The 57,671-nt window shown below is 40.4% G+C and carries 55 protein-coding genes and 4 tRNA genes (2 of these 59 cut by a window edge); 31 read left to right on the top strand and 28 right to left on the bottom strand.

What is annotated here, in order from left to right:
- From lolB to arsB, 16 genes are all read left to right on the top strand, one after another.
- Window positions 1-62: the end of a lipoprotein insertase outer membrane protein LolB gene (gene lolB, locus J3L16_RS07355; RefSeq protein WP_207612246.1), read on the top strand. The gene continues 544 nt to the left of window position 1, outside the view; only the last 62 of its 606 coding nucleotides appear in the window; its start codon lies off the left edge, out of view; its stop codon occupies window positions 60-62.
- On the top strand, window positions 53-904 hold the full coding sequence (gene ispE, locus J3L16_RS07350) for a 4-(cytidine 5'-diphospho)-2-C-methyl-D-erythritol kinase (RefSeq protein WP_207612245.1): 852 nt from the start codon (window positions 53-55) through the stop codon (window positions 902-904). Before lolB ends, ispE begins: the two co-directional genes overlap by 10 nt.
- 30 nt (window positions 905-934) lie before the next feature.
- On the top strand, window positions 935-1,882 hold the full coding sequence (locus J3L16_RS07345; RefSeq protein ID WP_207612244.1) for a ribose-phosphate pyrophosphokinase: 948 nt from the start codon (window positions 935-937) through the stop codon (window positions 1,880-1,882).
- A 202-nt stretch (window positions 1,883-2,084) separates the two neighbouring features.
- A complete protein-coding gene (locus tag J3L16_RS07340; RefSeq protein WP_207612243.1) occupies window positions 2,085-2,714 on the top strand; it encodes a 50S ribosomal protein L25/general stress protein Ctc in 630 nt (209 codons plus the stop codon).
- Window positions 2,715-2,719: 5 nt separating this feature from the next.
- On the top strand, window positions 2,720-3,307 hold the full coding sequence (pth, locus tag J3L16_RS07335; RefSeq protein ID WP_207612242.1) for an aminoacyl-tRNA hydrolase: 588 nt from the start codon (window positions 2,720-2,722) through the stop codon (window positions 3,305-3,307).
- 27 nt (window positions 3,308-3,334) lie between these two features.
- Window positions 3,335-4,426, top strand: a complete 1,092-nt coding sequence (gene ychF, locus J3L16_RS07330) for a redox-regulated ATPase YchF (RefSeq protein WP_207612241.1) — start codon at window positions 3,335-3,337, stop codon at window positions 4,424-4,426.
- Between the two features lie 121 nt (window positions 4,427-4,547).
- A tRNA-Met gene (locus tag J3L16_RS07325) sits at window positions 4,548-4,624 on the top strand.
- 35 nt (window positions 4,625-4,659) lie between these two features.
- A tRNA-Leu gene (locus J3L16_RS07320) sits at window positions 4,660-4,744 on the top strand.
- Window positions 4,745-4,750: 6 nt separating this feature from the next.
- Window positions 4,751-4,826, top strand: a tRNA-Gln gene (locus J3L16_RS07315).
- Between the two features lie 38 nt (window positions 4,827-4,864).
- Window positions 4,865-4,940: transfer RNA gene (locus J3L16_RS07310), tRNA-Gln, on the top strand.
- A 174-nt stretch (window positions 4,941-5,114) separates the two neighbouring features.
- Window positions 5,115-6,515 (top strand): alanine/glycine:cation symporter family protein, encoded by a 1,401-nt coding sequence (locus tag J3L16_RS07305; protein WP_207612240.1) that lies wholly within the window; start codon window positions 5,115-5,117, stop codon window positions 6,513-6,515.
- A gap of 350 nt (window positions 6,516-6,865) precedes the next feature.
- The gene (locus tag J3L16_RS07300; protein ID WP_207612239.1) at window positions 6,866-7,198 is read left to right on the top strand and encodes a DUF3718 domain-containing protein; all 333 of its coding nucleotides are present in this window, start codon (window positions 6,866-6,868) and stop codon (window positions 7,196-7,198) included.
- 169 nt (window positions 7,199-7,367) lie between these two features.
- The gene (locus tag J3L16_RS07295) at window positions 7,368-7,688 is read left to right on the top strand and encodes a metalloregulator ArsR/SmtB family transcription factor (protein ID WP_207612238.1); all 321 of its coding nucleotides are present in this window, start codon (window positions 7,368-7,370) and stop codon (window positions 7,686-7,688) included.
- Window positions 7,689-7,707: 19 nt separating this feature from the next.
- Window positions 7,708-8,178 (top strand): arsenate reductase ArsC, encoded by a 471-nt coding sequence (locus J3L16_RS07290; protein ID WP_207612337.1) that lies wholly within the window; start codon window positions 7,708-7,710, stop codon window positions 8,176-8,178.
- Entirely contained in the window at window positions 8,178-8,885 is a 708-nt protein-coding gene (gene arsH / locus J3L16_RS07285; protein ID WP_207612237.1) for an arsenical resistance protein ArsH, read from the top strand. The genes J3L16_RS07290 and arsH overlap by 1 nt, the downstream gene beginning before the upstream one ends.
- Before the next feature lie 12 nt (window positions 8,886-8,897).
- The gene (gene arsB, locus J3L16_RS07280; protein WP_207612236.1) at window positions 8,898-9,926 is read left to right on the top strand and encodes an ACR3 family arsenite efflux transporter; all 1,029 of its coding nucleotides are present in this window, start codon (window positions 8,898-8,900) and stop codon (window positions 9,924-9,926) included.
- An 87-nt stretch (window positions 9,927-10,013) separates the two neighbouring features.
- On the opposite strand, the gene J3L16_RS07275 is transcribed toward arsB, so the two are convergent.
- The 5 genes from J3L16_RS07275 to J3L16_RS07255 all read right to left on the bottom strand — a co-directional run bounded on the left by J3L16_RS07275 (window position 10,014) and on the right by J3L16_RS07255 (window position 15,464).
- Window positions 10,014-12,428, bottom strand: coding sequence for an Ig-like domain-containing protein (locus J3L16_RS07275; protein ID WP_207612235.1), 2,415 nt, complete (start codon window positions 12,426-12,428; stop codon window positions 10,014-10,016).
- Between the two features lie 178 nt (window positions 12,429-12,606).
- Window positions 12,607-13,119, bottom strand: a complete 513-nt coding sequence (locus J3L16_RS07270) for a hypothetical protein (protein ID WP_207612234.1) — start codon at window positions 13,117-13,119, stop codon at window positions 12,607-12,609.
- A 45-nt stretch (window positions 13,120-13,164) separates the two neighbouring features.
- Entirely contained in the window at window positions 13,165-14,067 is a 903-nt protein-coding gene (locus tag J3L16_RS07265; RefSeq protein ID WP_207612233.1) for an AEC family transporter, read from the bottom strand.
- A gap of 19 nt (window positions 14,068-14,086) precedes the next feature.
- Window positions 14,087-14,263: a hypothetical protein gene (locus J3L16_RS07260; RefSeq protein ID WP_207612232.1), complete on the bottom strand. Its 177-nt coding sequence runs from the start codon at window positions 14,261-14,263 to the stop codon at window positions 14,087-14,089.
- A gap of 16 nt (window positions 14,264-14,279) precedes the next feature.
- The gene (locus J3L16_RS07255) at window positions 14,280-15,464 is read right to left on the bottom strand and encodes an FAD-dependent monooxygenase (RefSeq protein ID WP_207612231.1); all 1,185 of its coding nucleotides are present in this window, start codon (window positions 15,462-15,464) and stop codon (window positions 14,280-14,282) included.
- Window positions 15,465-15,639: 175 nt separating this feature from the next.
- Here J3L16_RS07255 and miaB point away from each other — a divergent pair, with 175 nt between their 5' ends.
- The 8 genes from miaB (at window position 15,640) to J3L16_RS07215 (ending at window position 23,292) form a co-directional block, all read left to right on the top strand.
- Window positions 15,640-17,082 carry a tRNA (N6-isopentenyl adenosine(37)-C2)-methylthiotransferase MiaB gene (gene miaB, locus J3L16_RS07250; RefSeq protein WP_207612230.1) on the top strand — a complete coding sequence of 481 codons (1,443 nt, stop codon included), beginning with the start codon at window positions 15,640-15,642 and terminating at the stop codon, window positions 17,080-17,082.
- Window positions 17,083-17,110: 28 nt separating this feature from the next.
- Complete coding sequence (locus tag J3L16_RS07245; RefSeq protein ID WP_207612229.1) at window positions 17,111-18,151, top strand: PhoH family protein; 1,041 nt, start codon at window positions 17,111-17,113, stop codon at window positions 18,149-18,151.
- 5 nt (window positions 18,152-18,156) lie between these two features.
- The gene (ybeY, locus tag J3L16_RS07240) at window positions 18,157-18,642 is read left to right on the top strand and encodes an rRNA maturation RNase YbeY (protein ID WP_207612228.1); all 486 of its coding nucleotides are present in this window, start codon (window positions 18,157-18,159) and stop codon (window positions 18,640-18,642) included.
- Window positions 18,643-18,675: 33 nt separating this feature from the next.
- The gene (locus tag J3L16_RS07235; RefSeq protein ID WP_207612227.1) at window positions 18,676-19,533 is read left to right on the top strand and encodes a CBS domain-containing protein; all 858 of its coding nucleotides are present in this window, start codon (window positions 18,676-18,678) and stop codon (window positions 19,531-19,533) included.
- A gap of 4 nt (window positions 19,534-19,537) precedes the next feature.
- Window positions 19,538-21,040: an apolipoprotein N-acyltransferase gene (gene lnt, locus J3L16_RS07230; RefSeq protein ID WP_207612226.1), complete on the top strand. Its 1,503-nt coding sequence runs from the start codon at window positions 19,538-19,540 to the stop codon at window positions 21,038-21,040.
- Window positions 21,041-21,189: 149 nt separating this feature from the next.
- Complete coding sequence (locus tag J3L16_RS07225; protein ID WP_207612225.1) at window positions 21,190-22,521, top strand: aminotransferase class V-fold PLP-dependent enzyme; 1,332 nt, start codon at window positions 21,190-21,192, stop codon at window positions 22,519-22,521.
- A 27-nt stretch (window positions 22,522-22,548) separates the two neighbouring features.
- Window positions 22,549-23,076 carry a RidA family protein gene (locus tag J3L16_RS07220; RefSeq protein ID WP_207612224.1) on the top strand — a complete coding sequence of 176 codons (528 nt, stop codon included), beginning with the start codon at window positions 22,549-22,551 and terminating at the stop codon, window positions 23,074-23,076.
- A 75-nt stretch (window positions 23,077-23,151) separates the two neighbouring features.
- Entirely contained in the window at window positions 23,152-23,292 is a 141-nt protein-coding gene (locus J3L16_RS07215; protein WP_207612223.1) for a hypothetical protein, read from the top strand.
- A 26-nt stretch (window positions 23,293-23,318) separates the two neighbouring features.
- On the opposite strand, the gene J3L16_RS07210 is transcribed toward J3L16_RS07215, so the two are convergent.
- Together J3L16_RS07210 and add are read right to left on the bottom strand one after the other, a co-directional pair.
- Window positions 23,319-24,086 (bottom strand): TSUP family transporter, encoded by a 768-nt coding sequence (locus tag J3L16_RS07210; RefSeq protein ID WP_207612222.1) that lies wholly within the window; start codon window positions 24,084-24,086, stop codon window positions 23,319-23,321.
- A 121-nt stretch (window positions 24,087-24,207) separates the two neighbouring features.
- Window positions 24,208-25,218, bottom strand: a complete 1,011-nt coding sequence (add, locus tag J3L16_RS07205; RefSeq protein ID WP_207612221.1) for an adenosine deaminase — start codon at window positions 25,216-25,218, stop codon at window positions 24,208-24,210.
- Between the two features lie 436 nt (window positions 25,219-25,654).
- Between add and J3L16_RS07200 the strand changes: the two genes are divergently transcribed.
- A complete protein-coding gene (locus J3L16_RS07200) occupies window positions 25,655-29,542 on the top strand; it encodes an ATP-binding protein (protein ID WP_207612220.1) in 3,888 nt (1,295 codons plus the stop codon).
- A 201-nt stretch (window positions 29,543-29,743) separates the two neighbouring features.
- Here J3L16_RS07200 and J3L16_RS07195 read toward each other — a convergent pair whose 3' ends face one another.
- The 5 genes from J3L16_RS07195 to J3L16_RS07175 all read right to left on the bottom strand — a co-directional run bounded on the left by J3L16_RS07195 (window position 29,744) and on the right by J3L16_RS07175 (window position 35,605).
- Window positions 29,744-30,979, bottom strand: a complete 1,236-nt coding sequence (locus J3L16_RS07195; protein ID WP_207612219.1) for a crosslink repair DNA glycosylase YcaQ family protein — start codon at window positions 30,977-30,979, stop codon at window positions 29,744-29,746.
- A gap of 60 nt (window positions 30,980-31,039) precedes the next feature.
- The gene (locus tag J3L16_RS07190; RefSeq protein ID WP_207612218.1) at window positions 31,040-32,686 is read right to left on the bottom strand and encodes a response regulator; all 1,647 of its coding nucleotides are present in this window, start codon (window positions 32,684-32,686) and stop codon (window positions 31,040-31,042) included.
- A 299-nt stretch (window positions 32,687-32,985) separates the two neighbouring features.
- On the bottom strand, window positions 32,986-33,603 hold the full coding sequence (locus J3L16_RS07185; protein WP_207612217.1) for a nitroreductase family protein: 618 nt from the start codon (window positions 33,601-33,603) through the stop codon (window positions 32,986-32,988).
- Window positions 33,604-33,695: 92 nt separating this feature from the next.
- Complete coding sequence (locus J3L16_RS07180) at window positions 33,696-34,874, bottom strand: MFS transporter (protein ID WP_207612216.1); 1,179 nt, start codon at window positions 34,872-34,874, stop codon at window positions 33,696-33,698.
- 131 nt (window positions 34,875-35,005) lie between these two features.
- Entirely contained in the window at window positions 35,006-35,605 is a 600-nt protein-coding gene (locus tag J3L16_RS07175) for a TetR/AcrR family transcriptional regulator (RefSeq protein ID WP_207612215.1), read from the bottom strand.
- A gap of 271 nt (window positions 35,606-35,876) precedes the next feature.
- Between J3L16_RS07175 and J3L16_RS07170 the strand changes: the two genes are divergently transcribed.
- The 3 genes from J3L16_RS07170 to J3L16_RS07160 all read left to right on the top strand — a co-directional run bounded on the left by J3L16_RS07170 (window position 35,877) and on the right by J3L16_RS07160 (window position 39,131).
- Window positions 35,877-36,317 (top strand): Hsp20 family protein, encoded by a 441-nt coding sequence (locus J3L16_RS07170; protein ID WP_207612214.1) that lies wholly within the window; start codon window positions 35,877-35,879, stop codon window positions 36,315-36,317.
- A gap of 217 nt (window positions 36,318-36,534) precedes the next feature.
- Complete coding sequence (locus tag J3L16_RS07165; protein WP_207612213.1) at window positions 36,535-38,583, top strand: marine proteobacterial sortase target protein; 2,049 nt, start codon at window positions 36,535-36,537, stop codon at window positions 38,581-38,583.
- Window positions 38,571-39,131: a class GN sortase gene (locus J3L16_RS07160; protein WP_207612212.1), complete on the top strand. Its 561-nt coding sequence runs from the start codon at window positions 38,571-38,573 to the stop codon at window positions 39,129-39,131. Before J3L16_RS07165 ends, J3L16_RS07160 begins: the two co-directional genes overlap by 13 nt.
- Here the strand turns inward: J3L16_RS07160 and J3L16_RS07155 are convergent.
- The 11 genes from J3L16_RS07155 to grpE form a co-directional block, all read right to left on the bottom strand.
- A complete protein-coding gene (locus J3L16_RS07155) occupies window positions 39,128-39,544 on the bottom strand; it encodes a DUF255 domain-containing protein (protein ID WP_207612211.1) in 417 nt (138 codons plus the stop codon). The genes J3L16_RS07160 and J3L16_RS07155 overlap by 4 nt on opposite strands.
- 121 nt (window positions 39,545-39,665) lie before the next feature.
- Complete coding sequence (locus J3L16_RS07150) at window positions 39,666-40,151, bottom strand: GNAT family N-acetyltransferase (protein ID WP_207612210.1); 486 nt, start codon at window positions 40,149-40,151, stop codon at window positions 39,666-39,668.
- Between the two features lie 114 nt (window positions 40,152-40,265).
- Entirely contained in the window at window positions 40,266-40,400 is a 135-nt protein-coding gene (locus J3L16_RS07145) for a DUF4870 domain-containing protein (protein ID WP_242698724.1), read from the bottom strand.
- A 13-nt stretch (window positions 40,401-40,413) separates the two neighbouring features.
- Entirely contained in the window at window positions 40,414-41,166 is a 753-nt protein-coding gene (locus tag J3L16_RS07140; RefSeq protein WP_207612208.1) for an SDR family oxidoreductase, read from the bottom strand.
- An 86-nt stretch (window positions 41,167-41,252) separates the two neighbouring features.
- A complete protein-coding gene (gene greA, locus J3L16_RS07135) occupies window positions 41,253-41,729 on the bottom strand; it encodes a transcription elongation factor GreA (RefSeq protein WP_207612207.1) in 477 nt (158 codons plus the stop codon).
- An 85-nt stretch (window positions 41,730-41,814) separates the two neighbouring features.
- On the bottom strand, window positions 41,815-45,030 hold the full coding sequence (gene carB / locus J3L16_RS07130) for a carbamoyl-phosphate synthase large subunit (RefSeq protein WP_207612206.1): 3,216 nt from the start codon (window positions 45,028-45,030) through the stop codon (window positions 41,815-41,817).
- A 12-nt stretch (window positions 45,031-45,042) separates the two neighbouring features.
- Entirely contained in the window at window positions 45,043-46,179 is a 1,137-nt protein-coding gene (gene carA, locus J3L16_RS07125; protein ID WP_207612205.1) for a glutamine-hydrolyzing carbamoyl-phosphate synthase small subunit, read from the bottom strand.
- Between the two features lie 269 nt (window positions 46,180-46,448).
- A complete protein-coding gene (dapB, locus tag J3L16_RS07120; RefSeq protein WP_207612204.1) occupies window positions 46,449-47,261 on the bottom strand; it encodes a 4-hydroxy-tetrahydrodipicolinate reductase in 813 nt (270 codons plus the stop codon).
- A 159-nt stretch (window positions 47,262-47,420) separates the two neighbouring features.
- Window positions 47,421-48,560, bottom strand: coding sequence for a molecular chaperone DnaJ (gene dnaJ / locus J3L16_RS07115; protein ID WP_207612203.1), 1,140 nt, complete (start codon window positions 48,558-48,560; stop codon window positions 47,421-47,423).
- A 113-nt stretch (window positions 48,561-48,673) separates the two neighbouring features.
- On the bottom strand, window positions 48,674-50,605 hold the full coding sequence (gene dnaK, locus J3L16_RS07110; RefSeq protein WP_207612202.1) for a molecular chaperone DnaK: 1,932 nt from the start codon (window positions 50,603-50,605) through the stop codon (window positions 48,674-48,676).
- A gap of 98 nt (window positions 50,606-50,703) precedes the next feature.
- Entirely contained in the window at window positions 50,704-51,324 is a 621-nt protein-coding gene (gene grpE, locus J3L16_RS07105) for a nucleotide exchange factor GrpE (protein WP_207612201.1), read from the bottom strand.
- Window positions 51,325-51,518: 194 nt separating this feature from the next.
- On the opposite strand from grpE, the gene nadK reads away from it, so the two are divergent.
- The 3 genes from nadK (at window position 51,519) to bamE (ending at window position 54,599) form a co-directional block, all read left to right on the top strand.
- On the top strand, window positions 51,519-52,382 hold the full coding sequence (gene nadK / locus J3L16_RS07100) for an NAD(+) kinase (RefSeq protein WP_207612200.1): 864 nt from the start codon (window positions 51,519-51,521) through the stop codon (window positions 52,380-52,382).
- An 81-nt stretch (window positions 52,383-52,463) separates the two neighbouring features.
- Window positions 52,464-54,152: a DNA repair protein RecN gene (gene recN / locus J3L16_RS07095; protein WP_207612199.1), complete on the top strand. Its 1,689-nt coding sequence runs from the start codon at window positions 52,464-52,466 to the stop codon at window positions 54,150-54,152.
- Between the two features lie 102 nt (window positions 54,153-54,254).
- Entirely contained in the window at window positions 54,255-54,599 is a 345-nt protein-coding gene (gene bamE / locus J3L16_RS07090; RefSeq protein WP_207612198.1) for an outer membrane protein assembly factor BamE, read from the top strand.
- A gap of 70 nt (window positions 54,600-54,669) precedes the next feature.
- Here bamE and rluB read toward each other — a convergent pair whose 3' ends face one another.
- The 5 genes in view from rluB to J3L16_RS07065 are tightly spaced (at most 49 nt apart) and all read right to left on the bottom strand, a layout consistent with a single transcriptional unit that may run on beyond the window.
- The gene (rluB, locus tag J3L16_RS07085; RefSeq protein ID WP_207612197.1) at window positions 54,670-55,557 is read right to left on the bottom strand and encodes a 23S rRNA pseudouridine(2605) synthase RluB; all 888 of its coding nucleotides are present in this window, start codon (window positions 55,555-55,557) and stop codon (window positions 54,670-54,672) included.
- Window positions 55,554-56,114 (bottom strand): SMC-Scp complex subunit ScpB, encoded by a 561-nt coding sequence (scpB, locus tag J3L16_RS07080; protein ID WP_207612196.1) that lies wholly within the window; start codon window positions 56,112-56,114, stop codon window positions 55,554-55,556. The genes rluB and scpB overlap by 4 nt, the downstream gene beginning before the upstream one ends.
- Window positions 56,104-56,916, bottom strand: a complete 813-nt coding sequence (locus J3L16_RS07075) for a segregation/condensation protein A (RefSeq protein WP_207612195.1) — start codon at window positions 56,914-56,916, stop codon at window positions 56,104-56,106. The genes scpB and J3L16_RS07075 overlap by 11 nt, the downstream gene beginning before the upstream one ends.
- Before the next feature lie 20 nt (window positions 56,917-56,936).
- The gene (locus tag J3L16_RS07070; RefSeq protein ID WP_207612194.1) at window positions 56,937-57,557 is read right to left on the bottom strand and encodes an L-threonylcarbamoyladenylate synthase; all 621 of its coding nucleotides are present in this window, start codon (window positions 57,555-57,557) and stop codon (window positions 56,937-56,939) included.
- Window positions 57,558-57,606: 49 nt separating this feature from the next.
- A protein-coding gene (locus J3L16_RS07065; RefSeq protein WP_207612193.1) for a PHP domain-containing protein crosses the window boundary here: on the bottom strand, window positions 57,607-57,671 show its 3' portion. 781 nt of this gene lie beyond the right edge of the window; 65 of the gene's 846 nt are visible here — the last part of the coding sequence; its start codon lies off the right edge, out of view; it ends in the stop codon at window positions 57,607-57,609.

The raw sequence follows: 57,671 nt of genomic DNA, 5'->3' as shown, positions 1-57,671 counted from the left end.
CAGTAACCGACACCAGCCGAACAAACGCATTTATAAAATTAAGGATTTCTTCATGGCGCTAACATGGTGGCCAAGCCCTGCCAAACTCAACTTGTTTTTGCATATCAATCAGCAAAGAGAAGATGGTTATCATTGCTTGCAAACCGTTTTTCAAATGCTTGATAGAGGTGATGAAATTGCATTTGAACCGGCCGAACGTTTACACATGGCAACGCCAATGTCAGGCGTCTGTGATGAGGATAATTTGATATTAAAGGCCGCTCGCCTTCTTCAAGACTATACCAACACCCAACTTGGGTGTCGTATTCATATTAATAAAAACCTTCCTATGGGCGGCGGTGTAGGTGGTGGTTCAAGTAACGCAGCAACAACCTTATTGGTGCTCAACAAATTATGGAATTTAACTATTCCTAGCGAAGAATTACAGCAACTTGGGCTAAGTTTAGGTGCTGATGTTCCTGTATTTGTGAATGGCGAAACCACCTTTGCTGAAGGCGTGGGAGAATCTTTCACTCCTATCGCTATTCCAGAATCTTGGTACTTAATTGTACACCCTAACATTCACGTCAGCACTCAAACAATTTTCACAGAACCTGACTTACCCAGATCTACGCCTATAATTAGTCCCAAGCAGTACAAATTTGAATCAACACAAAATGATTGCCAAAAAATTGTCTGTAACCGTCATCCTGAAGTTGCATATTTGTTGCAGTGGTTGATACAATTCGCGCCGTCGAGAATGACAGGAACAGGTGCATGTGTTTTTGCGCAATTTAATGCAAAACATGAAGCTGAAGAAACCTTGGCGAAATTACCCAGAAAATGGTCTGGTTTTGTTGCTAAAGGAGTTCAGACGTCGCCCTTAATACAACAATTAGAATCTCAACGTTCATATACATTTTAATTTCAGCAATTAAGCACCGAGGACAGACTTGTGCCAGATATGAAACTTTTTGCGGGCAATGCCGTACCAGAACTTGCCCAGAAAGTAGCCGACCGCCTTTATACTAAAGTCGGTAATGCGAGTGTTGGACGTTTCAGCGACGGAGAAATCTGCGTAGAAATTCATGAAAACGTCCGAGGTTCAGACGTTTTTATTCTACAATCGACCTGTGCGCCCACAAATGACAACTTGATGGAACTCATAGTAATGATAGACGCTTTCCGTCGTGCTTCGGCTGGAAGGATTACTGCGGTTATTCCTTACTTCGGTTATGCCCGTCAAGATAGACGTGTACGTTCAGCTCGAGTTCCTATTACAGCGAAAGTCGTTGCAGATTTCTTGTCAAATGTTGGTGTAGATAGAGTCTTAACCATTGACCTTCACGCAGAACAAATTCAAGGTTTCTTTGACGTTCCTGTCGATAATGCCTTTGGTACACCTATTTTACTTGACGATATGTTCAAACGTGATTTTGTAGATCCCGTGGTGGTATCTCCAGACATTGGCGGTGTTGTTCGAGCAAGAGCAACGGCTAAGCTTCTTAACGATGCAGACCTAGCCATTATTGATAAACGTCGCCCTAAAGCGAATGTTGCACAAGTCATGAACATTATTGGTGATGTAAATGAAAGAGACTGTATTATCGTTGACGATATGATAGATACAGGGGGCACACTTGCTAAAGCAGCAGAAGCACTAAAATCACATGGTGCTCGTAAAGTGTATGCTTATGCAACCCATGCAATATTTTCTGGCAACGCAGTACAAAATCTAAAAGAATCTGTTATTGATGAAATCATCATTACAGACAGCATTCCACTTTCCAAGGAAATGCAGAAAATCGGTAAGGTTAAACAACTTACTTTATCTGAAATGCTAGCAGAAACCATTCGTCGTATTAATAACGAAGAATCAATCTCTGCAATGTTTGAGTACTAAACTGCAATAATTCGCAGCACGCCTCGGCGTGCTGCAATCCCCATATTTCCAAATTTATCATTACTTCATTGTTTTCATTTCACACCAATGCTAGAATTCGCCGCCCTTAAATTTTGGTGGGCACCCCGATATAAGGGGATCACGCAAGTTTTGGTCGCAAAAACTTGTTATTTAATTACTTTTTAATTTTGGAGACATATTCATGTCTGATGCTATTTTTACTCTGAATGCAGAGACCCGTGCAGATTTAGGGAAAGGTGCGAGCCGCCGCCTACGTCATGCTGACAAAGTACCTGCAATTCTTTACGGTGGTGACGAAGCGCCTGTATCATTAACACTTGAGCACAATAAAGTTCTTCAAGCACAAGAGTTTGAAGCATTTTATTCTCACGTTCTTACATTGAATGTAGATGGAAAGCCAGTAGAAGCGCTTATCAAAGACATTCAGCGTCACCCTTATAAGCCAAAAATCCTTCATTTGGATTTCCAACGTGTTGTTGCAGGTCAAGAGCTTCACGCTAACGTACCTCTTCACTTCATCAATGAAGACACTAACGGTGCGATAAAAGCGGGCGGTGTTGCAGAGCATCACGCAAACGAAATACAAGTAGCTTGTCTACCTAAAGACTTACCTGAATTTATCGAAGTTGATGTAGCTGCTGTTGAAATGGATCAAACTCTACACTTGTCTGACATTACTTTACCTGCAGGTATCAGCTCTGTTGAACTTGGTAAAGGCGAAGGTCACGATCTAGCGGTACTAACCATTAAAGCAACTCGTGCGTCTATCACTGAAGATGACAGCGAAGGTGAAGCTGCTTCTGAGGAATAATCAGCTTGTCTGATATTCGTCTGATTGTGGGTCTGGGTAATCCAGGCCCCGAATATACTCATACTCGTCACAATGCCGGTACATGGTTTATTGACGAACTCGCTCGTTCTTACAACACCTCCCTCTCTAGCGAAAGCAAATTCTTTGGTTTAACCGGTCGTATTTCCATCGCAGGAAAAGACATTCGTTTACTCGTCCCCACTACCTTTATGAATAAAAGTGGTCAAGCTGTTGCAGCTATGGCAAATTTTTATCGTATTCCCATTGAAAGTATTTTAGTGGCGTTCGACGAACTAGACTTAGACCCAGGCATCGCAAAATATAAAGTGGGCGGAAGCTCTAGCCAAAACGGCGTTAGAGATATCGTATCAAGAATGGGCAACAACAAGGACTTCTTGCGCTTACGCATTGGTATCGGCCACCCTGGCCATAAAAGTCGTGTAACGGGTCATGTGTTAGGGAAACCTAGTACGAATGACAAACAGATTATTGATGATGCCATCGATGAAGCGGTAAGATGTACACCTATACTATTACAGGAAGGTATTAAAGCAGCGCAAAATCGTTTGCACGCTCATAAGCCTTCACTATAACCTCTACCTAATTACAGGAAACCAACTATGGGTTTTAAATGTGGCATCGTTGGATTACCAAACGTTGGCAAGTCTACTTTGTTTAATGCGTTAACCAAAGCAGGTATCGAAGCAGCAAACTTTCCCTTTTGTACTATTGAGCCCAATACGGGTGTTGTACCCGTGCCGGATACAAGATTAGATAAACTTGCGGCCATTGTTAATCCGCAAAGAGTGCTTCCCACAACGATGGAATTTGTTGACATCGCTGGGTTAGTAGAAGGCGCATCAAAAGGTGAAGGTTTAGGTAACAAGTTTTTAGCTAATATCCGTGAAACTGACGCTATAGGGCACGTTGTTCGCTGTTTTGATGATGAAAATATTGTTCATGTGGCAGGAAAGGTAAATCCACAAGACGACATCGACATTATTAACACTGAACTTGCTCTGTCTGATTTAGAAACTACAGAAAAAGCCCTGCATCGCGTTGCGAAAAAAGCCAAAGGTGGCGACGCTGACGCTAAATTAGAGCTAAAAGTGCTTGAGAAAATCAAACCTCATCTCGATGAAGGTAAATTGCTTCGTTCGCTTGATTTAAGCAAAGAAGAAATTGCAGTCATCAGTTATATGAATATGCTTACATTAAAGCCAACTATGTATGTTGCGAATGTAAACGAAGACGGTTTTGAGAATAACCCTTACCTAGACCAAGTAAAAGACATTGCGGCTAAGGAAAATGCCGTTGTAGTAGCGGTATGTGCAGCTATTGAATCAGAAATGGCTGAACTCGACGATGAAGATCGCAACGAGTTTATGGCTGATATGGGCCTAGAAGAACCCGGTTTGAACCGTGTTATTCGCGCTGGCTACAATTTGCTAACGCTAGAAACGTATTTTACTGCAGGTGAAAAAGAAGTCAGAGCTTGGACTTACCCAATTGGGTCTACTGCTCCGCAAGCTGCAGGTAAAATACATACTGATTTTGAAAAAGGGTTTATTCGCGCCGAAATCATCGGATTTGACAACTATGTTGAATTCAACGGTGAACAAGGTGCAAAAGACGCTGGAAAATGGCGTTTAGAAGGTAAAGATTACATTGTTCAAGACGGTGATGTTATCCACTTTCGATTTAATGTTTAACGAAGCGAACACATATTGTTCAAACAGTTAGATAATTTTAAAAAAGGGGTTGACGCTAAGGGGTCTGATACGCATAATACGCGCCACTCCAAAGCGGTACAGTCGTTTTAGAGTATTGGAAGGCTACGTAGCTCAGCTGGTTAGAGCACATCACTCATAATGATGGGGTCGCAGGTTCGAGTCCCGCCGTAGCCACCAATTATCAACAATGTTGATTATGATCGTTAGGTCATGCGGAAGTGGTGGAATTGGTAGACACGCTGGATTTAGGTTCCAGTGCTTCACGGCGTGAGAGTTCAAGTCTCTCCTTCCGCACCATATTGTTGGGGTATAGCCAAGTTGGTAAGGCTGCGGGTTTTGATCCCGCCATCCGTAGGTTCGAGTCCTGCTACCCCAGCCACTTTTTCGTTGTGTTGCGTTTTATCGCATCCCGACTCTTGGGGTATAGCCAAGTTGGTAAGGCTGCGGGTTTTGATCCCGCCATCCGTAGGTTCGAGTCCTGCTACCCCAGCCATATAAATAAACGTCGATAGTTCACGCTTTCGGCGTTTTTTTTATTCTAAATAAAAATATTCTTCAATAATCAGCATTTAAAATGCTATTGCCCCTTTACAGCAACAATTCATTCTTTAACATAAACATGCTAATCCTATTCTCGGGATTACTATTTACTATAAAGAAGAATAAAATGTCAGTGATTGTAGATTTCGTAAATAATATCCTTTGGGGCCAAGGACAAATTCTTTTGTTCATGCTTGTATTGTGCGGCGTTTGGTTCACTTTCAAATTAGGCATGATCCAGTTCCGCCATTTTGGCCATATGTTTTCAATTCTTAAAGGCGGCACCAAAAGCGACGCACAAGGAATAAGCTCATTTCAAGCCTTATGTACAAGCTTATCGGCCCGAGTAGGAACAGGTAACCTTGCTGGCGTTGCCATCGCAATTTCAGTGGGTGGTCCAGGCGCTGTATTTTGGATGTGGGTAATTGCACTATTAGGAATGGCTACAGGTTTCGCAGAAAGCGTACTGGGCCAACTTTACAAAGTAAAAGATGAAAATGGTGAATTCAGAGGTGGCCCAGCTTATTACATAAAGCAAGGATTAAATAACTCATGGTTAGCCATCGCATTTTCTCTATGTTTATTTTTTGGTTACGGGTTTGTGTTTAGCGCAGTTCAAGCGAACACAATCACTGACGCTATTAACAATGCTTATGGCATCCCTCCTCTCAACACAGGCCTTGTTATTATCGTACTAGCAAGTTTTATTGTTGTGGGGGGGTTACGCTCTATCGCCCGTTTTGCTGAATGGGTCGTCCCTTTTATGGGCGTTACCTATATTCTGGTAGCTCTGTTTATTACCATTTCTAATATCAGCTTATTGCCCGGTGTACTTTCAGATATTATTAATAGCGCATTTGGACTAAAAGAAGCGGCAGGAGGCACGTTGGCCGCAGCACTGAAAGCAGGAATACAACGAGGACTATATTCTAACGAAGCGGGTTCTGGTAGCGTACCTCATGCAGCCGCTAGTGCAACGCCCTACCCTAATCACCCAGTATCTCAAGGCTATGTACAAATGCTTGGCGTATTTTTCGATACTATCGTGCTATGTACTTGTACAGCCTTTATCATTTTACTCGCGGGTGAATTTAACGGCGACAATGTTGAAGGTATCAGAATGACGCAAAACGCCATGAATTCTCACCTTGGCGCAGGCGGCGCCGATTTTGTTGCAGCAGCCATTTGCTTCTTCTCTTTTACGTCTGTCGTGGCAAATTATGCCTATGGTGAAAGTAACTTACGTATATTTAAAATAGACAACAAGGTGGGTAAAAGCCTTTATACCATTGGTTATTTAGCAATGATTTTGTGGGGCAGCATGGCTGCTTTACCCAAAGTATGGGCAATGGCTGATATGGCGCTTGGTCTAATGACAGTGATTAATGTGATCGCAATTGTTTTAATGACCCCCACCATTGTATCTATCAGTAAGGACTACTTTAAAAAACACAAATCAAATGAAAAAGTAGAATACAAAGCAGGAGACTGTGAAATTCAAGGCAAATCAGAAGACGGTATTTGGTAGTTATATATTAAAAATATGAACGGTAGCCTTGTTAGCACAGCGTTACCGTTTTCCCACTCTTAACTTAAACTCGTATATCTATTTAACTTCCACTATTTCAATTTTGCTTTTCCAATAAATTTTTTCAATGCCTATTCGTAACATTTAATAGAATAAACCGTCCTTTAAAACCAAAATATAGTTAAATAGACCAAATAAATTGGCCGTTTTAACCACGCTCAGATTCAAAAAACTGAAATAGCTCCTAACTTATTGATTTAAATTAATAAAAAACATTGGCACCGCGCTTGCTCTAGTTGATGTAAGTCACAATGACTCATTACTTAAACTCTTAATAAAGGAAGAGCACTATGAAAACATTAACTAAAGTAATCACAACAACTGTTTTAACTCTTAGCGCTATTGGTTTTGCTAGTGCTTCTGAACAACTGGTCCCTACAGACAGCTTCACTGGTACTAAGCTATGTGTGGTAGCTGCTAAAGGAAACAAACTTAAATTGAATAGAGCAATTAACAAGTCTGGAATGAGCAAACGCTATATTGTCGAAAACTTAAAGTGTAATGGTATGGACTTAGTTTCTTTTGTTGAACAGCACGGAAGTAACTCTCACAAAATTAATACTTTTTTAGCAGGTAAAGGTTACAGCAAAAATACTGGCACAACAGACATAGCCTCTTTGTAACCCATAGCCACCTCTTATACTGAGCTTATACAAGCTATCTACATTTAATTTTATAAATATAGGTAGCTTGTATCTTTAATTAAAAGTAGTAATACCACTTATTTTGTAATCATACTGCAATATATTCAACCTACCATACATATGAAATTTCATATATGTTTTATTTATTGTGGATCCGACACTCTTTTACAAATGCTTAGCCGATGAAACTCGATTGAAGTCTCTATTGTTGATCTCTCTCCATGAGTCTCTTTGCGTATGCGACCTAGTCACTGCTCTCGAACTTAGTCAACCTAAAGTCTCAAGGCATTTAGCTGAACTCAGGCATTGCCACTTGGTTGTGAGTAAGCGCAAAGGAAAATGGATGCACTATTCATTGTCGCCGGATTTACCTATTTGGGTTACCGAGGTACTCAGTCTCACCGCAAGTAATGAAGACTTCCTTCAAAAAGAAACATCCCGTATTCGTCAAATAAATAAATGTGATTAAAAATTAAAGGTCTAACATGCTGAAAATTCTCTATATTTGCACCCATAATCGCTGTCGAAGTATTCTCTCTGAAGCTATTACTAATCAGTTTGCTGCGGGCGTGTTAGAAGCCAAAAGTGCAGGTAGCCAGCCTTGTGGTGAAGTTCACCCTTTATCAATTAAGTACTTAGAAGAACAAAATATCAATGTAGGCGGTTTGCAGAGTCAATCTTGGGATGAGTTTGAGCAATTTGCGCCAGATTTAGTGATTACCGTGTGCGATTCCGCCGCAGGTGAAGTTTGCCCGATTTGGTTTGGCAATTCGCTAAAAATGCATTGGGGACTATCAGACCCAAGTAAAATAGAAGGAAGCGAAGAAGAAAAGCGGCAGGGATTTTTAAAGACTATCAAGATAATCAAAGAACGGGTCGAAAAGCTTAAAGTTATAGCCTCTAGTGCAACAACAACAGAGACAATAAAAAAAGAGCTAATAAAACTTGGAGCTCAATAATGGACAACAAAAAGCCTGTGATAGACACATCTATTCATATAGACAACCACGCTTTCAATAAAAATTCAAGTCTACATAAACCGAGAATTTTATTGCTGTATGGTTCATTAAGAGACGTATCATATAGCCGCTTAGTTGTGGAAGAAAGCCAGCGTTTACTAGAAGAAATGGGGGCTGAAACCCGTATTTTTAATCCATCAGGTTTGCCTCTTCCCGACGATACAGACGCTGATCATCCCAAAGTACAAGAACTTCGAGAACTTGTCATTTGGTCTGAAGGACAAGTTTGGTGCTCTCCAGAACGTCACGGCGCCATGACAGGGATAATGAAAGCGCAAATTGACTGGATCCCTTTGTCTTTAGGCGGAATCAGGCCCACACAAGGAAAAACCCTGGCAGTAATGCAAGTCTGTGGAGGTTCTCAATCGTTTAATTCGGTGAATCAAATGCGCATTTTAGGCCGTTGGATGAGAATGCTCACCATCCCTAATCAATCGTCTGTAGCAAAAGCCTTTATGGAATTTGACGACAATAAACGGATGAAGCCCTCTCCTTACTATAATCGGATTGTTGATGTACTGGAGGAGTTAATGAAATTTACCCTACTCACTCGAGATCAAAATAGTGTTTTACTTGACCGATATTCAGAGCGTGTTGAAACAGCTGAACAAGTCAGTGCTCGTGTTAATCAGCGCTCGATTAAATAAAGGGAACTCATAATGGGACTATTTGAACGTTATTTGTCAGTATGGGTTGGCTTGGCTATTTGTATTGGTGTTGGCTTAGGGCTTGTTACTCCTAGCACCTTTTCGTACATTGCGACATTGGAATTTGCCCGCGTAAATCTCCCTATTGCGTTACTCATTTGGGTAATGATTTATCCAATGATGGTACAAATTGATTTTGGTTCAATTAAAGATGTCGGGAAAAACCCCAAAGGTCTTGGTTTAACACTCGTCATAAACTGGCTAATAAAGCCCTTCTCAATGGCAGCGCTGGGAATACTCTTTTTCAATGTGTTTTTTGCCAATTTGGTTGACCCAAGCTCGGCTCAAGAATATATCGCGGGAATGATATTGTTAGGGGTAGCCCCCTGCACCGCCATGGTATTTGTATGGAGCCAACTTACCAAAGGCGACCCCAATTACACTCTAGTTCAAGTATCAATTAACGATATCATAATGATATTCGCTTTTGCCCCTTTAACAGCCTTACTCTTAGGCGTGAGTGACATAGCAATTCCATGGCAAACTCTACTCGTCTCAGTGGTATTGTATGTTTTGTTGCCATTAGTAGCTGGCGCAGTCACTCGGTATGTACTCAACGGAGACAATCAACAAGATAGGCTTAATGGTCTACTGACCAAACTAAAACCTTGGTCGATTATGGGGTTACTTTCAACCGTAGTTCTCTTGTTTGCTTTTCAGGCGAATACCCTAGTTACTCAACCTTTAGTTATTGGCTTAATTGCCATTCCTTTACTACTTCAAACTTACGGAATATTTGCTATTGCCTACTTTATGGCAAAACGGCTAAAACTGCCTCACAAGGTTGCTGCCCCCGCCTGTATGATTGGTACGTCTAACTTTTTTGAACTTGCTGTTGCCGTGGCTATTTCTATGTTCGGATTAGACTCTGGTGCGGCCTTAGCCACAGTCGTTGGCGTACTGGTTGAAGTGCCCGTAATGCTGTCTTTAGTTTGGTTTGCAAATCGCACTAGGCATTGGTTTGATGGAGAGATTAGTTAATCTCTCCATTACTTATAGTAAGGTTACTTAATTTCCTAAGCGCCAACACATTCTAATACGAACTTGTTGGCGTAAAAATAACGAGAATTAATCAAATACCTCCTCATCTAGCGCCCTCTGCCATAAACTAGGGAAAGAACTAGATAGGTCATCAAGTACATACGTCGCTAATCGAGGTCTAATGTTAGTGAAAGTAACTTCTTGAGATAAATCTCCATCAGCTTCAAAAGCGCCAAAAAAATCATATTCAAGTATTTTCACAGTACCTGAACTGCTTTTCGCAATTAATACCCACATTCTCTGACGCTGAATATCAAGCGAAGGAACACCGTTAACTGTAGTATTCAAACGAACCCCATTATGTTGAACAATATTCCCTTCTTGCTTCCATGTATATGCAATAGCACTATTAATAAAAAATGAAGAGATTTCATTAGAGCTGTCAAAATCAGTAAAAACTCTACGTAGACTTAAATCAGACTCAAAGCTAATCCCGAAAAAACGTCTCGGATCAAGTGCACCATTACTCCAATAATCAGTATCATTTGCCGTTGACCGAGCAATCCAAATCATAGGGGCGTCACTTGTGACATCTATACCTTCTACAGAAGCACTGTCTGACGGCGTTATTTCTGCTACATAAGTATAATCTTGTACACTTTGAGTATTAACAACTCGAATTAATGCTAACTGAGAGGCTTCGACCTGAGAAAACGGCGTTACAAAGACTTGAATGTTTTCAAGGAATATATTTATGGTGTCACCGTCCAAATCCCAAGTACCATTTTTGCCACCTAGTTTGGTACTAACATTATTGCTGGAGTCAAAATTGACCAACTCAGCCATTATCCCTTCTTCCACGCTAGAAAACGTTGGAACAGTATCCACAACAAACTCTACACTAGAATCAATTGGCATCACCCAGCTTGAACCTGCTACATCTGAGGTTTCTACAACCATTGGTGACTCAGACACGTTAGCATAAACCAGCGAATCAATTTCTTCTACATCTTGCTCAAACGAAAGAGAATCGAGTCCAGCCCCCTCAATGTCTAACTGATATCGAATATTTTCTGTTCTAGCAACACGGTTACCATTAACTAAATCATAAACTAAAGCCCATTGTTCACTAACAAGGCTATCGGTCACTGATATTTCGCTAGCTTCAGCTGACTCACACACCTCAACCACTTCTGCACCAAAGGTGTCTAAAATAAATGAGTCGTCACAGTTACTAAAAAAACGAGGCTCATTCGTATTTTCTTCTCCATAGGAGATAACCAGCTTTCCTTCGACAATTTCCCATGAATAACGCTCCACTCTAAACTCTGGAGCAAGAAATTCATCAAATAAGCGTGATGTCTCACCGAGCCCATTGTCTTCAAAGATATAAGCTTCAGATATACTCCTTAAAAACTCGCCACGCCTAGAAAACGTGGCAAAGGTATTTCCTAAAACCATACTATCAAGGTAATCAATGGTTAAGTTTGAAGCCGCCAGTATCTCGCTGTTTGTGTCTTCTAAAAGAGCAGAGTAAACGTCGTTGTATGCACCGTCACCATTTAGATACCCATTTTCACCTAAGTATTGGTAAAGGGTGTTTTCTACGCCGCTATCCGAGCTTAAAAAGAACGAAAATATATTAACGCCACTGGGTAAGGAAAAATCGTCATTATTTGCTAACAAAGATAGGAAACCGGAAATTTCAAGCAAGTGTTCAAAGCTTTGCTGTTGGTTAAATTCCTCAAAAGATTGGATCCCGTCATCAGAATCAATTTGTTCATTAAAAAGTAAATAGTTGGCGGTGCTGATGTAAGACAGTATACCGCCAGCAAAATTACTTTCTGACACAACTCGCTGTTCTCCAGCTCGGGTTATTAAATCAGAAAACGAAGGGGTAAAAGATTTAAGAACAATATGACTTTGTTCTCCAACACCTGCAGCAGAAATAAGAATAGGTGCTGTTTGCTCACTAGAGCGCACACTGAATTGAAACTGTCCTTGTTCATCAGCGTCTGTTGTTAATACCTGATTATTTACCTCAAGAGTGATTTGCGCGTTGGGCATAACGTTACCCGCTGTCAATCCTGACAGTTCGACTTGCTGGAAATTAGTTACGGTGACGCTTCCTTGATCTGTCTCTTCTCCATCTGTAGCAGTATAAAAGAAAGTTTCTTGACCATATGCAAGCTCAGAAGGTGTATATACAATCGCGTTATTTTCTATAACGACAGTACCTTGTATTCCTTCACTATTTATCGAACTGATTGACAACGCATCGCCATCTTGATCAGTGTCATTAGCAAGTACGTCTATTGTAATCGATTGGTCGTTGGTTGATGTAGCTACATCATTTTGAGCAATGGGTGTAGCATTTGATGGCACAGAGGAGTCAGGTGGTACAATATCATTGGGTGCTTCATCATTACCAGAAGAAGAACCCCCACACCCAGTTACACAGCATATAACACTTGCTGCAAGTAACAGCTCAAGTCCTTTCATAACACTTCCTTAATACAATTTCACTATAAGAGACAGCTGTTTGCCGTCTATCCGTTTAAATAAAGCGCAGCATTATGAAATAAAAGGCTCATTGTTTCCAACACTTCCCGCTTATATTTCAGGTGAAATTAATATCTCTATGTAAATAGAATTTTACATGTTTTTCTTATTTATAAAGCTACTCGCGCTCTTTTAACCGTGTTTCAAACGTTTTATGCCATGTTCCGTCAACCAGCCGTTCGCCAAACTCATTCCATAATCCATTTTTAGTGCGTTGAAACGTCAATCGAAACGTTTCGCTCTCAGTTAAGCAAGCAAAAACCTGCTCAGATAACGTGCATGAAAATGGCCTAGCGCCTTTTGCAGTATAAGGGTTATACCAATAATGCTTATTTTCTTCGTCGTAATAAATAACGGTATGAATACCATAAAATTGCTCGTTGTTTCTAAAGCCCTTCGCTTGAATAATCAACACGCTTTCTTGTACATCAAACCACACATCTTCAGTATCGTAATAACTTGACGCCCCACCCTTATCATCAAAAGACTGACCGTCACCAGCCCAACTGCCGACTAAAAAAGACAGTTTTTTCATTGCTGATTGCTGAACCGTTTCAGCCTTTACTGCCATAGTGTTAAGTAAAATAAATAACAGCAGAATATAGTTGCGGTATTGGGTTAATTTGATCATGAATTTTCTTAGAAGCCCTTTAATTATTTGTCGCCAACTTTTCTTTTAAACCAAAAACAACGACCATAATGGCAGCGAAATAAAACTCAGTATTGTGCCAAGGCCCAAGGATGCGTTAACCAAGGGTGATGCTATTTTTGCTGAACTCAACAAAACCGCCGCGGTGATCATAGGTGCTGCGGCCACTTGAAAAACCACAGCAGCGGTAATGACCGTATCGACGTTAAATACATACAATCCCCCCCATACCATTGCGGGTAAGAACAGGAGTTTAATAGACAATAACACCGCCATAGGCACAATATATTGCTTGGGAATTCGCAATGTAAACTGTAAACCAATCACGGTTATTGCCGCAGGCACAATTAAATAGCCAACGCCTTTAAGAAAAGGTAACGCTGGCTTTATAAAAGGAGAAATAGGTAAAAATAAACTCACCATAAGCACAGTAAATGGAGTGAAAAACACCAGCTTAAGCAATAACTTTTTGACGTCTAAAGTGCTATCACTCGATTGATACTTTGCAATAAGAAAAATAACCAAGGTAGATAAACATAAAAACGTGCCGAATTGGTCGTAAATAACTACGTATCCAATAGAATCTATGGGTAACAATGCATTTGCCAAAGGGACACCTAAAAATCCCGTGTTACCGCAAATACATAAAACAAACACTACCATTTTCACCGCTTTTGGCCATGAAAAAAGTGCCGCCAATACTGTAACCACCAGCCACATAAAAGGTATTAACAACCAATACACCAAAGTTGGAATTAATATATCTTGAGTGACTTCCATAGCCGGTACTATGGTAAGAATAACGGCAGGATATGCCATATGAATAATGAAATTATTCAGGCCCTTAACGGCTTTTTCTTTATTGGAAAGAATTCGTTGAAGTACTAAACCTAAACCAAAAAAAACAGCAATGGAAACAAAAATATTCAATGATTATTGCACTCTATAGTTACGCAAACATCATGCGAATTAATTGGATAAGTAAAGAAATAGCTATCAAGGGCACGATCCATTTAGACCATTTAGCCATGTCTTCGTTACTCATACGAAAAGAGGATTTTTCTAATAGCGTAACGGTAATAGCCAGCACTGCGAACAACACAGCTAAAATCAGAATTAAGGTCATAAAAGTGTTCTCTTTTTTAATCTAAACCCGCGGCGAATTTAATCACCTGCCGTTTTGCAATACCCGCGCGCTGAGCAATAAAAAGCCCAGAATTTCTAAATAGCTTAGTCACGCCATTGGTTTGCTTAAAACCTTGATAAATACAATCTAAGGCTGTCATCATCACTCTATTTCGCTGCCGATGTAGGATATTTAATCCTGTATTCAATTGACTACCTAATTGAGCTAAAGACTCAGCGCCTAGATTATCATCCAAAATAGCTAATAAAGCCTTAACATCACCAAACCCCATGTTAACGCCCTGCCCTGCTAAAGGGTTAACTGTATGCGCTGCATCGCCCAATAAAACAGACCGTTCTTTAACATAGTGACTAGCATGCATACGGGTTAACGGAAAAGACGCCCACTTAATCACACGTTTAATTTCGGGTAAGCGGGTTGGAAATTCACTTTCAATAGATTGTTTTAATTGGCTTGAGTTTAGTGTGTTTAGTTTTTCTAATGTTAACCCATCGTCATACCAGATTAGCGCAGCATAATTACTGTGCATAGGCAAAAACGCGCACGGCCCAGTAGGAAAAAACTGCTGCCATGTTTCTGCTTTTGAGTCGTCGTTTAACTCAACAATAATTCCCATGGCATTTTGTTCATACTGCCAAGCTTTTGTGCTAATGCCTGCGCATTTTCGCACCTGAGATTGCGCACCTTCAGCGCCTATTATCCACTTGGAATGAATACACACTTTATTTTCAAGTTGAATATTGACATCGTCGCCATTGGAATTTACTGAGGCTAAATTTGTTTTGAATACCTGAATATTCCGCTCATTTACAGCCTGCTTAGCGCACGCCAATTGAATGAGCCTGTTTTCAACAAAGTAACCTAATTGTGGCGTATTAATTTCTGCACTGGTGAACGCGGTTTCAACCCCGTCAGTTTCCCACACCCGTAATGACGAATAAGGTTTAGCTCGCATTGATATAATGGATTGCCACACCCCAACCTGCTCTAATAGGTTTACAGAGCCTTGAGATATTGCTGACATACGAATGTCAGGTTCGTCATTTACAGAAAAAGGTTCGAGGATTTCTGGTGCTATCCAAGCCACACTGTAGCCTCGTTGTGCAAGGGCTAGCGCTGTCACAGAGCCAACCATACCGTTTCCGCTCACGCAGAAATCAAACTGTTTTTCAGGTGCCATTTTTATTCGTGCAGTAAAAAGGTAACAGGCAGTTTATCAAATACTGCAAAATTAGGCCAAACACTAGCGCCAATTAGGTAAAACGCGTAAAATAGCCACCAATTGTGATTAAAATGAAAGCATAGAACGCCTTGTCATGTTGCTATGCAATACCGAGTATCTGAGCAAAGAGATTATGAGTAAAAAGCTGTACATAAAAACCTGGGGCTGCCAGATGAACGAGTATGACTCAGAGAAAATGGCTGATCTGCTCGACGCAACCCAAGGTTATTCGTTAACTAAAGATGCAAGTGACGCAGATGTTATATTGCTAAATACCTGCTCGATACGAGAAAAAGCTCAGGAAAAAGTATTTCATCAACTCGGTCGATGGAAGAACCTAAAACAAGACAAGCCGGAACTCATTATCGGTGTAGGCGGCTGCGTTGCCTCTCAAGAAGGTGCTAACATACGTCAGCGCGCGCCATTTGTAGATCTTGTATTTGGTCCTCAAACGCTACACCGTTTACCTGAAATGATCACCAAGGTAAATAACGGTGAATCATCTGTTATTGATGTTAGTTTTCCAGAAATAGAAAAGTTTGACCGCCTGCCTGAGCCTCGTGCTGAAGGACCGACGGCATTTGTTTCTATTATGGAAGGGTGCTCTAAGTATTGTACTTTCTGCGTTGTACCTTACACCCGTGGTGAAGAAGTTAGCCGTCCGTTAGACGATGTAATTTTTGAAATTGCCCAATTAGCAGACCAAGGCGTAAGAGAAGTAAATCTATTAGGTCAGAACGTGAATGCATATCGCGGTGAACATCACGATGGCAGTATTTGTCGATTTGCCGAACTACTTGAATTAGTTGCCAGTATTGATGGTATCGACCGTATTCGTTACACCACCTCTCATCCCGTTGAATTTACTGACGACATCATTGAAGCCTATAAGAACGTACCTGAACTGGTCGATCATTTACATTTGCCAGTTCAAAGTGGCTCGGATCGTATTTTAAACATGATGAAACGTGGTCATACCGCCATTGAATATAAATCTAAAATTCGAAAATTGCGTAAAGCACGACCTAATATCAGCATGTCTTCAGATTTTATCATTGGTTACCCTGGTGAAACTGACGAAGATTTTGAAGCAACTATGAACCTCATTCGTGCAATCGATTACGATTTGAGCTTTAGCTTCATCTATTCAGCACGTCCAGGTACACCAGCAGCAGATGCAGTAGACGATGTTAGCGAAGAAACGAAAAAGCAACGCCTACACATTTTGCAGCAGCGCATTACCCTACAAGGGCTGCGTATTGCACAAAACATGGTGAACACCGAACAACGTATTTTGGTAGAAGGTCCGTCGAAGAAAAATCCAATGGAATTGTCTGGTCGTACTGAAAACAACCGCGTCGTTAATTTCGAAGGTACACCGGACATGATAGGTGAATTCGTGGACATTTTAGTCACCGATGTATTTACCAATTCACTGCGCGGAAACGTTGTAAGAAGAGAAAAAGACATGGGGCTAAGAGTCGCATTGTCACCGCAAAGTATTTTAAGTAAACACGCAAGTTCGCAACCCGATAAACTTGGTGTTCAACAATTTACGAATCAATCAGTAGTTTAACTACGGCACGCTCATAGCAGGTAATTTTTTGTCTACAATAGAAACAAGTGAAGTTATTTTAGAGCCAGAAGACAATCGACGTCTTTCTAGCTTATGTGGTCCATTCGACGATAACATCAAACAAATTGAACGTCGTTTAGATGTTGAAATAGGCTATCACAACAATCGATTTACCGTCTCAGGAGACCCATTGCAAGTTAATGGTGTGGGTGAGCTGCTAAAACTCTTGTACATAGAAACCCAACCCGTAAAGGGCCGTATACCGGATTTAGAGCCAGAACAAGTACACTTAGCCATTCAAGAAGCAAAGTGTCTTGAACGGGCTGAAGCGGGTCATTACGGTAAAGAAGTGCATATACGCACAAAACGAGGTGTCATTAAGCCTCGCAACCCTCACCAATCGCAATATGTTGCCAATATCATTAATCACGATATTAGCTTTGGTGTAGGTCCTGCTGGAACGGGAAAAACCTATTTAGCCGTAGCCTGTGCTGTAGACGCACTTGAGCGCCAAGAAGTGCGTCGAATATTGCTGACTCGCCCGGCGGTAGAAGCGGGTGAAAAGCTAGGTTTTTTACCCGGTGATTTATCACAAAAAGTCGACCCATACCTGCGCCCGCTATACGATGCCTTGTTTGAAATGCTGGGGTTTGAAAAAGTAGAAAAGCTCATGGAGCGCAACGTTATAGAAGTTGCTCCTCTTGCCTACATGCGAGGCCGTACATTAAACGATGCCTTTATTATTTTAGATGAAAGCCAAAATACAACGGTAGAACAAATGAAAATGTTCCTAACCCGTATTGGTTTTAACTCCCAAGCCGTTATCACAGGCGATGTTACCCAAGTCGACTTACCTCGCGGTGTGCGCTCTGGGTTGCGCCACGCAATTGAGGTGTTAGACGATGTGAACGATATTTCGTTTAATTTCTTTAATGCTCATGATGTTGTACGCCATCCTGTGGTTGCCCGTATTGTTCAAGCCTATGAAGAACACGAAGCTGAGCAAGAAAAAATACGAGCGGAAAAAAAACGCATTGAAGCTCAAGCCAGAGCCGACAAAGAAGATTAATGTATATGCCAGGCACCCCTGAAAAAACCGACGTTCTACTCGACAGACAAGTCAGTGACGAACTAGACGATATACACCTCCCTACAGAGGACGATATTGAGCATTGGTTGGCTCAGGTGTTCGCCCACGAAGAAATAACGGAAAAAGAAATCACAGTGCGTTTTGTTGATGCCAATGAATCGCAAATGCTCAACAGTACTTATCGCAACAAAGACAAACCGACAAATGTATTGTCGTTTCCCTTTGAAGCACCGCCGGGTATTGATGTTCCTTTATTAGGCGATCTTGTTGTTTGCCAAGCAATAATTGAAAAAGAAGCACAACAACAAAATAAACATTTAAACAGCCATTATGCCCATATGATTGTGCACGGATGCCTACATTTACTGGGCTACGACCATATCGAAGATGACGAAGCCGAACACATGGAATCAATCGAGATTGCATTACTTGCAAACTTAAACATTGACGACCCGTACCAAGAGCTTTAATTTATACACGTTGCTTATTCAACTTTGGATACCATGAGCGAAGACAACCCCCACTCTACCAGCGGCTCTACCAGTAAGACTTGGTTTGAGAGAATCAAACAAGCCCTAACCGGTGAGCCGAAAAATAAAGAAGAGCTTGTCGATTTAATTTCTGACGCCGAACAGCGCGAAGTTATCGACCCACAAACACGAGAAATGATTGAAGGCGTTATTGGTGTAAACCAAGCTCGTGTTCGAGATATCATGATCCCTCGTGCACAAATGATTACCGTTGACATTGAACAAAGTGTTGATGAGTTTTTGCCTGTGGTGCTGGAGTCCGCTCATTCTCGTTTTCCTGTGATAACTGAAGACAAAGATCACATTGAAGGTATCTTGCTAGCAAAAGATTTACTGGCGTATGCTTTTCATCCTGAAAAAGAGTTTCAGTTAAAAGACATACTTCGACCTGCAACCATGGTTCCCGAAAGTAAACGAGTTGACGCTCTGCTAAAAGAATTTCGTCAACAGCGTTATCACATGTCCATAGTGGTCGATGAATATGGCGGCGTGTCTGGTGTAGTGACAATCGAAGATATTTTAGAGTTGATTGTAGGCGAAATAGAAGACGAGCACGACGTAGAAGACGAAGGCACAGATGACATTCGTCCGCTGAATAAATCTACGTATTCGGTGAAAGCACTCACACCAGTAGAAGATTTTAACGCCTTTTTCGAAGTGAAATTTAACGAAGAAGACGCCGATACCATAGGCGGTATAGTGTTAAAAGCCATAGGTCACATGCCAAATACCAATGACGAAGTGACCATCAATGACATTCACTTTAAAATAACCAACTCGGACAAACGTAAACTTATACAATTAAAAGTGTCTGTACCGGCCTTGGAATAAACCAGTGTTAGCCCGTTACCTTCCCTACCTATTGGCTGCCTTAAGTGGTGGCCTTTTAGTTTTTGCTTATGCGCCTTTCAATCTTTGGATTGTTGCGCCTATTGCGGTTATTACCGCATTGCGGCAATGGCGAAACCGTCCAGACAAAGCCTTATTGATTGGTTGGTTGTTTGGACTCGGATGGTTTGGTGCTGGTATTAGTTGGGTACATGTAAGCATTGCCCAATTTGGGGGCTTACCCCTCATTGCGTCTATTACCTTAATGGCAGTGCTGAGCGCCTATTTAGCCTTATTTCCGGGAATAGCGCTTTGGCTTACAAGCAAATACTCCACTCCGGCATTTTGGCCAATAAGTCTTGCGGCAATTTGGTTTGTGATGGAGTTCATTCGAAGCTGGTTACTTTCAGGCTTTCCTTGGTTAAGCCTTGGCTACACTCAATTAAACAGCCCGTTAAACGGTTGGATACCCGTTATAGGTGAAACCGGTGTCACCGCTCTATTCGTATTATTGTGCGCTATATTCGCGCTGTGGAATATTAAACGCAACTGGCATTACCAACTCACTATTGTGACAACCTGTATTGTCAGTGGCTGGGTATTAAATAGCATTAGCTGGACCGAACCCGATACGTCCCATACCGTATCACTAGTGCAAGGCAACATAGAACAATCCATACGCTGGGTACCAGAACAAGACCTGCCCACGTTACAAAAATACCAAGCCTTAACTGAATTAGTATGGGAAAGCGATATTATTGTGTGGCCAGAAGCTGCTATTCCAACACTAGAAAGCCGTTCTCAGCCTTTTTTGAACCAGCTTGATATCGAAGCAATACAAAATAAAGCGGCATTAATAACGGGAATTGTGAACTACAATTTTGAAACCGAAGAAGCCTATAACAATCTACTCGTTTTGGGCCAGTATCAGGCCAGTGACATTCATGGCCACTATCGGTATTTTCACAACAATCGCTACGCCAAACACCACTTGTTACCCATTGGTGAATTTGTTCCTTTAGAAAGTTTAATTAGGCCGCTGGCTCCGCTATTCGATTTACCCATGTCTTCGTTTAATAGAGGTAACAATGTACAACCGAACTTAGTCGCGAAAGGAGTGAATATCGCACCGGCCATTTGTTTTGAAATTGCCTTTCCTCGACAACTTAGAGCCAATTTAAAACACAACACTGATATGATACTCACAGTGAGTAATGACGCATGGTTCGGGCACTCTCACGGCCCAGCTCAACATTTGCAAATTGCTCAAATGCGCGCAAAAGAATTTGGTCTACCTGTCATTCGCAGCACAAACAACGGGGTTACTGCCGTTATCAACCATAAGGGAAAGATTCAAAGCCAATTACCGCAATTTGAAGCGGCAACCCTTACCGACAAGGTTCAAGCCACTCGTGGCAATACGCCCTACAGGTTACTAGGTGATACCCCCATGTGGATATTGGTGACGCTGATGGGTATTTTTGTTTATTTACAACAACGGAAAAGTTGAAATACGTTTCACAACATTATTTCAACGTGAGAAAGCCGTTGTGCTAACGCCTCATTTCCACTCATGGTTCAGGTCTTGCTTAGACAAAGCATAATAATAAGAAATCACTTTATCAGTGGTTCTACAAATTATACTTTAAAGGCCTTACAATGAGTTCTAACCCAATAAATTTCAACCGAAGAAAAACCTTAAAAGCCTTTGCAGCTAGCGCTTTATACTCAATTGCATCGCCTGGTCTACTTAGTGCAAAAGAGCAATCTAGCTTAGCCAATAGCATTAATATTCCCAAAGACATTAACCCATTAGATTTGGCCCAAAACGAGGATTTTTGGGAAAACATTGCCCACTTTTATGACAAAGCCGATGGTATTGTGAATTTAGAACATGGTTTTTGGGGAAAAATGTCGCGACCAGTGAAAGACAAATACCTAGAGTATACGGAAAAAGTCAATACTGAGCTTTCCTACTACGCCCGTAAAAACTATGCAAAAGACAGCCAAAACAGTGCCCATAGCGTGGCCGCTGCATTAGGTGCAAAAAACACAGAAGTGGCGTTAACACGCAATGCAACTGAAGCCGTTCATAACCTACTAAGGCAATACAACGATTTTAGTAAGGGCCAAACTGTACTGTATACGGATATTGACTACCCTAGCTTTAAAGATGCCATGATTTGGCTAGCTAAATCCCAGAACGTAGAGCCCGTAAAAGTCGTTCTTCCCCCCCAAGCAAATCAAACGCAAATACTCGATTTGTATATACAAGCATTTGATAACAACCCTAACCTAAAGTTAATGCTTTTGACCCATGTTAGTAACCAGCATGGGCTGCTACTTCCAGTAGCGAAAATATCAGAAGAAGCGAAAAAGCGAGGCATCGATGTTATCTGTGACTGCGCCCAATCTTGGGGCTTAGTCAATTTTAATATTGAAGAGTTAAACGTAGACTGGGCCGCATTTAACTTACACAAATGGATTGGAAGCCCAGTGGGCATTGGCGCCTTATATATGAAAGAAGGCAGCCTAAAAAAGATATCTCCCTACCCCGGAGAACTAGACCCTAGCGATACCGATATCAATAAACGACTGCATACTGCTACCGTTAACTTTGCAGCGGTATTAACCGTTCCGACAGTCATGGCCTTTCATCAGGCTATTGGCCCTAAAAACAAAGCCGCACGACTGCATTATTTGCATAGTTTGTGGGCTGAAGAGGCTAGAAAAATGCGTCACATTGAAGTGCTTGGAGGTTCAGATCCTGCTTCATGCACTGGCATGGGCGCATTTCGCTTAAAAGGTAAAACCAGTTTAAATGAAGTTAGCGCTCTTCAAAAACACCTAGAAACTGAATTTGGTGTTTTCACAGTAATACGAAAAGGCCTTGATAGCGGTTATTGTATACGGGTAACCCCTCAGGTATTTATTTCTGCGTCGGAAATAGCTCAATTAACTCACGCATTAAAACACACAAAAATAGTATAAATAATTCCCTATAAGAAAGAGTAAGTCATGAAAAATATAATACTAACCACAAGTTTCATACTAGGTTTAACCATCTCAACATTGAGTGTGGCTGAAGACACGACACCTGAACAACGAATTAAAGCCGCAGGATTGCAATTACCTAAGCCAGTTAATCCTATTGCCAATTACGTTACATGGAGACGTTCGGGCAACATACTTTATTTATCTGGGCACGGTGCCTGTGAAAATAAAAACATACTGGGTAAATTAGGTAAGGATATTAGCGTTGAACAAGGTTACGAAGCCGCTCAGCGTGTAGGTTTATGTGCATTGTCTACAATACAAAATGCCGTTGGCGACTTATCAAAGGTAAAGCAAGTTCTGACAATAACCGGTATGGTTAACGCAACCGATACATATACTGAACATTCAAAAGTAATGAACGGATTTTCCGACTTATTTGTTACTGCTTTTGGCGACAATGGTAAAGCAGCGAGAGTCGCGGTAGGCATGAGCAGTTTACCGGGAAATATGTCTGTAGAAGTCAGTGCTATTATTGAGCTTACCGAGTAAATTTAAAAACGCCTTGACCTAGAGCATACTCTAGATTGTTAGCTTAGTACTTTCACGTAAACATTGGACAACAAGATGAAAGTAAAAGTAGCAACTTTAGACGCGTTTATCGACTGTAAAGATGGTGGCAATTCAGCGTGTGTTGTATTTAATGCTGATGCGCTCACGCCACCATCGCCACATTTAATCTCTTATCTCAACTGGGAACAATGGTAAAACGTAAACGTTACATTTTGATCTATTTAATCCATTAACAGCTTTATTGAAATAGCCAAACACATAATGATAACCATTGGCCGAATGAGAGACGCCCCTTTGTTAATAATCAGATGTGAACCCACTTTAGCGCCAAACCACTGCCCAACGCCCATTACAATGCCAAGCAACCACACTATATGACCGCTAAATGTAAAGACCGCGAGTGAAGCAAGGTTACTCGTGGCATTTAATACCTTAGTATGTGCAGTCGCAGAAACAACAGAAAAGCCCATAAAGCACATATAAGCAGTAGAAAAGAAAGCACCAGTCCCAGGGCCTATTAAGCCGTCGTAAAAGCCAATTCCCAAACCCGCAGTGCAAGCAAAGGCAGTGGGTGTCAATGATACTTTACTGGCGATGTAAGGCTGAAGTTTTGGCATAAAGAAAAAATAAATAGCCACTGCAATCAAAATGATAGGCACGACTTTCAATAGTAAAGTGCTGTCTAAATAAGACACTAGTAAGGTACCGGAAATCGCCCCTACGGCGGTCATCAAAATCGGAAACCACAGCGTATTCAGTTTAACCTTACCCGACTTCACAAAGTGATAAGATGCCGATACAGTGCCAGCACAGCTCTGTAGTTTATTGGTGGATAATGCTTCAGCAGGTGACAAGCCGGCAGCTAATAATACGGGAACAGTAATAAGTCCACCGCCACCAGCAATCGCGTCGATGGTCCCAGCAATAAAAGCCACAAAAAATAGCGCAACGTAGATCCAAATTGAGATATCGTAAATAACTAAGTCCAATTTATGAAATCCTTTTTAGACAGATTGTCACTGCATATAAAAACAGCCTATTCATCGCAAACACCGACTTCTGTTACTACCCACATTGATACTGCTAACCTATTTTCTACAACCTGCTTTATCAAGCCGAATAACTTTCTACATAGTGCTGTACTTTATCAAGATAAAAGCCTTTTTCTTGTTCCGGTAACCATGCGACTTTAAATGCGTTAGTCACTAAAGTAATGATGTCGCTTTCGCTAAAATCACCTTCTGATTGTAATTCTATAAAATTTTCGTTGAGATAGGCACGAAAGTACGCAGGATCATCAGAATTAATAGTCACTAACATTTGATTGTCTAGCATCTGGCGAATTTCTTTTGAGGTTAACGATTGTACAACAAAGCGATTCGATACTGGGCAAACAGTAAGCCCCAGCTTTTTTGTCTTAATGGTTTGCCATAGCGCTGCTTTTTCTAATGAGTTAACGCCATGGTCGATTCTATCTACTTGTATATCATCAAGACATTGGGCGATATGGTCATGGGTATTATTTTGGTTCACATCACAATGCATGGTGAGCTTTAAACCGAACGTTTTGGCTTTTGCAAACACGTCTGCAAATTTCAATGGCGGATTATCTTTTTCATCTGAATCTAAGCCAACCCCAACAATCCAATCTAAATAGGGTTCGGCATACATTAAGTGTTCCATCGCCGACTCAGCACTCATATCCCGCAAAAAACATAATATAAGCTGACTTTTAATACCCAGTTTTTCTTCAGCATCACGTTGAGCATGATGAATGCCGGTAATGACAGTTTTAAACTCGACGCCACGACTAGTATGAGCTTGTGGGTCAAAAAACAGCTCGGCATAAAGAATATTTTGACTGCGAGCCTTATTCAAATATGACCAGGTCAAATCGTAAAAATCTTGCTCAGTGCGCAATACATCCATACCCGCGTAATAAATTGCTAAAAAAGAAGGCAAATCGGTAAAATCATAGGCTGAAATCAGCTCTTCAGGGGTAGTGTAAGGCATTTTAATGGCGTTTTTTTGCGCCAACCTGAAGCTAAGCTCCGGCTCTAGGGTTCCTTCTAAATGAACGTGTAATTCTGCTTTGGGAATGTTTTCAATGAAATCTTGCATAGTTAAATTTGGTGTATTGGGGCTTCGATTGAAGGTTAATAGCAACTCTTATGCCTATTATTATCTGCATGATATTAATAAGAAAAATCATTTTTAAAAATATCTCGCGTTTTTGTTGCACAGATAAAGCGCTAAACCGAAACCTGATGTGCTGTTTTGAAGCATGAGCAGTCTATAATTAGACTCTTCCATATAAGTTTATCGTTAATGACAACACAAGGATTAAAAGTCCTACCAATGAAACTTTGCATAGTTTAATAGCCATTCCCAAAACTTATAAAGAGATTTACGGCTATTCCATTATGCCTAACATCGCAATTTCGTATTTCATTCCACATAAAAAAACGATAACCTAATCTTAATAAGGTTAAAAAACACACAGATATGTGATTTTATAAAAACCTCATGTTATCTTAATTTTCAAGGAATCACTGTTATGGATAAAACATCTTTTAATAAAATCCCCTATGTAATAACACCATTATCAAATTCCACTAAAAGTAATGAATTTTTAGGTAGAGTGCGTTTTAGAGAGAAACTTAAAGCAACAATTACTCAAACACTGAATAGCAAAGATAGTCGAGGAGCTTGTTATCTAGTTGGTGGTTATCGAGGTGTTGGAAAAACCCGCTTAATTGACACGGTTTTAGATGACCTACTCAAAAACCCTGGTGAATCAAAAGTAAAGGGGCTCAATAAAATCAAAATAGATTTAGGTGTTGATTCAAATTTATCATCAAGAGATATTTTACATGATATTGCTGAATCAATTTATTCAATATCCTTAAAAAAAATAAAGTTTGTTCAATATTTTTTTTTAATACTACTAACCGCATTTATAATTTCATATCTATTCATAACAAACGGTAAGATAATTAGTTTACCTCAAATAGATTTGAAAACGACGGTAATAACACCGTTATTTTTATCTATGTCATTTATTTCATACCGTATCTTACGATTTTGTTTTGTTCCCTATTTCACAGAAATTCACGAACTGCTCTGCGACATTCGGTACACGCAAGTTTGGGAGCACTCTACTAGGGTAGCTAAACCTAGTGTTAGCTCAGGGTTTTTCAACGCAATGAGTAGAAAAACTCAAGAACCAATTTCTACACGTCGAATACAACTTAGACTGCAAGATTATTTAAAAAAAGTAAGGGAAAGCCGACTACATAAAAAAAAATTCATTATTGTTTTTGATGAAGTCGATAAAATAAATCCGCGAACTCCGAGCTCTAGCACTTCTAATAACAAATCAAAAAAACAGAAAGTAGATGAACTATTAGGTGAATTAAAGGCTTTTTTGACCAATTCGTCCTGTGTAATGATTGTTGTAGCAGGTAGAGAAATCGTTGATGCTTTTTATTCCGAATCCGGCTATACCAGTGTACTTTATGAAAGTGTTTTCGATGATATTTTCTATATACCGACACTATTAACTGATTGGAGTGATGGTAATTCAAAGGATTACTCTTCTATGGTTAAGCAATATGTTAACCAATATGTAACGGGAGATAAGGATATTCCGGTTAGTAAAAAAATATACGAGGCTTTTAAAGAGAACTCCGGTTCAGCTAAAAAAATAGATGAAAATAATTTTCTTAACCACGTATTTTATCATGAAATGTTTATTAAATATCTAACCTTACACTCTTGGGGAAATTTCAAGCGACTTGAATTGATGCTTAAAGATCACACTGAAACTTACTCAGAGCACATAAAAGAGAGAGTAGAATCAATTCAATCTGAAGATTTATTCATTCCTAATGAACTAGATTGTGATAAAAAACAAAGAGTGTTGCTCTTTACACCATCAGATATTCACAGAATGTTTGTGAGCGCTAGATTATATTCGTTGTTTGAGGTTCACCAAGGGCGAGTAACATCCAAAACCGATGACAAAGCCGCTGTTTCCAGTTTTATTACCATTTTGGATTTGTTTAGATTCCATAGCAGAGGCTTTTCGAGACCAATGATCGACAGAACCGTTGCTGGTGTAGATATTCATGCCGAAACTACGCTGTCTTACCTCGCTGATGATTATTTGCATTCAACATTTTCATCGATGATACGCAGAACGTCCAACAACCTTTTCCCTTACCGTTTTTTCTTATCAACTGATATGGAATTTAGTTACTTAGCAAAACTGCTTGGTGCTAAATCATCGAGTTTCGAGTTTGCGTTAGACTCATCGGAGCCCGTTCGTGAATATTACAAGCAAGAAGCGATGAGGCACCGGCCTGATGGAAGTATCAACAGCTTTTTAGCTCAGGCTAAAACTCAATACATCCTAGGCGATATTGCCACAGCGGAACATAATTATGATGAAGCCTCTTCAAGTTATAGTAATACCGTATTTCTTTTAAAAAAGGTTTTACGTTTAGAAGACGAATCTGATTGGCGACATGCTGGGGGAATCTCATTAGAAGCACAATATTTACTTATTAGAACCTTATTAAAAAAAGGAACATTAGAAGAAGCCAGAGAAAACACACGTAAAGCGATAGCCATTTATAAAGAAGCAGAGAAGTTTTCATTATTGCTATTTGAACAGCCGTTATCTGATGGAAGTGACATTTATCAAACTAAAAATGTCGTTATTGCTCAAATATCAGAATTTTCCCCAAATTATGAAGACAACTACAACTGCGCCTATGAAGCTATTCTATCTAAATTAGCAAATGATTTTGTTGAAATAAAAGCAGGTCGTTTAGAGGTCTTAGAGCCATATGAAAAATATGCAGTTCTCAAAACGATTGGGCAGGAAACACCTCAATTGGGTAATGCTTTTTTTGAAAAATATTTATCAGCAGCATTTTACAGCGGGCACTATAGAACACTTGTATCAGAGTACTCTGAAAGTAGTCAAGATTATTTCAGTCAACTTTTAACACCAATGTTAAACAAAACACTGAGTAATAATATCACTCACAATGAAGCGAATAGCCTGTACCTTTGGGGACACGCACAATTTTCCTCAATTGCGGATGAAATTAAGTCTAGATTACAAAATACTATTAAACAAGATAGAGACATTGAGCTTTTTAAGTTGTGGAGTAATTTAGTATGTTCTGTGACGTTATGGGAGGGGAAAATCAATGGAAACCAATTTCATTCTAGTTTTGAAAATTGGACAGATGACAACAATAAAGCTCTCTGTTCTCGATTGCTTTGTAGTTTTGAATACATTTTTATGGCAGCTGACGCCAACAAAAAACAAGGTCGATATGCAGATGCAGCCCATCAATATTGTTCAATATTGCTAAATTGGATTGCTATTTTAGAAATCTTACCTTGGAAAAAAATGAAGGCATTAAATACGTCTAAATATTCTGATTTAGAACGAAACTTAAGACTGATTTGTCAAAGCTTTAAACAAAAGTCTACTTGGCTAGAAGATGTTATTGAATCAGCACAAATTTGTGTAGAGAAATCCGATAAATCCGCAAACATTCTGTTTAGACAAAATGTAGTCAGTGCCAGTAAAGAGCATCTAAAAGATGATGGTTTTCATAAAAACACATTGAAAATAAAGGATATTCTTAACACTCTAAATACAAATAATGATAATGCAAAAGGTCAATCAGTCGTTGTTTGGTGTCGCTCGAATATAAGTAATTATCTACTTATGTTTGGTATTTGGGAGCATTATTGTCGCTATTCATTTTCTCAGTGGTATTTTGATAACCTAAAACCGACACGTTCTAGTTTGAAATGTGAATTAAGCAACATTCCCGCACCTATAGGTAACCTGCCCAGAGTTCATGCTTTATACCTGTGGTTAAATGCACGTTATGCAATGCATAGTATTAACAGAAATATCTCGGATAAAATTAAGAATCGAAAAGAATTTCATTGTCTTGTAAAGTCAGCAATATCAGTTATTGAATGGTCAGTTGAAGCTCTTGATGAATTCAGAAGGGCATTTAGAAGTGAAGACCCTGATAGCTTTCCACCAAAAACGCTCATCTTGTTTAACCTTTACGAATTGTTGGAGTTGTTGAATAAAAATGAATATTTAGGAAACAATCTTTTAGACAACGTTAGAACTAAGTTAAGAAAAAAAGATGGAGAAATAACAAGATTGAAAGACCCGCTTTACGCAATGCATACAGATATGAATTATGTCGAGGCTCATTTAAATAAAAATGCCTATGACCTTGTTGAAATCGATAATGTAAAATCAATGGCATTTAGACGTAAATTAAGACATAAATACTTTTTGTACGATGATTTTGAGGATCCTTTTTATATAGCTGAATTTTCCTATTTGAGGATGCTTTCGAGTACATCTAAGCTACTAACTATTTCAAGTGAATAATAGCAAACTCATAAGCAGTTGAAACAGTATCATTTCAATTGAAGTATCTGGAGCAAAAATCTCAACCCACAGCGGCAATCCACAAGCAATGTTAAATGGCTTTGATCAAACCGTTAACTTGGATACCGTTTTTTCTTCTGGAGTGTATTACAGTAATCATAAAGACGGCTCTCAACCTGAAATTTGTATAGAAATCACAAATTATTGAAGCCTAACTCTAATATCCTCCAAAAGCCCCTTCGGATGAACATCAACCACAGACACAGTACAACATTGTTGAAACTGGCAAAATTCATTAATAGCCATTACAAAAGCCGAAATAAGCTCGTCGTGTTCAAAATGTTCGATTTCAAAATACAAAGACTTAATTTCCAAATGACCGTTTTTACGGTGGGCCTTGCAATCCATTCTTCCAACAAACTCAGCGCGATAAAGTAATGGCAATGAGAAGTAACCATACTTGCGTTTTGCTTCTGGTAAGTAACATTCAATTTGGTAATCAAATTGGAATAAAGTTTTCAGTCGTTCTCGCTGAATAACACTGTTGTCAAAGGGAGAAAGAATGTGCATTTTTTTATTCAAGCGAGGAAGCTTGCGATCTAGGGTTCCCACCTCCATGAAAAACACGTCAGAATCTGCGACTTTCACTTCCTCTAATAGCCCTGAATTTACTTTTTCAATGACTAAGGCTTTTACCTCTTCTCGAAGTTCGGCACTTCTACGTAAATAGGTAAAGCCTTTTAATGAAACAAGACCATGACAACGCAACTGCTGGTTGATTATGTGTTCTGCAAATTCTTCTGTACTAGGCATGGAGGTGTCGGTATGTGAAGGTAAAACACGTTCAGTAATGTCATAGGTTTTTTGAAACCCCTCTCGACTACTCACCATTAACTCGCCTTCCATGTAGAGTTGATCAAGGGCCTTTTTCGCAGGTTTCCAATCCCACCACCCTGTATGTTTTGCTTTGTTAATTTCTTGTTCTCGCCCCTTCTTTGTGTTTTTTTCTAAGTCTCTTGAACGCAAAGGGCCTTCTAAACGAATCTTTTCCAGTAGTTCACTCATGAGTTTTTTATCTTTGTTCTTAAACCAAGGGTGAGCTCCATTTTTAATTGCGTCTTTAAAAGGCAAAGAAAACCGAAAGTCATCAATAGGAAGAAACGCAGCTGCGTGGGACCAGTATTCAAACACCTCACCTGCCACCAGTAGCTGATTTATCATATGAGGTTTGAAACTAGGTACTCTAGAGAACAGCACATGATTATGCGCCCGTTCGACCACTGAAATAGTATCGATTTGAATATAACCCAAATGTTCAATAGCGTTACAAGCACCGGCTATACCGCGTCCAAATGCATTTGCTTGCAGTAGCCCTTGCGCTTCCAAAACAAAACGACGTAACCGCAGTAAATCTTTTGGGTGTTTGATGTTTATCATGGTTCAATAAGCTCGTTTTTGCGAAACAGCAACTAATTACAAATACTAAGCTTATACTGATTACTCAGTTACTTTTAAACTCTCTTCTATCCGTTCTTGGTAACCATTTAACGCAGTTTGCTGATTTTCTGTTAACTGACTACTAGATAATATATCAATACAGCTTTCAAATTCTTCACGCTCTTCGTCAGTCAACCCTGACTCTTCAGCTATTATTGCCAGTACTTTTAATAAACTAATAGAAATATTGGCGTTAGATGGAGACAGTTGCGACGCTTGGCGTAACAGGTTGTATGCAGGTTTGTACCGTCTGTTTTTGTAGTGGACTGATGCCATTTCACCCAGCTCTTTCGGGTTATAGCGAATATCTTGACGTTCTTTAGATTCTTGTTCCAAATATTCTGTCAGTACTTTCCCTGTGAAAGAATCATTATCGACATATTCTTTCATGTTATCGAGTAACTGCATCGACTGTTCCCACATTCCTACTTCATGAAATGCTTTGACTTTGTCTAGGTTGTCTTCAAAGTTAGTTAACATTTGCGCTTTTAAATGAATTTGCATTGCTTTTTCAGCTTGTTTTTTGTCTACACACAAATTCAACAACCTTACATTAACAATGTCGAGTTGTTCACCTAGCTCGCTAGCTGCTCCAAAGCTTTGCTTTAATCGCTCTATTTTACTTTCTATATCGGCTGTAAGCTTGTTGGCTTCACTTTCTGGAAGTGTTGCAGCCAAGTCAATCCCTGAACGTATCATGTCTAGAGTCAACTTGGGGGAATCGTGAATTGAGTTTTTAGCGTATTTGGCGATATTTTTAGTCGCTATATATTGCCCTAACCTATCATGGTTTAATCGAGCCAAATTCCAAGATTTTTTGTTTCTTTCAATACTTCTTGGCGCCAATTTTGTTGCTTCTTGAATAATTTCATACGCCAGTTTGAAATTTTCTTGTTCTAAATGGTGCTCTGCAAGTAAATCATAAATCGCAAACTTAGTATCTTCTCGCTTTAATAAACTGTCTGTTAACAACGTGGCTTCATCTATTTTATTCAATTTAAGCAGTGTTGATGCAAGTCCTACTTGGATCCAGGCGTAGTCATCCACTTGAGCTAACTTCTCATAGAATTCTTGGGCGCCTTGATACTCTTTCAAATTAAACAAGCAACGACCGATCATCCGATTAATATGAGGAAAATATAATACTAACGATTCATCTTTTAATTGACGTTCAGCGTAATAAATAGCGGTAGCGTATTCTTCTTGTTCAAAACAATACCGCAACGCATATAGCTTTTTTTCAATTAATAGAATTTGACCTATACGCTTAACAACTTTTTGCCGATCTAATGGCTTAACCCAAAAGTCGGTTGGCTCCATTTCCATTACGCAATTAACCAAGCCTTGGCTCGTATCTGCGCTAAGAAAAATCACAATAGTGGTTTTAGTAATAAACCCTTTGTGCTTCATTTCTTCAAGAATATTAAAACCATCTTTATCGCATTTCACGTCAAATGCGATAAGTATCATATCGAACGACGTTTTTTCGCATAAATTCAGCGCAGAATACGCATTATAAGCACTGTGGATATTTTTCATCCCCACATCCAGTAACGCTGCTTTCACCACTGAATGAACAAGTGCCTGCCCGTCAATGATTAAAACGTTCAATTCAGAGTTTGTTTTTTGCGCGGGTATCTTGATCAAAACTCAATCCTTTTCTACAACCCATCAGGGTATGTACCAGCCCCATTTCATCTATAAATTCACTTAAATATAGTCCAAATTTTTAGTTTTTAGTTAATAAAAAAATTTTTCGATTAAACTGATTTATAAGACTAGTCTTTAAAATAAAGCCAATGTTGATTAAAAGGCCGATTAAACTGTTGGTATGAGTCTAATTACGAGTTTAAAGGACAGTTAAATACAACGACTATAACAACTACGTCTAGAAAACGCAGAAAAATAATAGAAATGGAATGAATTACATTTCTTATAATAAGTAATTAAATTATTTCTAAAATATCGTTTAATGGCCTTCTTATCTTTTGTGACCAGTTTTCTGCTTTTGCATAACCAACGGCCAATAGCATTACGGGGATATCATCCTCAGCCAGTTCAAGTTCAGTTTTAATTTTATCTGCATCAAAACCAATCATGGGAGTTGAACCTAAGCCCATAGACGTCGCGGCAAGAATAAGTGTTGATGCGCCGAACGTTGCGGATCTCACTGCTTCATCTCTGCTTCTTTGAGGAAAATCAAAGTAAAGATTCTTTGCTGCATCAGTCCAACTACTAATAATATCATCAGGCAAAATTCCTGCCTTAACAGAAGGCGTTAGTCGCTCATCTACTGCTTGGTAGTCAGGAAGGACACCACACACTATGAAAATCACACTAGCATCAGTCACTTTATCTTGATTCCATGCAAATTTTCTTAATTTCATTTTCGCATGTGAGCTCTGTACAGCAATAAACTTCCAATTTTGTAAGTTAAAAGCAGTTGGAGCGCTCGTTGCTGCATCAACAAGTTCATTGATTTTACTTACACTTAGCTCTTTATCTGGCTGATAAAAATGAGTAGTGCTTCTTTCTTTTATCATCTGAATAGTGTCATTTAACATATGTTACATCTCCGCATTGGGTTACTGATTGCCGACAATGAAAATTCTTAATTTGTTGCTTTAACGTATATTCCGAGGTGCGCGTACAAGACTTAAAGCGTTTTTTTACTCACAACTAAAGCAATTACAATCAATGGAAGCAGGGATACAGGTAGTGCCTTGTCACCAAAGTTTTCTATAATTACGGCTCCCACAATACCTCCACCAGCTACTGCAATATTAAAGATGGTCACTAAAATAGATTGCGCAGCATCTGTATGTTCTTTTGCTCTCTTGGTCAGTGCTGCTTGTAATAAAACAGGCGCTCCGCCAAATGACATCCCCCAACAAAGAATTCCACCAATCAAAAACGAATTTGAATTATTGAATACCAACAGTAAACCAATGGAAAACGCAAACAATGAGAGAGTAGTCAGACCAAGGCAGCGCAAAAAACGGTCTACGAACATTCCTGTTATAAAAATACCTATTAGAGACGCCCCGCCAAATAGCAAAAGTAATACATCTATTCGAACACTAGAGTTCGTACTCGCCACAAAGGGAGAAATATAGGTATAAAGAATGTTATGAGCTAAAATCCAAGTAAATAGGACAAACAGAATTGGTCTAACACCTGGGATTAATAAGACTTTATTTAGCGAAATGTGATCTTTTTTAACTTGGCCTGAAATGTCGGGGACGATTAACCTAATCCAAACCAGCATAATAAAAGCCAACACAGATAAACCCCAAAAGACGGTTTGCCACTCAAAAACATCCCCTAACCAAGCTCCCATAGGAACTCCAATCGATAGTGCTATAGGTTGGCCTAAACCCGCAATGGCAAGAGCACGGCCTTGCAAATGAGCAGGCGCTAAACGGCGTGCATAGCCAGCCATAACCCCCCATACAACACCGGCTCCCATTCCTGCAAAAAACCGAGCCGCCAGAATCATTTCATATGACAAAACGACTACTGTTAGCATATTGAATAAAAACAAACCGCCTATTGCCATTAAAAAAAGCGGTCGCCTGTTCCAGCTCCGGGTTAACAACACGATAGGTATGACGGCAACAACTGAACCAAGCGCATAAAGCGTAACCATTTGGCCGGCCATTGATTGAGAAACATCCAATGAATGGCTAATTTGCAACAGCAATCCTGCCGGTACGTTTTCGGTCATTATCGTAAGAAACCCAACCATGGTAAATGCTAACAGCTTCCCTAAAGGGAGCTTTGACGGGGTATCAGTTTCATTTAAATATTTTTCTTTGCGCATAGGTTTCTTCATTCAATTAACCATTTTTTAACGATCATTCCATAAAAACAAACATTAAATCCTTCTACATATATTGCGAACAGATCACGGGCGCTGAAAAAACATGCTAAGTGAATCAGCACATCCTAGTATTAAAAAATTTGTTACGGATTTTTGTCTTTAAAAATTACTGACAAAATATTATCGATAAGAGATAACAAATCAGCGGTATCTTCAGAGGTACTTATTTTCGCCATAACTCTAAGCCCTTGGATTGAAGACAGAATATATAACGATATTTGAATAATGTTTAATTTTGAGTCAATCTCACCATTTTCTTGACCTCGCAAAAGCGCATGGTATATGCCTTGCTTTAAAATGCGTAAGTTTGTTCTAACCAGCTCATTTATTTCACTATTTTGGCCTGAAAACTCAACTGCCGTATTCGTTACTAAACAACCTCGTTTAGGACTAACCTCTATTTCTGAAAGTGCTATTTCATGCAGTAAATCGTATAAACACTTTTTAACAGGCAGTTTTTGATTAAGTTTTTCTGCACAAGCTCTGGAATGATTTTTATATCGAGTTAACGCAAGTTTAAACAGTTTCTCTTTGCTGCCATAAGCGCCGTACAAACTCCCTCTTCCAAGTTTAGTTGCTTCAACCAAATCTTGAGCGGACGTTTGCTCATAACCTGATTTCCAAAATGTATCCATTATGGAATCAAGTACTCTATCTTCATTGAATTCACGAGGGCGCGACAATTTTTTACTTCCACGTTAAATTATGGAACAATCATACCATAATTAAATACAAAGAAAATTATTTTATTTTCATCTCAAAAACATCGGCGGTAATACGTAAATAAAACGCTGTGCTGACAGGCTCATCTAATTTTTTTAAATAACCCCCTTGAAAAAGACATATTCAATCCTACATCTATTATATCGACGCTAGAGCATTAGGTCGACATAACCGCCGCCGTTTATCGGGGCACACAATTTACATATTGCTTAATTTAAATAGGATATGACTATGAGAACTATCGACTTATCTCCACTTTACCGTTCATTTATTGGTTCTGACCACCTTGCATCTATGATTGATGCTGCCGCTCGTAATGAAAAACAAAGCAGCTACCCTCCCTACAACATAGAGCTTCTTGGTGAAGACAAATACCGTATTACCATGGCCATTGCAGGTTTTGGGCAAAATGACGTGGATATTGAAGTACAAGAAAATACGCTAAAAGTCACTGGCAAAAGAAAAAGTCCAGAAGGCAAAGAAAAAACCTTTTTACATAAAGGGATCTCTGAGAAAAACTTCGAGCGTAAATTTCAGTTAGGCGACCATGTTAAAGTGCTTAACGCTGACATGGAAAATGGCTTGCTCAATATCGATTTAGAGCGTGTTATTCCCGAAGCCATGAAGCCGAGAAAAATTGAAATTGGCAGTAAGCTCATTGAAAATCCCTGATACTTTCAAATAAACTCATTCACAAAAAAAGCTGCACATGTGCAGCTTTTTTGTTTGTTATTCAGATTCAGACCAAACTGCGAACTCATTGCATCTTGTCAGCTTCCTCAATTTCGCCACAATTGGCCTTTAAATTGCCTTTGTTTTTTCGCTGGTGCGCCAGAAACCTTGTGTTTAATGACTATCACAATAGGTCAATAACACGATGGAAAACACAATGACCAACACATTACGGCTATTAATCGGCGCTTGCCTTATCAGTTCAGTTCTAGCATTTCACTATATCAAACCACTTTTTGCACATAACACTAGCGAAGCCTCGTCGCTAAAATTCAATGTGTCATATGAGTCTAATTCGGTTAACGCTCCTCTTGTTAGGGTGAAGGATTATCACTTTGTTGAACAAGGCAGTTTTTTTATTGAACAAGAAGGCGAGCTTAATTACACCATGTCGCCTTTACTGCACTCTCATGCTGACATCAGTATTACAGGCCTCATTGCCCGAGTGAAATTAACTCAATATTTTTCTAACCAAAGTGAGCACCTAGTTAACGGAACCTATGTATTTCCTTTACCCGAAAATGCCGCGGTTGATCACCTAACAATGAAAATTGGTGAGCGAGAGATAATAGGTAAAATCCTTGCCAAAAACCAAGCCAAAGCCGTGTTTGATAACGCCAAGAAACAAGGTAACAAAGCAAGCTTATTGGTGCAAAACCGACCGAACATATTCACCAATTCTGTTGCGAACATTGGGCCGAAAGACCACATAGAAGTAACGATCGAATATCAACAAAGTGTGCGTTTTAATGAAGGAACTTTTAGCCTGCGCTTTCCTAATACCATTACTCCTAGGTACTTTCCTAAACACAGTAATGAAAACACACCTTCAGAAATTGGTGTACAAGGCTGGGCTGCCTCTCAAAAAATTTCGGCTAACCATTCAGCTAACCATAATGTGACTATGAATATTACATTGTCGCCGGGGTTTGAAATAGGAGAGATATCCAGCGATATTCACCCCATTATAAAGACAAAAAAAGACAATAGTACTTACACCATTTCGCTAAAAAACAAAACCACCACCAACGACGATTTTGTTCTAAATTGGATGGCGAAAGCGGGTTCTAGTCCCACCGCAGCTCATTTTTCTCAGCGCACAGAACAGGGGCAATACGGTGCAATTATGTTAATGCCTCCGTCAGATGAAGACATCGATTCCCACTTATCCAAAGAAGTTATTTACGTTATAGACACCTCTGGTTCAATGGAAGGACCATCAATGACCCAAGCCAAACAAGCCTTATCGTTTGCGGTGAATCAATTATCCCCTTCAGATATATTCAATATCATTCAATTCGACTCTAAATCAGAAACAATGTGGACACAATCACAACAGGCCAGCGCTCAAACAAAGCGGCAAGCGACTCAATATATTAGTAGATTACGGGCTGATGGAGGAACGGAAATACTTCCCGCAATGAAACTCGCACTTGAAAACCAATACGAAACTGAAAACCGTATTCGTCAAGTCATCTTTATTACTGATGGCGCCATAGGCAATGAAACCGAACTCTTTTCCTATATTAAAAATAACCTCTCGGATAGCCGCTTGTTCACCATTGGTATTGGCTCAGCACCTAACAGCTACTTTATGACAGAAGCTGCATTACTAGGTAAAGGCACCTACACCTATATTGGCTCTACAATGCAAGTTCGAGAAAAAATGCAGGCATTGTTAACTAAGCTCAGTCAACCAGTGCTAGCGAACATCAGTATTGATGTTCCTTCTGGTGTCGAGTTTTATCCAACAAACTTACCTGATTTGTACAAGGGGGAGCCTATTATGCTGAGTTATTTTTCCACTACCCCTATGGACAAAATTACTGTGCGAGGAAACAGGCAAAATTCGCCTTGGAAGCAAGCCCTTTCACTGCAAAAAAGCGCTGAGCAAACAGGCTTAAATGTGCTTTGGGCTCGACGAAAAATAGCCCAATTAGAAAGAGATAAAAAAGCGGGTAAAAATAGTGAAGAGATTAACTCAGAGATTCAACGTGTCGCACTTGCTAACCATGTAGTGAGTAGTATGACAAGCTTGGTCGCCGTTGATACTCAGGTATCGAATAGCGCTCAAAAAAACAAGCAAGGTACTTTGCCGCAAACTGCTACGCCTGCAGCCCTACAATTGACCATATCCTTACTCTTTCTATTAGTTGGTTGTGGAACCTTAACTTTGAAAAGAAGAGGTGAACTATGTCCCACATAAGGTTAATCCTAGTCGTTAGCTGTTTTAGTCTCAGTTCGGTATTTGCTTTGTCTGGCAGTTACATTTATGTAAAAGCACAAGTCGCACAATACCTTATTCAATGGGCATGGCAAAAAACTAAAATAGAACACATTCGCCAGCCGCCTTGGTCATGGGCAGACACCTATCCTGTAGCCAAAATAACCATTGGCGAACAACCTTTATACATTTTATCAGGCTCAACGGGGAGGACATTAGCATTTGGACCGGGACATATGAGCAGTACAGTGTTACCCGGCGAAGTGGGAAATTCAGTGATATCTGGTCACAGAGACACCCACTTCGCTATACTTGAGAATATAGAAGTGGGCGACGAAATACGTATAGAGTCAGAATTTACTCAAACAAAATTTGAAGTAACGGATATATTAGTTGTTCATCAAAGCACCATGGCAGTTACCAAGAATAGTGCCGACAAAATGCTAACCCTTATAACCTGCTATCCGTTCAACAGTTTAAAGCTCAATCCTGAGATGCGTTTTATAGTACAAGCAAAAGAGCGTGCTTAGCTGTCTAAGTTTGTCACTCGGGTTAATTGAGTTTTCAGCATTTCAGCACTGACATAACCCTGATTAACAGAATAATTATTCCCCATTACTAGCATAACTGAAGGAAAACCACTGAATTTAAGGGTGTTTCCGTTTTTATCTTTTAAATCGTCAAAAACGAATTTTGAAAATGCAAAATTAATGGTTTCTTTTACAGGGATAAAGGACTCATTTAATAACTTAGCAAGTTCAGGATCAGAAAACTCGTCTTCTTCCATTTTTGCACAAGTGCCACAAAAACGCATTTTTGCAAAAACGAATATGGGTTTATCCGAATTTAACGCACGGGCTTCCTCATAGCTAAGCCAGTTCACTTCATCCGCTGCTGCTAACCCCGAGAATGCCAGCATTAAAATCAAAAAAATATGTTTCATTATATAAGCTCCTTATCCACACAAAATAAAAGACCTATTAATGAAACATAAAATTTCATACTTTAGTGAGATTTAACCTTTTTTATAATGAATGTATGTAGAAAAGGTCAACTCGCCAACGTTAAGATATTTTCTTTTGCCAAAATACCGCATGACCTGCACTTGGATCGAGTTCGTAACCTGCAAAGCCAAACTTTAAATACGCAGATTTAGCCACGTCATTATTACTCAGAACTTCTAACGTCACTTTGCAGCAATCTCGTTCTTTTGCAATATCTTCCACTTTTTGTAGTAGTTTTTGACTTAACCCCAACCCTCTAAATTTACCTAACACGCATAAATCGTGAATATTAATAAGGGGTTTACACATAAACGTTGAAAAACCTTCTAAACAATTTGCCAGTCCTGCTGGTTCATTGTCTACAAACACAAGTACACTGAACGCATGAGAGCGCTTTTGTAATTCAGATACCAGTGAATCATACACATGAGGCTCTAAAGCTTCTGAGCCTCCCATAGGATCTTTTGCATATTCGTTAAGTAAATAAGGAATAGCCTGACTATGGGTTTCATTGCTGTAATCAGCATTAACAACAGTAATATTCAATTTAATGGGTCCATTCTTTGTCTAACAGTGTAGCCACACCGTTTTCTAATTTCACTTCAGTGCGGGTTTCAATACCCTGCTCATTGACAGAATAAAATTGAAATACGCCCTAACTTATTTCATTATTTTTAGGTTAAATGGATATTGCCAAAGTTCACCATTGTTCGCTTTTATTGCTGCAATAATAGCAAATGCTATATTCATTACAGCAAGCACGACAAAACCAATAAAACCGATTAAAACGAACATTAGAATAACAAATCTATATTCCTCCAGAAACATCAATTGAAATTCCTGTAGTAAAGCTGGATTCATCACTTACTAGCCAAGCAATTGCCGCAGCCACTTCTTCAGGCTGCCCACCTCGTTTAAGGGGAATACGGTCTTTTAATCTATCAACACGACCAGCTTCTCCCCCCGACTCGTGTATATCGGTATAAATAAGCCCTGGTCGTACACCATTAACGCGAATACCGTCTTCTGCCACTTCCTTTGCCAAGCCAATAGTTAAGCTGTCTACCGCTCCTTTCGATGCAGCATAATCAATATATTCCCCAGCAGAGCCTAATCGAGACGCCGCAGAAGACACGTTGACAATAACGCCTCCTTTTCCACCACGTAACTGAGACATTCGCAAAACCGCTTCTTTCGCACAAAGGAAACAACTCGTCACATTAGTGATTAAGGTTGAATTTATTCGCTCTACTGACATATCAACTAATTTACTTTGTTGATACAAAATGCCTGCGTTATTGACTAGCACCGAAGGTGTACCAAGCACATTTTCTAGTTGTTGAAATAGCCCTTTAACGTCATTTTCGCAGGACACATCAGCTTTAATCGCTATAGCGTTTTGTCCCAAAGCCACAATGTCAGCAACAACCCTGTTAGCTGCATCTGAATTTTCTAAATAATTCACACCAATATCGTAACCGTCTTTTGCTAAACGAATTGCAGTGGCTGCACCAATACCGCGACTTGCACCTGTTACCAAAGCTACTTTATTCACATCCAATCCTTTATTCTTTACTAGGCCACTAAAAAGCAAAAAGCGAACCTAAGGTTCGCTTTTGAGATAATTACTGATTTAGCTGAATAAAGCTAGAGGTATTGTACTTCTACAATTTCAAACTCTACTGTGCCTGAAGGAGTTTGAATATTGGCAACGTCATCTAACTCTTTACCAATTAACCCTCTGGCTATTGGAGAGTTAACAGAAATAAGGTTGTTTTTAATATCGGCTTCATCGTCACCAACAATGCGATAAGTGGTTTCTTCTTCACTATCCACATTTAAAATAGTCACGGTAACACCAAAAATAACTTTACCGGTATTTTCCATTTTCGTGACGTCAATGATTTGTGCGTTAGACAATTTGCCTTCAATATCTTGAATACGCCCTTCACAAAAGCTTTGTTGCTCTCTAGCGGCATGGTATTCAGCATTTTCTTTCAAATCACCGTGTTCTCTGGCATCAGCAATAGATTGAATGATACGAGGACGAGTGACTGATTTAAGCTCATTAAGCTCTTCACGTAACAGCTCTGCACCTTTGGCTGTCATAGGATACTGGCTCATAATTTTCCTTTCTTATTAGACATCTACAAAGTGAGCGCAGTAAAACTGCGCTCACTTTGGTTTACATCTTTAGAGTTTACCCTTTCTAAAGGCGAGCGTGAAGCTCTTGTACAGATGTGACTTTATTTCTATCGTCAGCCGTATGCGCTTTAATGGTTGCTCGAGCGCCGTTCATTGTCGTTGTGTACAAAACACGGTTCACTAAGGCTTCTCGGCGAATATACATGGAATCTGTAATTGCCTGTCTGCCTTCTGTGGTATTGATGATATAAGCATATTCACCGTTTTTGATTGCATCAACGATATTCGGACGACCTTCAGACATTTTATTCACAACAGAGGCTTCAACGCCGGCTTCCTGAAGTTCAATAGCCGTGCCTCGCGTCGCTTCAATTTCATAGCCCTTTTCAAACATGGTTTTAGCAAGTTCAATGGCTTTTGGTTTGTCGTTTTCACGAACCGAAATAAGCACCTTTCCTTTACGAGGAAGCGGTGTGCTGGCACCTAAGTTTGCTTTAGCATAAGCTTCTTCGAATGTGTCGCCTACGCCCATGACTTCACCCGTAGAGCGCATTTCTGGCCCTAAAAGAGGGTCTACGCCTTGGAACTTAGCAAAAGGTAAAACAACTTCTTTAACTGAGAAGAAAGGAGGAATAATTTCTTCCGTAATGCCCTGCTCTGCCAAAGACGTTCCTGCCATGACTCGCGCTGCAATTTTAGCTAATGCCACACCGGTCGCTTTAGACACAAAAGGAACAGTTCTAGCGGCACGAGGGTTGACTTCAATTAAGTACACTTCGTTGTCTTTAATGGCAAACTGTGTATTCATCAACCCAATTACGCCTAATTCCAACGCCATCGCTTTCACTTGCTTGCGCATGACATCTTGGATTTCTTGGCTTAAAGTATATGCAGGTAAAGAACACGCTGAATCGCCCGAATGGACACCCGCTTGTTCAATGTGCTCCATGATACCGCCAATAACAACGTCTTTACCGTCGCAGATTGCATCGATATCAACTTCAATAGCGTCATCTAGGAATCGGTCCAATAAAACCGGTGAGTCATTAGACACTTTTACCGCTTCATTTAAGTAGCGTTTCAAATCTTTGATGTCGTAAACAATTTCCATGGCTCGACCACCTAATACATAGGACGGTCTTACGACTAAAGGAAATCCAATACTTTCAGCATTTTCCAACGCTTCTTCAACGTTACTGACTGTGGCATTTGCCGGTTGCTTAAGGGCCAATTTATCAACCATGTGCTGGAAGCGTTCTCTGTCTTCCGCACGGTCAATAGCCTCAGGAGAGGTACCGATAATAGGTACACCATTAGCTTCAAGCTCACGCGCCAATTTAAGCGGCGTTTGACCACCGTATTGAACGATAACACCTTTTGGCTTTTCTACATCAACAATGGCCAATACATCTTCAAGGGTTACGGGTTCGAAATACAGACGATCAGAGGTATCGTAATCTGTAGACACAGTTTCAGGGTTACAGTTAACCATAATGGTTTCGTAACCGTCTTCACGCATCGATAGTGCAGCGTGAACACAGCAGTAATCGAATTCAATACCTTGACCAATTCTGTTTGGTCCGCCACCTAGCACCATGATTTTGTCTTTGCTAGAAGGCTGAGCTTCACACTCTTCATCATAAGATGAGTACATGTACGCCGTATCTGTAGAAAACTCTGCTGCGCAAGTATCAACCCGTTTATATACAGGAGTAATCCCCATAGCTTTACGGCTGTTTCTTACTTCAGCTTCTGTAGATTTAGTAAGTTCTGCAATGCGAATATCTGAAAACCCTTTGCGCTTTAACGAGCCCATGAAGGTTTCATCTATACCGGCTAAGCCAAGCTCGGCTATTTTTTGCTCGTTAATGATCAAATCTTCTAATTGAACTAGGTACCAAGGGTCGATATTGGTTAATGAGAACACTTCGTCTACCGACATTCCCATTCTAAATGCGTCACCTATGTACCAAATACGCTCAGCGCCTGGTTGACGTAATTCAAATACGATTTTATTTTTTGCTTCTGAATCGTCTAAATCAACAATGGGGTCAAGACCTGAGGCGCCCACTTCCAAACCGCGAAGTGCTTTTTGAAGAGATTCTTGTTGATTACGTCCAATGGCCATCACTTCACCTACAGATTTCATCTGTGTGGTCAGTCGGTCATTAGCACCAGCAAATTTTTCAAAGTTAAAACGAGGTATCTTAGTGACAACATAATCAATAGAAGGCTCAAACGATGCAGGTGTTAAACCACCTGTGATGTCGTTGGCTAGCTCATCTAGTGTGTAACCGACCGCCAATTTAGCGGCAATTTTAGCAATTGGGAAACCCGTCGCTTTTGACGCAAGGGCTGATGAACGAGATACCCTAGGGTTCATCTCGATAATCACCATACGTCCCGTTTTCGGGTCAATACCAAACTGCACGTTTGATCCGCCCGTTTCTACACCAATTTCACGTAAAACAGCCATTGCTGCATTACGCATAATTTGAAATTCTTTGTCTGTTAAGGTTTGTGCTGGTGCAACAGTAATAGAGTCACCGGTATGCACGCCCATAGGATCGAAGTTTTCAATGGTACATACGATAATGCAGTTATCTGCTTTATCTCGTACTACTTCCATTTCGTATTCTTTCCAACCTATCAATGATTCATCAATTAACAATTCACTGGTTGGAGATAGGTCTAAACCTCGGCGACAGATTTCATCGAATTCTTCGATGTTATACGCAATTCCGCCACCGGTTCCACCCATTGTGAAAGAAGGACGAATTATACAAGGGAAACCAATACGGGTTAGCACGTCATGGGCTTGTTCCATTGAATGAGCAATTTCTGCACGTGGGCATTCTAAACCAATGGCTTTCATTGCTTTATCAAAACGCTCTCTGTCTTCCGCTTTATCAATTGCGTCAGCAGTCGCACCAATAAGCTCTACGCCATATTCTTTAAGAACGCCTTCACGCTCTAAGTCCAATGCGCAATTCAATGCTGTTTGACCACCCATTGTAGGTAGAACAACATCGGGTTTTTCTTTAGCAATAATGTGCTTAACCACTTCCCAGTGAATTGGCTCGATATACGTTGCATCGGCCATTTCAGGGTCGGTCATAATGGTTGCAGGGTTAGAGTTAACTAAAATAACTCTATACCCTTCTTCGCGCAGCGCTTTACACGCTTGCGCTCCAGAATAATCGAATTCGCAAGCCTGACCAATAACAATAGGGCCAGCACCTAGGATCAAAATACTTTTTATGTCGGTACGTTTTGGCATGAGTTCGTAATCCTACTGATTGTTTTGAGCAAGTTTCATCAGTTCGATGAAGTGATCGAACAAAGGCGCAGCGTCGTTAGGGCCAGGACTTGCTTCTGGATGCCCTTGAAAACTAAACGCGGGTTTATCTTTCAAATGTATTCCTTGCAAGCTTTTATCAAACAAAGACACATGGGTCACTTCAACATTGTCAGGTAACGATTCAGCGTCAACTGCAAAGCCGTGGTTTTGGCTTGTAATCATAACCACGTCTCGTTTTAAATCTTTAACTGGATGGTTGGCACCATGATGGCCGAATTTCATTTTTAATGTAGACGCGCCATTTGCTAAGGCTAATAACTGATGACCTAAACAAATACCAAAAATAGGAATAGAGGTTGTTAAAAGTGTCTTGATGGCTGCAATTGCGTAATCGCAAGGTTCCGGGTCACCCGGTCCATTAGATAAAAAGACACCATCTGGATTTAACTTAAGTACATCTTCTGCGGGAGTTTGCGCTGGCACTAATGTCACTTTACAGCCACGTTCCACTAACATTCTTAAAATGTTGTGTTTAGCACCAAAATCATAGGCAACAACGTGAAACTGAGCGTTTTCTAATGAACCGTAACCTTGAGTCAAAGACCAAGTACCACCGGTCCATTCTTTGGTAGATTGCGTAGACACGACTTTTGCTAAATCCATGCCTTTTAAACCAGGGAATGCCTTAGCTTTTGCTAACGCTTCATCTTCACTTAACGCGTCACCAGCCACAATACAGCCGTTTTGTGCGCCTTTATCTCTCAGGATACGAGTTAAGCGTCGAGTATCAATATCGGCAATACCGACGACGTTCTGTTCAACCAAGTATTCAGATAAGGTTTGTTCCATTCTGAAGTTACTGGCAACAAGAGGCAAATCACGAATGACCAAACCTTTAGACCAAATTTTATCCGCCTCTACATCTTCACGGTTTGTTCCCGTATTCCCTATATGAGGATAGGTTAAGGTTACGATTTGTTCTGCATAGGATGGGTCGGTAAGAATTTCTTGATAGCCTGTCATAGAAGTATTAAAAACTACTTCTCCAACAGCATAACCTGATGCTCCGATAGCGGTTCCTTTAAAAATAGAACCATCTTCTAACACCAAAAGGGCGTGATTAGCCAAGTCAACCTCCAATTTAAAGCTAACTAAAGGTTTTTATGCTTGGGATACATAAAAACCTAACTAAAATAAAGATGTACATAAAATACTCTCTTTATTTTTCTCTCTTTGCAGCTAATAAATACGTGCCTTGAGGTCAAAATAGACACTTCAAAATACGAAATTCTGGCAAATTCCGCTGATAATATAGCAAAACCTTATAAGGGTCAATAACGCTATTGTTTTTTATGAAAATAAAGGTTTCACATCATTTTTAACGTGAAACCTCTAATTTAGTCACTTTTTAGTAAAGATCCCACAAGGTCCGACATACCATAATACCCAGAATCTTGTGACCCTAACCAAATCGCTGCATTCACTGCACCTGTGGCAAACGTCATTCTGGTAGATGCTTTGTGCGTCACTTCTAAACGTTCTCCGTCACAGGCAAAAAGTGCGGTATGTTCACCAACAATATCGCCTCCACGTACAACAGCAAAACCAATGTCTTCTTTTTTCCTAGACTCGTGGGTGGTTTGGTGTCCGTAAATCGCACATTCGTCTAGGTTTCTGTCCGTTGCCTGAGCAATAGCTTCCCCAATGGCAATTGCAGTGCCCGATGGAGAGTCAAGTTTGTGCCTGTGATGAGCTTCTATAATATCGATATCAGCCATATCTCCCATAGCTTTTGCAGCTTGCTGCACCAAAGACAACATCACATTTACCCCTAGACTGTAATTTGCCGCCCAAAAAACAGGAATAGATTCAGCGGCTTTGGTCATAAGATCAAACTGGTTTTTACTGAGCCCTGTTGTACCAATCACGATGGCTTTTTTATTCTCTACACACCATGCAAGGTTATCTTCTAGCGCTTCAGGTAAGGTAAAGTCGATAAGCACGTCAACGCCACTGGCATCTATGCTTTCCAGTGTTTCGCACACTACGCCAATTGTGCCGATTCGCGCCACATCTCCAGCATCAAGACCTAAAGCTTGTGATGATTGTCTTACTGCAGCGGCCGTTAAACTGGCTTTATCAGAGGTTTGTGTCGCTTCAATAAGGTATTGGCCCATGCGGCCATTTGCCCCTAAAATTCCAAGGTTCATAGCATTCCAAATTTGTAATTACAGCGGGTCGTCACTATGCAATAAATAAGCTGAAAAGCAACCCAAATAGCACATTCTGTTAAGAATATAACCCGATAAGTTAAATAAAAAAGGCCGCTATACTGAGTATGCGGCCTTGGTATTTAGCGAGCGTTGATGTTAATTAGTTAAATCATCAAAGAACTTTTTCACGCCATCAAAAAAGCCCTGCTCTTTAGGTCTATGTTTAGCAACTTGTTTCGCGTCACCTCCCATAGACTCATTAAACTCTTGCAGTAGTGCTTTTTGTTTAGAAGACAAGTTCACCGGTGTTTCGATAACCACCTTACACATTAAGTCTCCTACACTGCCACTACGTACCGATTTAACGCCCTTGCCTCGTAATCGGAACATTCTTCCCGTTTGAGTTTCCGGACTCACTTTTAATTTTACTTTACCGTCGAGGGTTGGAACGTTGAGTTCTCCGCCAAGCGCCGCAGTTGTAAAACTAAGAGGGACTTCACAATATAAATTGTTACCGTCACGGGTAAATATTTTGTGATCGCGAATATGTACTTGTACATATAAATCACCTGCTGGCGCACCGCTTTCTCCGGCTTCACCTTCTCCCGTCAAACGAATTCTGTCACCGGTGTCAACGCCCGCTGGTACTTTGACCGATAGCGTTTTGGTCTTTTCAACGCGACCTTGACCACGACACTCGTTACAAGGGTCACTAATGATCTTACCTTTACCAGAACAGGTTGGGCAGGTTTGTTGAACCGCGAAGAAGCCTTGGCGCATTTGTACCTGACCATTACCGTGACAGGTTGGGCACGTAGTGGGCTTAGAGCCTTTCTTGGCACCAGAGCCATGACAAGGGTCGCATTCAACCAACGTCGGTACGCGGATTTCAACTTCTTTACCCCGTACAGCTTCTTCTAAACTCATTTCTAAGTTATAACGAAGGTCTGACCCTTGACGAGCACGAGACTGACGTCCGCCTCTTCCACCGCCGCCAAAAATATCGCCGAATACATCACCAAAAATGTCGCCGAAATCGCCAGCGCCTGCACCGCCACCACCGCGGTTAGGATCCACACCTGCATGACCATATTGGTCATAGGCAGCACGCTTTTGAGAGTCAGTTAACATCTCGTGAGCTTCTTGGATTTCTTTGAATTTTTCTTCTTTAGCCTTATCGCCTTGTGTGCGATCAGGGTGATATTTCATCGCAAGCTTTTTATAGGCTTTTTTGATTTCGCGCTCACTCGCACTTCTATCAACCCCTAAGACTTCGTAATAGTCTCTTTTTGCCATTCTATGTTCCTAACTTTTACTTTCGAAGGTTGTTTAACCTACGCCCTTGAGAGGATACTCAGAAGCACAAAAGGCGCACTTATTTACAAGTGCGCCTTCGCGTTCAGACTAACTTACTTTTTATCGTCGTCTTTTACTTCTTCAAACTCAGCGTCAACAACATCGTCATCAGCATTTGCAGATTGCTCTTGTGCACCTGCCCCGGCTGCGTCTGCTGCGCCACTTGCTTGAGCCGCTTGTGCAGCTTCCATCAGTTTTCCTGAAGCTTCGATTAGTGCTTGAGTTTTCGCATCAATGGCGTCTTTATCGTCGCCTTTGGTTGCTTCTTCAAGGTCAGTCAACGCAGCTTCAATAGCTTGCTTGTCTTCTTCTGACAAGGCAGCACCAGCTTCTTCAAGCTGAGTACGGGTACCGTGGATCATGCCATCAGCCTGATTTTTCGCTTGAACCAAATCTTCAAACTTCTTATCCGCTTCTTTATTGGCTTCAGCATCCGCTACCATTTTTTCAACTTCTTCATCACTCAAACCTGAAGAGGCTTGAATGGTGATCTTCTGCTCTTTACCTGTATCTTTGTCTTTCGCAGATACGTGTAAAATACCATCAGCGTCAATGTCAAAAGTCACTTCAATTTGCGGTACTCCGCGAGATGCAGGACGAATACCTTCTAGGTTGAATTGACCTAAAGATTTGTTTCCGTGAGCTTGTTTACGCTCACCTTGAAGTACATGAACCGTTACTGCAGATTGGTTATCTTCTGCCGTAGAGAAGGTTTGCGACTTCTTAGTTGGGATTGTTGTATTTTTCTCGATTAGCGCAGTCATTACGCCACCCATTGTCTCAATACCCAAAGACAAAGGAGAAACGTCTAGAAGAAGTACATCTTTCACTTCACCAGACAATACACCACCTTGAATTGCCGCGCCTACTGCAACAGCTTCATCAGGGTTAACATCTTTACGAGGCTCTTTTCCAAAGAACTCAGTCACGTATGTTTGCACTAACGGCATACGTGTTTGACCACCCACTAGGATGATATCATTGATATCACCTACAGAAAGGTCAGCGTCAGCAAGTGCTTTTTTCACTGGCTCTAGAGACTCTTTCACCATGTCTTCTACTAGAGATTCTAGTTTTGCACGGGTAACTTTAATCGCTAAATGCTTAGGACCTGACGCATCAGCAGTGATGTAAGGAAGGTTAACTTCCGTTTGCTGTGCTGAAGACAATTCAATTTTCGCTTTTTCACCAGCTTCTTTCAAACGCTGCATAGCAAGTGGATCTTGACGTAAATCTACGCCTTGATCTTTTTTGAACTCATCAACGAGGTAGTTGATCATGCGGTTATCGAAATCTTCACCACCTAAGTGCGTGTCACCGTTTGTCGCAAGTACTTCAAATGTATGTTCACCGTCAACCACATCAATTTCAATAATTGAGATATCGAAAGTACCACCACCTAAATCGTATACCGCAACAACGTTGTCGCCTTGTTTTTTGTCCATGCCATAAGCAAGGGCAGCGGCTGTTGGCTCGTTAATAATACGCTTAACTTCTAGTCCAGCAATACGACCAGCATCTTTTGTTGCTTGGCGCTGAGAGTCGTTAAAGTAAGCAGGAACAGTAATAACTGCACCAGTAACCGCTTCACCTAAATAGTCTTCAGCGGTTTTCTTCATTTTTTTCAATACTTCAGCAGAAATCTGTGGAGGCGCCATTTTTTCGCCTTTCACATCTACCCAAGCGTCGCCATTGTCTGCTTTCGCAATATTAAATGGCATAATATCGATGTCGCGTTGAACTTCTTTGTCTTCAAAGCGTCTACCAATAAGACGTTTGATTGCGAACAACGTATTGTCAGGGTTAGTCACCGCTTGACGTTTTGCAGGCTGGCCTACCAATGTTTCACCATCTGCACTGTATGCGATGATTGAAGGGGTTGTGCGATCACCCTCTGCGTTTTCAATTACTTTTGCTTTTTCGCCGTCAAGTACAGCAACACATGAATTTGTTGTACCTAAGTCGATACCAATGATTTTACCCATGTCAAAATCTCCAACTTATAATGCTTTGATGCAATTTTAGTGGGGATATTCATGATATTTTTCAATATCCCCAGTTAACTTTTATTTGTGAATTTTTATTATGCTTCTGTATCTACACCGCCAGAAGGCGCTCTAGAAACCATGACCATTGCTGGACGCAATAAACGACCATTCAACGAATACCCTTTTTGCATAACAGCCATAACAGTATTTGGTTCAAATTCACTGCTTTCTTGCATCGACATTGCTTGATGCTTTTCAGGATTAAAGGCTTCACCCATAGGGTCAACCAATTCAAATCCAAATTTTTCTACCGTATCAATAAAGCTTTTATGCGTCATTTGTACGCCTTCAAGCAAAGGTTTAACGGCTTCATTTTCACTGTCAGCAGCACTGATTGCACGCTCCAAATTATCAATAACAGGAAGTAGCTCACCAGAAAAACGCTCTAATGCAAATTTACGTGCTTTTTCAACATCAGCTTCTGCACGACGTCTAGCATTTTCAACTTCTGCTTTAGCGCGTAAAACAGAATCTCTGTTTTCACTAATTTGTGCTTTTGCGGCTTCTAATTCCGCATTTAAAGCCGCAATTTCAGCGATGGCGTCAATCTCTTCCGACACAACTTCTGCATCAGCTTCTGTTGATTCTTCAATTTCTACAGGTTCTACTGCTTCCAGGTTTTCATTTTCCTGTTGCACGTCGCGTGTATCGCTCATGCAGTCCTCCAAATAAACGTAAATCTATTCTCTTTTATATTCTGCTTGATAAAGTGGGGATAAAAATACGGGCTTCAAGGGGGAAATTGCATAATTTTCTACGAATCTATTTATTACTTAGCGGAATGCTTTCTCTTGGGTTCAAAACTCGTCTATGCTAGGGTTCAAGAAAACACCCTATTTAGAATGAATTCATGCGCTATCCCACCGTTGGCCTAATCGGTAAATCCGATCACCAAGGCACTCTTACCAGTATTCAAACCCTTGTTGATTACTTATTAAAGCAAGGTACAAAAATATTGATTGCCAATGGCATCGCCCCTGAAATAACCCAAGGTGTGGAACGTTGCACTTTAGAAGAAATCGGTAAACAGGCTCAACTAGCCATTGTCGTCGGTGGTGACGGTAATATGTTAGGCGCTGCACGTACACTCGCTAAATACGATATTCACGTGGTTGGTGTAAACAGAGGCAAGCTTGGATTTTTAACCGACATTAGCCCCGACGAAATCGAAAAACAAATCGATACCTTGTTTCTTGGCAAAAGACACGTCGAAGACCGTTTTTTATTACAAGTTGAAATTAAAAGAAACCATTCTACTGTGCACAAAAGCACTGCGCTTAACGAAGTGGTATTACACCACGGCCAAGTAGCTCACATGATGGAATTCGAAATCTACCTAGACGGTACTTTCGTTTCAAGTCAAAGAGCAGACGGTATGATAGTCGCAACGCCAACGGGCTCAACCGCTTATTCGTTATCTGGTGGAGGCCCAATCATAGTTCCCTCGCTTAATGCATTGACCCTAGTTCCAATGTTTCCCCACACGCTATCCAGCCGACCTATTGTAATTAACGCCGATTCAAAATTAAGAATGTGCGTGTCAGCAGACAACAGTGAAAGTTTACAAGTCAGTTGTGACAGCCATATCGAGCTATCCATCCAACCTGGCGACGAAGTCTTCATTGAAAAATGCGAAGATACACTAAGGTTGATACACCCTGATTCTTATGATTATTTCACCGTATTAAGAAAAAAACTAAACTGGGGAAAATAGGCGTCGATTAAAAAAACTACTTTACAATATTCATACACTGTATATATTTACACTACCACTGTATAAACATATAGTATATTTATGCTTATTCATTTATCAATTAAGAACTTTGCTGTAGTAAAACAACTCGAATTAAACCTAGAACAAGGTTTAACCGCGATTACGGGTGAAACCGGCGCAGGTAAATCCATTGCCATAGACGCCTTGGGTTTATGTATTGGTGATAGAGCCGATGCGAGTTCTGTTCGCGTTGGTGCTGAAAAAGCAGAAATTGTCGCTCATCATTCACTGGTCAATTGCGTCAATGCCAAAATCTGGCTTGAAGATAATGCCATGTTAAGTGAAGACGAACCCGATACCTGTTTTATACGCAGAGTAATTTCAAAAGAAGGTCGTTCAAAAGCATTCATTAATGGCTCTGCTGCGTCACTTGCGCAATTAAAAGAGCTAGGCATTCACCTACTTTCTATTCATGGTCAGAATACCCATCTAGCCTTATTAAAAGAAGATGTTCAACGAACCACCTTAGACAACTTTGCCAATCATCCTAAATTAATGACTTCCGTCGCTAATTTTTACTCAGAGTGGAAGTCAAAACAGCAACAGCTGCAAAAATTAGAAGATGAGAAACTTCGCAGAGCAGACCGCCAACAATTGCTTTCTTACCAAGTAAAAGAGCTCGACGAATTTGCCATTGAAGACGGTGAATTTGAAAAGCTGGAAGCGGAACATAAACGGCTTTCTTATCATCAACATTTAGTTGAACAGTCAGAACAAAGTTTGCATTTGCTGTACGATGCAGATCAACATGCCGCGCTTTCTGTAGTGCAACAACAAATAGATAGCCTTTCAGATTTAATTGAGCACGATGGCCAATTAACATCAACGGTCTCTCTATTGCAAGAATCCGCTGCTCAGCTGGAAGAAGCCATTCATGAATTGCGTCACTACACCGACTCCCTTGATGCAGACCCACAGCGTTTTGCAGAAATTGAATCTCGCTTTTCCTTAGCCGTCAGTTTGGCTAGGAAACATCAAATTCAACCTGAAGCGCTATATAGCTACCACCAAACACTCAGTAATGAGCTCGCTACACTCAGTGCTGATGAAGAAACTTTAACTACCTTAAAAGCAGAAGTGGCTTTGGCTAAAACAGATTATTTAAAACAAGCGAAAAAACTCAGTACCAGCAGACAAAAAGCCGCAAAAGCCTTCTCTGCGTCTTTGCTTGATTATGTCGCACAAATGAATATGCCTCATGCTCAGATAACATTAAAAGTGAGTTTCGATGAGAACGCAAAAGCATCGGCACTAGGGCTAGATAAAGTCTCAATATTAATTTCAGTTAATCCAGGGCAACCTCAGGGCCCTCTTGACAAAGTGTTGTCTGGTGGAGAGTTATCAAGAGTCGGATTAGCCGTTCAAGTTATCAGTTTATCTGAAGATGCAGCCCCAACACTTATTTTTGATGAAGTGGACACAGGTATCAGCGGTCCTACCGCCTCTATCGTAGGACAACTGTTAAAACGTTTAGGTCAAGATCAACAAGTATTGTGCGTGACTCACCTTCCGCAAGTTGCTGCGCAAGCTCATAACCAACTTTTTGTATCTAAATTAACCAATGGTACTCAAACAGAAACAAACGTATTACCGTTAACGCCCCAAGACAGAATTCATGAACTGGCAAGGCTACTAGCAGGCGATACGGTAACTGAAAGCGCTATAGAAAATGCAAAAGAGCTGTTAAAACAAGCCGAACAAGTAAATTAATGCATAACGAACTAAACCTTTATTGATTGGTCGTACATGAACAGGTAGCATGCGTACCTAACAGTGAGTCAGTTTACAAAATTAAGTGTTTAGGAAAGTTACATGAGATATGCGGTAGTTCTTGTTAGTTTGTTAATGTTGTCAGGATGTACCGATTGGATTTTTAGGATCGATATTCCCCAAGGAAACTTTCTCGATCAAAACTCAATTGAAGATTTACGCATCGGTATGACAAAAGAACAAGTTGTATTCGTATTAGGTTTACCTGTTGTACAAGACAGCTTTGATACTGATACTTGGTATTATGTGTACGATCTAAAACGTGGAATGAAAAAGCGCGGTAAAGATGTTCGCCAAGATATGTTTATTTATTTTGAAGATGAAAAAATTGCTCGCGTTGAGAGTGACTTAGAATTACCAGAATCGTTTTACGAACCTATCGAATAGCGGTCTTGTGTATTGATACATGGCTTGATCACATACTAACCAAGCCATGTACATTTAAAGAGTTAAATGACTACTGTCTTTTAGGCTTACTTTTCGCTTGACGATTCACTTTGTGTTTTTTCACTGAACGTCGCATACGGCTCAGTTGAACATGATCTAGTTTACCTTTACGCGTATCTGCCATAGATTCAGTTTCGTTATCTAGCCCAACCGACGCTCTTAGTTTATTCAGTGGCTCTAACTCTAGTTCTAACCAACCGCCCTGAGGAAGTCGTTTTTCTAGCGATAATGGCCCATAACGCAAACGAATAAGTCGACTGACTTGCACGCCTTGGCTTTCCCATAAACGTCTTACTTCGCGGTTCCTACCTTCTGATAAGGTAACATCGAACCATTGATTTAAGCTTTCTTCTTCTGATTTGCGGGCTCTTAAACTGGTAAATTTAGCTTCGCCATCTTCCAGTTTTACTCCTTTCAATACGGCTTTTTGCATATCTCGGGTGACTTCGCCAAACACTCGAACCGCGTATTCACGCTCTATTTCATGCTTTGGATGCATTAAACGATTTGCTAATTCACCGTCATTGGTAAACAGCAGTAAACCACTGGTGTTTAAATCGAGGCGGCCTACCGCAATCCAACGCCCACCAGTTAAACGAGGAAGACGGTCAAATACAGTTGGTCTGCCCTCTTCGTCTTTACGAGAACACAACTCACCTTCAGGCTTGTTGTACATCAATACTCGACATACGGTTTGGGTTTGCTGACGGTTGACGATATGACCATCTACACGAACCTGATCGCTTTCGTTAATCCGGTCGCCTAGGGTAGCAACTTTTCCATTTACAGAAATACGGCCATCACTGATCCAACGTTCCATTTCACGTCTAGAGCCATACCCCATATTTGCGAGTACTTTTTGTAATTTATCGGTATTTATTGGTGTACGAGACTTCATTTATCATTACCTGTCTGATCAAATAGTCCGCTGCTGGGTAACTCAGACAGAGAAGTCAGCGAAAAATAATCTAAAAATTCATTGGTCGTAGCGTAAAGTGCTGGTTTACCCGCAATCTCTTTGTATCCCGCTACCTGTATCCACGCTCTTTCTATTAGCGTTTTTATAATGCTACTGCTAACCGCAACCCCTCGAATATCTTCAATTTCACCTCGGGTGATGGGCTGTTTGTAAGCAATAAGTGCAAGTGTTTCCAGTAATGCCTTTGAATAACGGGGCGGCGGTTCTTGCCACATTCGTCCTAACAAAGGCCCTAAACTCTCATTTGATTGAAAGCGCCAACCTGAGGCCACTTTAATTAGGTTAATGCCTCTGCCTTCATAATCTTTCGTTAACGCCTCTATCACTGTCAGTATCTCGTCTTTCGATACTGAAAAGTCGCTCAACACTGTGGTTTTCAATTTACCAACAGTCATGATTGATTCGCTGACAAATAACGCAGCTTCTACAATGGGTTTAAGCTCTGTTGGTTCTATTTTACTTGTTTTATTCTTCATGAGACAGAGCTATATGCATTTGAGTTTTTGGTCCACCTTGTACCAACACGATAAGATGCTCTTTCAATAGCTCTAAGGTCGCCAGAAATGAAACCACGCACCCTGCTTTTCCTTCTTCCACTAAAAAAAGCGAAGAAAAACGCAGAAACTCTCCTTTAGGTAACTGTTTCAGTTTAGCTAAAATGGCACTCATGCGCTCTCTTGTACTTAATTTTTCTGCCGTAATTTGATGGTGCTCATAGGCTCCAGCTCGTTTCATTGCCGAGCTAAACGCGACAATAAGCTCTTTTAAAGCCACATCAGGCTGTTGATTTTCGGCTACAGGCATCTTAGCGACCTTTACGTTGGTACCAAAAATATCTCGTTCTAACCTAGGTTGATTATCAAGTTCTGATGCTGCAGCTTGTACTTTTTCATACTCTTGTAATCGACGAATAAGCTCAGCTCTTGGGTCTTCTTCTTCGTTAATATCATTGTCTCTTTTGGGCAAAAGTAAGCGAGATTTAATCTCTGCTAGGATCGCAGCCATCAAAAGGTATTCACCTGCAAGCTCAAGTTTCAGCGTTTTCATTACTTCAACATAATCCATATATTGTCGTGTAATGTCAGCCACTGGCATTGTCATAATATCCATTTTTTCTTTGCGGATAAGATACAAAAGTAAATCCAACGGCCCTTCAAAAGACTCTAAGATAACCTCAAGTGCATCAGGAGGAATATATAAATCGTGAGGTTGCTCAACGATAGCTTCACCATTAACAAATGCCAAAGGTAGAGGCTGCTGAACAGGTAAATGCTCCATAGGCTTACTACCAGTTCGACTTATTCAAATGGCGCTGGGTCGCCACTTCCATAACGAATAATGTTTGTGTCACCGTCACTCATATCAATGACAGTGGTTGGCTGTTCGCCCAAGTAGCCACCATGAATAATAGCCCCTATTTGATTGCCGATTTTTTCACTGATTGCATCTGGGTCCGTTTCAGCGCCATCTTCTCCTGGTAAAATTAAGGTCGTAGAAAGTAAAGGCGCATCGAGCTCATCTAAGAGTTGCAAGGCAATCATGTTATCTGGAACTCGAATACCTATGGTTTTTCGTTTCGCATTTTGTACGCGACGGGGGACTTCTTTAGTTGCTTTTAATATAAAGGTATAAGGCCCTGGTGTATTATTTTTTATTTGCCTAAACGCCGTATTATCGACTTTTGAATACACTGACAATTCACTCATGTCTCTGCACATTAGGGTAAAATTGTGATACTGATCTAACGACCTAATGCGAATGATTTTTTCAAGTGCGGTTTTATCTGACATCTGACAGCCGATGGCATACCCAGAATCCGTTGGATAAACAATAATTTCACCTTCGCGAATAAGCTCACAGGCTTGTTTTAACAAACGACGTTGCGGGTTATCTGGGTGGATGTAAAAAAATTGACTCAAAACACACTCTCAATAAAGACGATTACGGCCGCAAGTATGACACAAGACGTTACAAGGTAGAAGTCAACGGCCAGTTTTGCCATATGGGCGAAACATTGGGTAATACTCGTGTAA

Origin of the sequence: Alteromonas sp. 5E99-2, assembly GCF_017368475.1 — a bacterium.
GTDB lineage: Bacteria > Pseudomonadota > Gammaproteobacteria > Enterobacterales > Alteromonadaceae > Alteromonas_F.
Note: the sequence above shows the minus strand (reverse complement) of the source record. Positions and strands in the feature narration are given on the sequence as shown.

Bases quoted from the DNA above. Each gene is read 5' to 3' on its own strand.
- ispE (WP_207612245.1), top strand. From the start codon at position 53: ATGGCGCTAACATGGTGGCCAAGCCCTGCCAAACTCAACTTGTTTTTG.
- J3L16_RS07340 (WP_207612243.1), top strand. From the start codon at position 2,085: ATGTCTGATGCTATTTTTACTCTGAATGCAGAGACCCGTGCAGATTTA.
- ychF (WP_207612241.1), top strand. From the start codon at position 3,335: ATGGGTTTTAAATGTGGCATCGTTGGATTACCAAACGTTGGCAAGTCT.
- J3L16_RS07305 (WP_207612240.1), top strand. From the start codon at position 5,115: ATGTCAGTGATTGTAGATTTCGTAAATAATATCCTTTGGGGCCAAGGA.
- J3L16_RS07300 (WP_207612239.1), top strand. From the start codon at position 6,866: ATGAAAACATTAACTAAAGTAATCACAACAACTGTTTTAACTCTTAGC.
- arsH (WP_207612237.1), top strand. From the start codon at position 8,178: ATGGACAACAAAAAGCCTGTGATAGACACATCTATTCATATAGACAAC.
- arsB (WP_207612236.1), top strand. From the start codon at position 8,898: ATGGGACTATTTGAACGTTATTTGTCAGTATGGGTTGGCTTGGCTATT.
- J3L16_RS07275 (WP_207612235.1), bottom strand. From the start codon at position 12,428: ATGAAAGGACTTGAGCTGTTACTTGCAGCAAGTGTTATATGCTGTGTA.
- J3L16_RS07270 (WP_207612234.1), bottom strand. From the start codon at position 13,119: ATGATCAAATTAACCCAATACCGCAACTATATTCTGCTGTTATTTATT.
- J3L16_RS07260 (WP_207612232.1), bottom strand. From the start codon at position 14,263: ATGACCTTAATTCTGATTTTAGCTGTGTTGTTCGCAGTGCTGGCTATT.
- J3L16_RS07255 (WP_207612231.1), bottom strand. From the start codon at position 15,464: ATGGCACCTGAAAAACAGTTTGATTTCTGCGTGAGCGGAAACGGTATG.
- miaB (WP_207612230.1), top strand. From the start codon at position 15,640: ATGAGTAAAAAGCTGTACATAAAAACCTGGGGCTGCCAGATGAACGAG.
- ybeY (WP_207612228.1), top strand. From the start codon at position 18,157: ATGCCAGGCACCCCTGAAAAAACCGACGTTCTACTCGACAGACAAGTC.
- J3L16_RS07235 (WP_207612227.1), top strand. From the start codon at position 18,676: ATGAGCGAAGACAACCCCCACTCTACCAGCGGCTCTACCAGTAAGACT.
- J3L16_RS07225 (WP_207612225.1), top strand. From the start codon at position 21,190: ATGAGTTCTAACCCAATAAATTTCAACCGAAGAAAAACCTTAAAAGCC.
- J3L16_RS07220 (WP_207612224.1), top strand. From the start codon at position 22,549: ATGAAAAATATAATACTAACCACAAGTTTCATACTAGGTTTAACCATC.
- J3L16_RS07215 (WP_207612223.1), top strand. From the start codon at position 23,152: ATGAAAGTAAAAGTAGCAACTTTAGACGCGTTTATCGACTGTAAAGAT.
- add (WP_207612221.1), bottom strand. From the start codon at position 25,218: ATGCAAGATTTCATTGAAAACATTCCCAAAGCAGAATTACACGTTCAT.
- J3L16_RS07200 (WP_207612220.1), top strand. From the start codon at position 25,655: ATGGATAAAACATCTTTTAATAAAATCCCCTATGTAATAACACCATTA.
- J3L16_RS07195 (WP_207612219.1), bottom strand. From the start codon at position 30,979: ATGATAAACATCAAACACCCAAAAGATTTACTGCGGTTACGTCGTTTT.
- J3L16_RS07185 (WP_207612217.1), bottom strand. From the start codon at position 33,603: ATGTTAAATGACACTATTCAGATGATAAAAGAAAGAAGCACTACTCAT.
- J3L16_RS07180 (WP_207612216.1), bottom strand. From the start codon at position 34,874: ATGAAGAAACCTATGCGCAAAGAAAAATATTTAAATGAAACTGATACC.
- J3L16_RS07170 (WP_207612214.1), top strand. From the start codon at position 35,877: ATGAGAACTATCGACTTATCTCCACTTTACCGTTCATTTATTGGTTCT.
- J3L16_RS07165 (WP_207612213.1), top strand. From the start codon at position 36,535: ATGACCAACACATTACGGCTATTAATCGGCGCTTGCCTTATCAGTTCA.
- J3L16_RS07160 (WP_207612212.1), top strand. From the start codon at position 38,571: ATGTCCCACATAAGGTTAATCCTAGTCGTTAGCTGTTTTAGTCTCAGT.
- J3L16_RS07155 (WP_207612211.1), bottom strand. From the start codon at position 39,544: ATGAAACATATTTTTTTGATTTTAATGCTGGCATTCTCGGGGTTAGCA.
- J3L16_RS07145 (WP_242698724.1), bottom strand. From the start codon at position 40,400: ATGTTCGTTTTAATCGGTTTTATTGGTTTTGTCGTGCTTGCTGTAATG.
- greA (WP_207612207.1), bottom strand. From the start codon at position 41,729: ATGAGCCAGTATCCTATGACAGCCAAAGGTGCAGAGCTGTTACGTGAA.
- carB (WP_207612206.1), bottom strand. From the start codon at position 45,030: ATGCCAAAACGTACCGACATAAAAAGTATTTTGATCCTAGGTGCTGGC.
- dapB (WP_207612204.1), bottom strand. From the start codon at position 47,261: ATGAACCTTGGAATTTTAGGGGCAAATGGCCGCATGGGCCAATACCTT.
- dnaJ (WP_207612203.1), bottom strand. From the start codon at position 48,560: ATGGCAAAAAGAGACTATTACGAAGTCTTAGGGGTTGATAGAAGTGCG.
- dnaK (WP_207612202.1), bottom strand. From the start codon at position 50,605: ATGGGTAAAATCATTGGTATCGACTTAGGTACAACAAATTCATGTGTT.
- grpE (WP_207612201.1), bottom strand. From the start codon at position 51,324: ATGAGCGATACACGCGACGTGCAACAGGAAAATGAAAACCTGGAAGCA.
- nadK (WP_207612200.1), top strand. From the start codon at position 51,519: ATGCGCTATCCCACCGTTGGCCTAATCGGTAAATCCGATCACCAAGGC.
- recN (WP_207612199.1), top strand. From the start codon at position 52,464: ATGCTTATTCATTTATCAATTAAGAACTTTGCTGTAGTAAAACAACTC.
- bamE (WP_207612198.1), top strand. From the start codon at position 54,255: ATGAGATATGCGGTAGTTCTTGTTAGTTTGTTAATGTTGTCAGGATGT.
- rluB (WP_207612197.1), bottom strand. From the start codon at position 55,557: ATGAAGTCTCGTACACCAATAAATACCGATAAATTACAAAAAGTACTC.
- scpB (WP_207612196.1), bottom strand. From the start codon at position 56,114: ATGAAGAATAAAACAAGTAAAATAGAACCAACAGAGCTTAAACCCATT.
- J3L16_RS07075 (WP_207612195.1), bottom strand. From the start codon at position 56,916: ATGGAGCATTTACCTGTTCAGCAGCCTCTACCTTTGGCATTTGTTAAT.